Here is a 56,142-nt window from a genome sequence, read left to right on the forward strand (position 1 = left end):
CGATCTTCGACAGCCCCAGCACCTTGCCCGTCGGAATATAAGCCACATGGGCCTTGCCGATGAAGGGCAGCAGGTGATGTTCGCACAACGAATAGAGCTCGATGTCGGCGACGATGATCATCTCGTCGGTGTCGGAGGCAAACAGCGCGCCATTGACGATCTCGTCGACGCTCTGTTCATAGCCGTGACACAGATACTGCATGGCCTTGGCCGCCCGCACAGGGGTGTCGAGCAGTCCTTCGCGGTCGGGGTTTTCACCGAGACCGATCAGGATCTCGCGGTAATTCTCGGGCAGGGAACGGGTCATGGAGCATCCTCGCGGGGGCGTATTACTTGACGTGCCGCCCGCCGTTGACGGTCAGGGTCGTGCCGGTGACATACGGGTTGTCGAGCAGATAGCGCAGGCTCTGATAGATCACTTCGCTGCCGGGTTCGATGCCCAGCGCGGACTTGGCCAGGGCCTTGGCGCGGTACGCCGCGTCGTCGTCGGGATTGAACAATAGCAGGGCTGGCGCGATGCCGTTGACCTTGATTGACGGCGCGTAGCGCGCGGCGAAGGACAGCGTGAGACTGTCGAGCCCGGCCTTGCTGGCGCAATAGCCGATGTGTTTGCTGCTGCCCTTACGGGTGACGTCATCGCTGATGTGGATGATGTCGGCAGGACTCGAACGCTGCAGTAATTCGGCGCAATGCAGGTTGATCAGGTACGGCGCCAGCATGTGAATGTTGAACATCCGGCTGAAGGCTTCGGCTTCGCCGTTACCGGTTTCCGCCAGCCACTCCGAGGCGTTGTGCACGATGGCACGCAGGCTGTCGGTGTGGGTCTTCAGTTCGGTGATGAACGCGAGGATCGAGGCTTCGCTGGAAAAGTCCGCGTGCAGCCCGTGGGCGCCCAGATCTCGCAATGCCTTCACACCCGGTCGTTCGCTGCGATAGGTGAAGATCACCCGATGACCGTCTTCCAGCAGACGCTGCGCACAATGCAGGCCGACCCGCTGGCCGGCGCCGGTGATGAGGATGGGAGCTGTGGGAGAAGTCATGTACGGCTCGCGTCGAAGTCAGAGCAAAAACTATAACAGCGACGCGAGCGACGGCTTCAGCGATTTTGCGTGGAGGGTGCGGCAGGCAGTGGGCGCGCAGGCGCCGGGTTGAGCCAGCCGGCCAGCAGGCGGGTCGACAGCGGAATGAAGAAATAGACCATCAACGGGGTCAGGCACAGCGTGCTGATGAAGACCCTCGGCAACAGGCTCATTTCAGCGAGCAGCGGGCCCAGCACGAAATTGAACAGCAGCGACACCGGGAAGAACGCCAGCCAGATCGCCACGGCCTGCTTCCAGCGTGGAGGACGCACGCCGGCTGCACCGAACCAGCCTTCGATTCCGCTGACCCGATGTTCCGTCGGGTGAGCAAACAGATCGCTGCCACGAGCCAGCCATGCAGTGCGCGATGCCGAGTGTTCCCAGGCGTGCAGGGTCTGTTCGTCGACGAAGCGGAAAATGATCTGGAATTCATCGTCGCCGGGAGGCGGGGCCAGTACGCCGGAGCCGAGGTAACCGGGGAAGTCGGTGGCCAGTTGTTCGCCTTCTCGCAACCAGGCGATCAGATCCTGATAACGACCATTGGCGACACGACGCGCGACCATCAGCGTGACGGGGGAAGTAGACATTGTGTATCTCCGTATTGCATTTGCGTCGCTCCGGGTAGGAGTTTCGCCTGACGCAGCGCCGGGGTGGAGGGCTGCGTTTTTCGACAAGCAAGGATTATTCCTGATTATCGTGACAAAACCAGAGACTTTCGTCTCATTTTGTCGGTTGAACCGGGGAGGGGCATCCGGAGTAGAATGGGATCCAACTTCGCCAACAAGGACGTGTCCGCCCAAATGCCTGTCATTACAGACGTTCGCCCTGCTTCGCAGGCATCTGTTGCGCTGGAGCGCGAAGAACTTTTCCCGATACGAGAAGTGTCGCGCCTGACCGGAGTCAACCCGGTCACGCTGCGCGCATGGGAGCGACGTTATGGTTTGATCCAGCCGACACGCACCGAAAGTGGGCACCGGCTGTATTCAATGACCGATATCGAGCGCGTTCGCAGTATCGTCGACTGGATCGATCGCGGTGTTGCCGTGAGCAAGATCGGCAAAATCCTGGCCAAGACCGAGCCGATGAAGGTGCTGGCTCACTTCATTCCCGATGATCTGGTGCAGGCTGACTATATCCAGTGGCAGGAGCAGGTCCGGCAGGCAGTCAGCTCGTTCGACGATCAGTTGCTCGACCGGGTCTACGGACAGATTTTCTCCTCCTATGCGTTGCCCGTGGTGTTTCAGGACATCCTGATGCCGCTGTGGCTGCAAATGCTGCAACGGCAGGACGCGTTCGGGCAGACCAGCGAGTGGCTGTTCTTCGATGGTTTTCTGCGAGCGAAGGTGCTGCAGCGCATCGTCGTGCTGCGCGGCTCGCAACCGCGCAAAGTGATTGTCAGCGCGCTGGCCGGTCAATGTCGTGAGCTTGAATTATTGGTGGCGGCGCTGTTTCTCAGTGGCAATGACGCGGGCGTTCGTGTGCTCACGACCGGTCAGCCGTTCGATGAACTGACGCTGGTTTGTGAAAAGATCAGACCCCAGGCGCTGGTGCTGTTTTCCAATCACGCGCCGACCGCAGAGCTGCCGCGACGTCTGAATCGTCTGGCCTTGAGTCTGGATTGTCAGTTGATGCTGGCAGGCGATGCTGCCGATCTGGCGCAGGACAGCCTGGCCGGATCATCGGTTGGCTGTCTGGGTAACGAAGGGGCGACCATGCGCCAGCGCATGAATCAGTTCCTGGCGGGGACGCTGGATACCTGAGAATCAGGTGTGCAGGGCAGGGTGGGTCAGACGATGCTGTTGCAGGATGAACTGGCGTAGACGCTCGGTTTCGTCGGCATCGCTCTGGCTTAGCTCGTAAGCATAAAAGCCACTTTCGGTTTCCCGCTCGAACGTCCCGCGCAGGGAAATCCGCTCGTAGCCCGACGGGCTGAACCACAAGGCAAAATGCTTCGGCGGTTTGGTCTTGTTGCGCACTTCCAGCAGCACACCCTTGTGCGAAACCTCATGCACCCACAACGTACCGGGCTGGCCCTTGGCATTTTCCAGTGCCACGGGTTCTTCCAGAGTCAGGCGCCATGGGCGCACCATCGGCCCGTCTTCATAGATGCTCGGTACGCCCAGGCGCAGGTGCAGGGCGTGGAACTCGTCTTCCACCAGATGCAGCGGGAAGGTCATCTGCTGATTTTCGAAGCTGGCCTGGATGGTGACTTGCTCATGGGCTGCCAGGCGCGTGAGCAGATCACGGATCTGCGAACCACCATTGACCAGCAGGCTCGACGTCGCATCCCGCACATTGAGTTGCGGGTTGTGTTGCATGGTCTGGATGAAATCCAGCTCATCCTGGGTCAGGAGGGCGTCACGCTGCATGGCTAACTCGAAATGAATAATTACAAAGTATTTGGTGATTGTAGTTAATGACAATTAGTTCGCGGTTTTGTTTGCGCCGTTCGTCGCTTTCAGTTCTGCGAGTTCGGCTTCCAGCGCCGCAACCCGGGCTTCCAGTTGCACAACCCGCTGCTGGGCCTTGACCTGAACGGTGACGTCTTTTTGCACGCCCACGAAATAGGTCATTCCGTCATCGGCATTTTTAATCGTGGACAGGGACAGCTCGTTCCAGAACGGCGTGCCGTCCTTGCGGTAGTTGCGCAGGATTTCCCGGCATGAGCCACCGTTTTGCAGTGCCTCGCGAATCAAGGCGAGACTGGCCTGGTCTCGATCTCCGGCCTGCAGGAAGCGACAGTCCTGATAGAGAATTTCTTCGCGGGTGTAGCCGGTCATCTTTTCGAAAGCCGGGTTCACGTAGATCAGGATGTTGTCCTGATCGCCTTCCTTTTCTGCCACCACGATCCCTTCGTTCGACGCGTTGATCACCATTTGCAGCAGACTGGCATTGATCATCTATGAATCCCTTCAGTGTTATCGACCGCAGGCATTCTAGAAGATCGACCGGCGCTGTCTACTGGCCATCAGCGCTTATCGAGAGCCAATCGCAACATGTCGTCGCTGGCTGTTACTATCGCCGCTCTTTTTTTCAGTTTCAGGATCAGATTGATGAAAGTCGCCATCCTCTCCGGCTCGGTGTACGGCACGGCCGAAGAAGTCGCTCGCCACGCTCAGAGCCTGTTGAACGCCGCCGGTTTTGAAACCTTCTACAACGCCCGCGCCAGCCTTGCCGATCTCCAGGCGTTCGGCCCTGAAGCCTTGCTCGGCGTGACTTCGACCACCGGCATGGGTGAGCTGCCGGACAACCTGCAACCGTTGTATTCGGCGATTCGCGACCAATTGCCGGCGGCCTGGCGTGGTTTGCCTGGCGCCGTGATCGCCTTGGGTGACGCGAGCTACGGCGACACGTTCTGCGGCGGCGGCGAGCAATTGCGCGAGTTGTTCGGCGAACTGGGTGTGCGCGAAGTGCAGGACATGCTGCGCATCGACGCCAGCGAAAGCGTTACCCCGGAAACCGACGCCGAGCCTTGGCTGGAACAGTTGATCGCCACGCTCAAGGGCTGATCCCGCGTTCACGCAACAGCGCCAGCCAGGCCTGTGCAGCCTTTGAAAGATAGGCACCCCGGCGCCAGATGAAAGCGATATCCCAGCGCAAGTAATCCGGCGCGTTCAAGGTCAGGCGTACTACGCCTGGCCGCACCAGTCCGCGCGCCACCACGCTGGGCAGCAACACCACGCCTTGCCCGGCGGCCACTAGCGCTGCGAGAAAATCCGCCTGCCCGCTGCGCCCGCCTTCCTTCGGGGTGAAACCCATCTGCTGGCACGCCTGAAGCAAGCGATCGTTGAGCACGAAACTGCGCTGATACAAAAGAAACGGTGTCTCGGCCAACTCTTCCAGACCGATTTCAGATTTTGCCGCCAGTGGATGATCCACCGGTAGCAGCGCATCGAGCGGTTCATCGCAGAACGGCTGGAAGTCGAACTGCGGATCTTTCGGCAGCAGACTGCCGCCCAACTCCAGCTCCCCGCTGAGCACCGCCTGTTCGATGTTGCGACTGCCGCCTTCAAGCAACTGCACGCTGATGTTCGGGTAGCGCCGTCGGTACTCGGCGAACAGCCCGGCAAACAACGCATCGCTGCCGAGCAATGGCAGCCCGAGACGCAACTCGCCGCGTGCCAGATGGCTGAGGTCATCCAGTTCGCTGAGCAGTTCATTGCGCAACCGCAGCATGCCTTCGGCCCGTTGCAGCACCACGCTGCCGGCGGCGGTCAGGCGTATCTGCGAACCCAGCCGTTCGAGCAGAGGCGTGCCGAGGCTCTGTTCGAGCTGGGCGATCTGCTTGCTCACGGCGGACTGACTGATGTGCAGGGTCTTCGCGGCTTGAGTGAAGCCGCCCTGATGCATGACTTCGACAAAGCTTTTGAGCTGTTTGAATTCCATGGCCTGATTCCAGATTGGAATGGCTTTGAGTCTAACAATTCGCTTCGGAGATGGCAGTCGGGTTCGTAAAATAGGCACCTGAAAGGAGCCCCCCGATGAAAACCTCGACCGTTAAATACCTCTCCCGCCTGCTGGCCGAACTGGCCGTGCTGCTCGCTCTCTACCTGCTCGGCTGCCAGATCGCAGCGTGGCTGGCCTGGCCGATTCCCGGCGGCGTGATCGGCATGGCCCTGTTGCTGCTGGGTTTTGCGTTCGGCTGGGTCAAACCGGCGGCGTTGCAAATGGGCTCTGGGTTATTAATGGCCGAGATGCTGCTGTTCTTCATCCCGGCGCTGATGAGCCTGCTGGATTACGGCGCATTGCTGCGCGATGACGGCTGGCGGATCTTGTTGGTGATCGCGGCCAGCACATTGATGGTGATGCTGGTGACCGCGTTCACCGTGGAACTGGCCGTGCGCCTGAGGCGGTCCCATGAAGCTTGAGCTGATGCCGATGTTCTGGCTGGCGTTTACGTTGCTGGCCTATCTGTTCAGTCGCTGGCTGTATCGCCGGACCGGGCGCTACGTGTTGTCGCCGCTGATTTTGGTCCCCGCGTTGCTGCTGGCGGTTGCCGTGCCGCTGCACACCGCTTACGCCGAATATTCGAGTAACACCCATTGGCTGATGCTGGTGCTCGGTCCGGTCACCGTGGCGTTTGCAGTGCCGATCTGGCAGCAGCGGCGATTGCTGGTGCGCCATTGGTCGGCGTTGTTGTTGGGCATGCTGGCTGGCAGCGCCGCGTCGATCGCCACTTCGTTCGGCCTCGCGAAAGCACTGGCGCTGGACAGTTCGGTGACGCTGTCGCTGGTGCCGCGTTCGATCACCACGCCGTTTGCCATGCCGCTGGCGCAGGACCTTGGTGGTGTGCCGGAGCTGACAGCGGTGTTCGTGATGTTCACCGGTGTGTTCGGCGCGATGCTCGGTGGCGTGCTGCTCAAGTGGCTGCCGTTGCGCAGTGCCTTGGCGCGCGGTGCGTTGTTCGGCGTCGGGGCGCACGGTGCCGGGGTCAGCCGGGCCCATGAAGTGGGCGGTGAGGAAGGCTCGGTCGCGGGGTTGGTGATGGTGCTCACCGGGCTGCTCAATCTGTTCGCCGCGCCTTTGTTGGCGTCGTTGCTTTGACATGGATCCAAGCTGTTTGCGTAGCTGACTCGTTCAGTCATCAAGCTGGCTGCCAATGCAACTACGCGACTGTCCGGGGCTGACTAGACTGCTGACACACGCAAAAACAATAAGAACGCAGAGGTGCATACAGTGAGCGTAGCCCCCGTCCCTTCATCCGTGAACGTCAAAGACCAGGTCAGTGCCGCGGAATGGCAGACCCGGGTCGATCTGGCCGCCTGTTATCGTCTGGTCGCGCTGCATGGCTGGGACGATCTGATCTTTACCCACATTTCCGCCAAGGTGCCCGGCACCGAAGATTTCCTGATCAACCCGTTCGGCCTGATGTTCCATGAGATCACCGCCTCGAGTCTGGTGAAGGTCGACCAGGCCGGCAACAAACTCATGGACAGCCCATACGAAATCAATCCCGCCGGCTACACCATCCACAGCGCCGTGCATGAAGTGCGGCACGATGTGGCCTGCGTGCTGCACACCCACACCGCCTCCGGTGTCGCGGTTTCGGCGCAGAAGCAGGGCGTGTTGCCGATCAGTCAGCAATCGCTGTTCGTGCTGTCGAGCCTGGCCTTTCACGCCTATGAAGGTGTGGCGCTCAACCATGAAGAGAAAGCGCGGTTGCAGGCGGATCTCGGTGACAGCAATTTTCTGATGCTGCACAACCACGGTCTGCTGACCTGTGGCGGCACCATCGCCGACACGTTCCTGATGATGTTCACCTTTCAGCGTGCGTGCGACATCCAGGTCATGGCGCAGACTGGCGGTGCCGAACTGATCGCCATCGAACCGCAGATTCTGGCGGGCGCCAAGGCGATGATCGCCGGCGTCACCAAAAGTGCTCAAGGCATGGGTGGCGCGCTGGCCTGGCCGGCGCTGCTGCGCAAACTCGATAAACAAGACCCCGGGTATAAACTCTAATGCCTCTCGCCGAGATCCCTCTGAGTGCCTGGCGCAAACGCAGCCAGACGTTTGTCTTCCGTGGTCAGCCGATCCGCTACTGGACGGCCGGGCAGGGAGAACCGCTGCTGCTGATCCATGGTTTCCCGACGGCCAGTTGGGACTGGCATTACCTGTGGCAGCCGCTGTCCCAGCGCTACCGGGTGATTGCCTGCGACATGCTCGGCTTCGGCGACTCGGCCAAACCCCTGAATCACACCTACAGCCTGCTGGAGCAGGCCGATCTGCAACAGGCCTTGCTGGCGCATCTGCAGGTCGAACAACCGGTGCACGTTCTGGCCCACGACTACGGCGACAGTGTTGCCCAGGAACTGCTGGCCCGGCATTACGAAGACCGGAGCGAGGTCGCCAGTTGCGTGTTCCTCAACGGTGGTCTGTTCCCGGAAACCCATCGGCCGTTGCTGACGCAAAAACTGCTGCTCAGCCCGTTGGGCTGGATGATTGGCCGGGCGTTTACTCGCGATGCGCTGGTGAAAAATTTCCGGCAGATCTTCGGCCCTGACACCCGGCCCAGCGAAAGCGAGATGGATGATTTCTGGAGCCTGATCGAATGCAATCGCGGGCCGCGGGTCATGCACAAGCTGATTCACTACATTCCCGAGCGCCGGGTTCAGCGTGATCGCTGGGTCGCGGCGATGCAGCGCGGCGAGGTGCCGCTGCGGGTGATCGATGGCGAAGTCGATCCGATTTCCGGCGCGCACATGGTCGAGCGTTATCGCGCGCTGATTCCCGACGCTGACACCGTGCTGTTGCCGGGCATCGGACACTACCCGCAAACCGAAGCGCCGGTGCAGGTGCTCAAGCACTACCTCGAGTTTCGCGATCACTTCGTGTTGCCGCCGCGCAAGGTGGCGTGTTCCTGAATTCGTGCCGCAGGCGCCTGGCGCCTCGGCACGTTTTCATCATCCCCCAGCCTTATCGCGCACCATTCAGCCCCAGCCGTGTTCGTTGTGACCGAACGCGTCGTGCCTGACACTCCGGGACACTGTCCCTCAGGCCTGCTGGAGTTGCCCCGATGAATGAGTCTGTGCGTTTCGAAGATAAAGTCGTGATCGTCACCGGAGCCGGTGGTGGCCTGGGACGCGCTCACGCTTTGCTGTTCGCCAAACAGGGCGCCAAAGTGCTGGTCAACGACCTCGGCGGCTCGACCCAGGGCGAAGGCGCCAACGCTTCGGCCGCTGATCGCGTGGTAGCGGAAATCCGTGATGCCGGCGGCATCGCCGAGGCCAACCATGATTCCGTCACCGACGGCGACAAACTGGTGCAGAACGCGCTCGATGTGTTCGGCCACGTCGACGTGGTGGTGAACAACGCCGGGATCCTGCGCGACAAGACCTTCCATAAAATGGAAGACGCCGACTGGGATCTGGTCTACCGCGTCCACGTCGAAGGCGCCTACAAGGTGACCCGTGCCGCATGGCCGCATCTGCGTGAGCAAAACTACGGGCGAGTGATCTTCACCGCATCGACCTCGGGCATCTACGGCAACTTCGGCCAGTCCAACTACGGCATGGCCAAGCTCGGCCTCTACGGCCTGACCCGCACCCTGGCCATTGAAGGTCGCAAGAACAACATCCTGGTCAACGCCATCGCCCCCACCGGCGGCACCCGCATGACCGAAGGCCTGATCCCGCCGCAAGTGTTCGAACAACTCAAACCGGAGCTGGTCAGCCCGCTGGTGGTGTACCTGGCCAGCGAACAATGCCAGGAAACTTCCGGCCTGTTCGAAGTCGGCGGCGGCTGGATGGGCAAGGTACGCTGGGAGCGCAGCCTGGGCGCCGGGTTCGATCCTCGCGTCGGGTTTTCCCCGGAAGACGTCGCGGCGCACTGGCAGCAGATCTGTGATTTCGAAGGTGCGGCGCATCCGAAGGACAACATCGAGGCGCTGAAGGAAATGATGGGGAATCTGCAGAAGTATTCGTTGTAACCTGAAGTGGCCACCAGGTGAGAGCCTGGTGGCCGATTTGCCGATCAGGTGTATCTGTTTTCGATCATGAATTTTGGAGGGGACCAGTTCGGGCCTTTGATCGCCAGGCCGTGCTCTCCGAGAGCAAGTACCCCGGCGGCGAAGAGGCGGGAGTAGGCGTTTTCGAGTGCGCCATACTCTTTGAGGATGTCACGGTTGTAGAGTCTGATCATCCTGTCCAGATGTGGATTTGCTTTGATCAGCGCGAATACCGCAACGATGTCATCCAGAGGCTCGTTTTTTACGATCTGTTCGACGGTGTTCATTTCCACATCTCCTTCAACAACTGCTGGTATGCGCGTTCTGCTTGTTCTGCGTCTGCTGCCAGCGCTTCAGGTGTATAGAGCAGAGAAGCGTCATCCTTCAATTTGAAGTCTTCCAATGTTGCTGTGTGCACATTGTTCCAAACAGGTGAATCTGGATCAGGCCGCTCGGTATCGCCATACCCCAAGGCCCTGAATCTTTCCAGCTCCCTTAACTCGTGAGTATAGAAGCGCTTGTCTGTGTCCGTTATTTCAAGCTCTCCGCTGATGATTTTTTCCAGGCGGTCAAGCATTACCTTATTGGCGGCCGATTCAGGAAATCTGGATATGTGCAGTTTCACGATAGTTGCTCCTTCTGATGTTGCAGTTACAGGTGTCCATGCCAAATCAAGAATTGAGCCGCCGATTTCTTTGGGGTTGAATGCGCGGCCACTGTGCTCGCCATCTTCGACGCCTCCGTCATAAGGACTGCTGAAAACCACATACAGAGGCGGTATCCCCGACTCAATCGGAAAGACCGTGATAAACCCACCCAACTCATACCGATCCAGTTCAGGAAACGGGTCGATCCGCCCCTCTCCAGGAACTACTTCAGCACCGTCGTAAATCGGCAGTTCCGAATCGGCCTGCGGCAAGTCCGTCGAGGGATTCAGCTGATCTACCAATGGCGTCCAGGTCAGCGTGGGGCCGTTGGTGTCGCTGGCAGTGGAAACGTAGGTGTTTGTGCGAGCGTCGAAGTGTGCGGCCCTGACGGGTACATTGGCGGGGACAGTCAGACCGTCCGTGGTGACTACAACGAACTCGATTTTGTCGCCCATCGTCGATGAACCGAGCCTGACCGGCAGATCGACATCTCCTCCAATGGCGGCTGACTGATACAGCTCATCGCTGCTCAAGTCGGGTGCCAGGTCTGACAGTGGAACGCTGGCAGAGTAAAGATCGCCGTTGCCCAGTCTCGAGGGTGCAAGCAAAGCGGCGAACCCGACAATTACCGGCGCAGCCGCTGTGTATATACCCGTCAGCGCCAGGGACACCGCCGTTCGCAGCGATGTTCTGAGTGCCAGCGTAGTTGCCGGGTTGTTGCCAAAGACGCCAAGCGGCCCGCTGAAGGTGGGGCCGAATGCGGCCATTGATCCGGCATTGGCAACGACGGGGGATTGTCCGTTCGGGGCGTTTTTCGCTTGCAGACGTGCCTGCTCGGCAGCCATCTGCTGTGCGATGGCTTCGGCGGCGATTCGCGCCTGCTCGGCGGCAAGCCGTTGCACCTCAGCCAGCGCTGCAAGGCGCGCCTCTTCACGGGCCTGGATTTCCTTTTGCACCTTTTGCTGCCGTGCCGCCTCTGCGAGTGCTCGCTGACGGTGTTGTTCAGCAGCGATTCGGGCTCGTTCGGCTGTTTGCCTGGCCAGCTCCCGGTCGTTGGCTTGGGAGGCGGCAAGCCAGGTGTAATAGTTGGTGTTCTGTCGACTCAGAATGTCGATGGTCTGGGACAGCAGCCTCACTTCATGAGCCGCGCGGTACGAAACGGTCCAAGCTTGTATGGCTATGCCATAGGGCTTGATCTGCGGCTCCATCTGCGAAGCCTTTTGGATAAATTCGGGCAGCGTTTTATTGGCAGGGTCACTGCCGAAGAACTGGTTAGCGATGGCGCTTTGTTGCTGAAGTACTACCGTCTTGCGCGCTATCAATCTGTTGCGAATGTCCAGTTCGCGAATAACCGCTTGCGTGGGAGGTAGATAATGATTGGAGCCCTCCTGCCGAATCGTCGCTAATTCATGTTCAATTGTTTGTGGTAATTGAGTCGTACGGGTTTGATATTCACTCTCCAGAACACTGATATTTGATTGCATGGCGTGTGCGATCATATGAGCGGAGTGGGCGGTCATTTGCATGCCATGCCCATGGCCAAACATCCCGCTGCCGTGAGGAATTCTGGGCGAATGGGATGGCGGCATAATGAATGTGTCGCGTGGTGCAATGCCTCGTATATGGACGGCGTCGTTAATGCCTATTTCCAATCTTCCTGATGGAGGGGTTGCCATATCCATATCCTTTTGAATAAGCAGGTTTGTAATAAGCCGGCAAAAAGTCGTAGCGCCGACAAGCGTTTGCATGGAATCAAGTTACAGCAAGATGTGTTGGCCTGATTCTGATTAGGCTGTAGTTGATGGCGAATTAATCTGTATGAAATTTGAGCGGGTATTAAAAAGAGTGGGTATTTCCCGTTTTAAAATGGAAATATCTGACGAGCTATTCGGAATCTTCCATAAGTGAACGATGTGATCTTTTTCGCAGGCATAAAAAAGGCCGCTGCAAACGCAGCGGCCAAGGTAAGACGTTGGATCAAGGAGCTACAAATCAACGTCAGTGAACACCGGGGCGAGGGATCGAAAAACGCTTCGGTCCATCAGAAATCATTGCCGACGACTCGGTCGCGGACTTCGTGCTTGCTGGCGGTCTGCCGTGAAAGCCCGCTCAGAATAAGGGCTGGCGCCTCAGGGAAAAATAGCGATTCCGGACATGCACTGTTACGGGGCATGTAACAGTGGCGCGCACCGCGGTCGTCATTATCCGTTGCGTTGATAGTGGTGCATCCAGCCTGTTCATGGCGGGCGCAAAGCCTTGTCGCAGGCGGGGATTCATCCTTTCGAGCGACAGCGTGAATACCTCCTTGGTGCGCTTATCGTCCCCGTGTGGCGGCAGTAGGGTGAGGCCTTCTGTCACTCACCGGGGAAGACGCATGACAAAAACAACAATGCGCGCCATCTTCACACCGCACGCGCTCGCCGCTGCGGTGGCCTTGGGTTGCTGTGCCCAGGCGCACGCGGTCGCTTTCAATATCGGGGAAATCGAAGGCACCTTCGATTCGTCGCTGTCGGTCGGTGCGAGCTGGGGCATGCGCGATGCCGACAAGTCGCTGGTGGGTACGGTCAACGGCGGGACGGGCCAGTCTTCCACCGGTGATGACGGGCGTTTGAACTTCAAGAAGGGCGAGACCTTTTCCAAGATCTTCAAGGGCATCCACGACCTCGAACTGAAGTACGGCGACACCGGTGTGTTCGTGCGCGGCAAGTACTGGTACGACTTCGAACTCAAGGACGAAGACCGCGAGTTCAAACAGATCAGTGACAAGGGTCGCAAGGAAGGCGCGAAGTCTTCCGGCGCGCAGATTCTCGATGCGTTCGTCTATCACAACTACTCCATCGCCGATTTGCCGGGCACCGTGCGTGCCGGTAAGCAAGTAGTGAGCTGGGGCGAAAGTACCTTCATCGGTAACTCGATCAACAGCATCAACCCGATCGACGTCTCGGCGTTTCGCCGGCCAGGTGCGGAGATCAAGGAAGGGCTGATTCCGGTGAACATGCTGTTCGCCTCTCAGGGGCTCACCGACCAACTGACGGTCGAGGGCTTCTACCAACTGGAATGGGATCAGACCGTCCTCGACAACTGCGGCACCTTCTTCGGTGTCGACGTGGCGGCGGATGGTTGCAACAACGGCTACACCGTCGGCAGCCCGGCGATCGCTCCGTTGGCGCCGCTGACGGCAGCCTTTGGTCAGCCGATCCAGGTCACCCGCGAAGGCGTGATCGTGCCCCGTGGCGGCGACCGCGATGCGCGGGATTCCGGGCAATGGGGCACGGCGTTGCGCTGGCTCGGCGATGACACCGAGTACGGCCTCTACTTCATGAATTACCACAGCCGCACGCCGACGGTTGGCACCAGCACCGCCGGACTGTCGACCCTCGCGGCGCTGCCGGGCATGGTCGGGATCGCCAACCGGCTGGCGCCCGGCAGCGGTTCGGGGCTGGCGCAAAGCGTGATGCTCGGGCGCGGCCAGTATTACCTCGAATACCCGGAAGACATCCGCCTGTACGGCGCGAGTTTCTCCACCACGCTGCCGACCGGCACCGCCTGGACCGGCGAGATCAGCTACCGGCCCAACGCGCCGGTGCAGGTCAACACCAACGACTTGACCCTGGCCCTGCTCAATCCGATTGCCGGCGGTGCCGCGTCGCCGCTGGTCACCTCGCCGGGTGCTGACAACAAGGGCTACCGGCGCAAGGAAGTGACGCAGATCCAGAGCACGCTGACGCACTTTTTCGATCAGGTCTGGGGCGCTCAGCGTCTGACTCTGGTGGGTGAAGCAGCGGTGGTTCGGGTCGGTGGACTGGAATCGCGCAGCAAACTGCGTTATGGCCGTGACTCGGTCTACGGCCAGTACGGTTTCGGCGGCGACACCGACGGTTTCGTCACCTCCACCTCCTGGGGCTATCGCGCCCGGGCGATCCTCGATTACGCCAACGTGATCGGCGGGATCAACCTCAAGCCCAACCTGTCCTGGTCCCACGACGTCGCCGGTTATGGCCCCAACGGCCTGTTCAACGAAGGCGCCAAGGCCGTCAGCGTCGGGGTCGATGCCGACTACCGCAACACCTATACCGCGAGCCTGAGTTACACCGATTTTTTCGGTGGTGACTACAACACCCTCGAAGACCGTGACTTCGTGGCCCTGAGCTTCGGTGTGAACTTCTGATCTGCCCGAGAAGGATGAATGCAATGCGCAAGATGATTCTGCAATGCGGTGTCCTGGCCCTGAGCCTGCTGGCCGCCAACGTGATCGCGGCGGTGTCGCCGGACGAAGCCAACAAGCTCGGCACCAGCCTGACGCCGCTGGGCGCCGAGAAGGCCGGCAACGCCGACGGCTCGATTCCGGCCTGGACCGGCGGTATCCCGAAAAACGCCGGTGCGGTCGACAGCAAGGGTTTCCTGGCTGACCCGTTCGCCAGCGAAAAACCGCTGTTCACCATCACCGCCGCCAACGTCGACAAGTACAAGGACAAGCTGTCCGACGGCCAGGTGGCGATGTTCAAGCGCTACCCCGAGACCTACAAGATTCCGGTCTACCCGACCCACCGCACCGTGGCCGTGCCGCCGGAAATCTACGAGTCGGCCAAGCGCAGCGCGCTCAACGTCACCACGATCAACGACGGTAACGGTCTGGCCAATTTCACCGGCAATCGCTACTACGCCTTCCCGATTCCCAAGAACGGGGTAGAGGTGTTGTGGAACCACATCACTCGCTATCACGGCGGCAACGTCAAACGCATCATCACTCAGGTGACCCCGCAGACCAACGGCAGTTACACGCCGATCCGCTTCGAAGAAGAGATCGCCGTGCCGCAACTGATGAAGGATCTGGACGCGGACAAAGCCGCCAACGTCCTGACCTTCTTCAAACAGTCGGTGACCGCCCCGGCGCGACTGGCCGGTAACGTGCTGCTGGTGCACGAGACCCTTGATCAGGTGAAGGAGCCGCGTCTGGCGTGGATCTACAACGCCGGCCAGCGCCGGGTCCGTCGTGCACCGCAAGTCGCCTATGACGGGCCGGGCACCGCTGCCGACGGCCTGCGCACCTCGGACAACTTCGACATGTTCTCCGGCGCGCCGGACCGCTACGACTGGAAACTGATCGGCAAGAAGGAAATGTACATTCCGTACAACAGCTACAAACTCGATTCGCCGAGCCTCAAGTACGACGACATCGTCAAGGCCGGACACATTAACCAGGACCTGACTCGCTATGAACTGCACCGGGTCTGGGAAGTGGTCGGCACGGTGAAACCGAACGAGCGGCACATCTACGCCAAGCGCCACATGTACATCGACGAGGACAGCTGGCAAGTGGCGCTGGCCGATCACTACGACGGTCGCGGGCAACTGTGGCGAGTGGCCGAAGGACACGCTCAGTACTACTACGATCACCAGGCCCAGGCCTACACCCTCGAAGCGCTCTACGACATCATCGCCGGCCGCTACATTGCCCTGGGGATGAAGAACGAAGAGAAGCACAGCTTCGAATTCGGCTTCGAAGCCAAGGCCGCCGACTACACCCCGTCGGCTCTGCGCGCCGAGGGCGTACGGTAAGGGTTTCGATACATGGGCAAGGCAAAAGGCGACCGTACGGTCGCCTTTTTTATGGGCGCCAATCAGCGTACTGAATACTCGTCAACAAGCGCCGGGGAGAGGGCTAGGGTGAGCGTACAACGATAAAAAGGCGTACCCGATGACCGCCATGACCCACGCTCCGGATCGAGCGGGTTTTCTCCCGAGACTGTCTTCCCATCACCTTGCGCGTCCGCGTCTTTGCGGGGCTCTGCTGGAGTCAGCGGCGCGGGTCAAACTGGTCTGCGCACCGGCCGGCAGCGGCAAGACCGCGCTGCTCACCGAATGCCTGCTTCAGGCGCCCGTCAATTGCACGCTGTATTGGTTGCCGCTGGCGGGCTCGTCCTTGAGCGTTGGCGAATTTTGCGAACGGCTGGCGCGCACTATGGGACTGACAGGCGCAGACGAGACATCACTGCTGTATGAACTGGCGCGGCGTACTTCGACAACGTGGGTGCTGATCGATGACTACTGCCGATATCCGGAGCCTGCGCTGGATGCCTTTCTCGACCGGATGCTGGCGGTCAGCAGTCCGGCCCTGACGTGGTGGATCGGCACGCGGCGCCGTCCGTCCTGCAACTGGCCCCGCTTGCTGCTCGATGATGCTTTGTACGAATGTGAAGGCGCGGCGTTGGCGCTGACCCGGGACGAAATCGCACAAGCGTTGCGACACTTGCCTCCCGCCCAGGCCGACAGCGTGGCGGGGCGCATCTTCCAGCGCAGCGGCGGCTGGTGCGCCGGGGTGCGGATGCTGTTGATGCAAAAATGCGACTGGTCGCAAAAGACCTTGCCGCAGCAACGCATGGACACCTTGCTGGACTACCTGCAACACGAACTGTTCAGTGGTCTGAGCCCGGAGTTGGCCGAGGCCTGGCGTGTGCTGGCGCATTTGCCGCGGTTCAATGCCGAGCTCTGTGAACACCTGTTTGGTGCCGGAGAGGGCGCCCAGTACTTGCGCACGCTGCAAGTGCTCGGCTGCTTTATCGAGCCCTGGAACGATTCGGCCGACTGGCTGCAGGTTTGCCCGTCACTGTCGCACGTCATTCGCGAAGAGCAGTGGCCATCGGGGCGTTCCTGGCATCGTCGGGCATGCCAGTGGTTCGCTGCCGCGAATGACTGGCGCTCGGCTTTTGAACAGGCTCTCCTGGCCGAAGAACATGAGGCGGCCATCAGTCTGTTGCAGCACTTCAGCTTCGAGCATCTGTTCGAAGAGCAAACGGTGGTGCTGTTGTTACGGCTGCATGAAATCCGCGGCGGTGAGCTGACAATGAGTTCGCCACAGCTGGTCGGACTGATGACGGCGGCGTTGCTGTTTGCCGGTCGCTTTGAACAGGCGGGGCAATGCATTGCGCGTCTTTCGTGTTTCCTGCCGCAATCCTCTGCACAGGGTGAGTGTCAGCTGATTGCACGCTGGCAGGCGTTGAGCGGTTGGCTCGCGCATCTCGAGGGGCGGATGGGGGCTGCCCAAGAGCACTTCTCTCAAGCATTGGAAGTACTGGATGCGGACAGCTGGATCGCTCGGGCAATGTGTTTGTCCGGATTGACCCAGCAAGCACTTTTAAGAGGCGAACTCGACGTTGCGCATGCCTGTAACCGCCAGGCGCTGTGTCTGGCACGCGCGCAAGGTTCGCTGGTGTTCGAGGCACTGCTTGAGCTCGATCATGCGCAATTGCTGGAGCAGCGCGGCACAGCGTCCCGGGCTGAAAGCCTTCTGGCCAATGTCCACGATTTGCTTGGCAAGCAATCGAATCGGCCGACACCGTTGATGGGAAGAATCGCGTTACGCCGAGGGCGGCTGGCTTTGAGTCAGGGGTTGGACGCCCGCGCCGCAGGGTTTTTCCAGGCCGGCCTGGAGGACTGCAAACGCAATCATGACAAGCGCGTGCTGTATGGCTTCATCGGACTGGCGCAATTGGCCGCCAACCAGGCGGATTACGAACAGGCTTTCGTGTGCCTGCGCGATGCCGAGCGGCTGATGCAACTGCGGCAGATTCCGGACACGGTCTATCGCGGTGCCTTGTTGCACGCCAGCAGCCTTTTCTGGCTGCAGCAAGGACGTAACGAACTGGTTTGCGAGGCGATGACCCGCCTGCTGCGACACTATCAGGGAACCGGTGCATTGCAGGCTCCACCTGCGACGCTGGAGCTGATTCCACGTATCGAGTATTTGCTGATCCTGGCCGAGGTTGAATTACACAAGGCTCACTGCCCGATCGCGCGCCTCCAGCAGCTTCTGGAAACCGCCCGGCATTGCAGAATGCTTTCTCTGGAAACCGACCTCCACCTGGCATTGGCCGAGGTCGCGTTCGCGCTGGGTGACGAATTGTTGGCCAGATCTCATTTGCAGGCGGGTTGTGAAATGGCCAGCCTGCATGGACTGCATCAGGCGCTGCATGAACTGAAAATGCGCCGTCCCGAACTGATTGACGGGGTTGCCGAGACACCTTGTGCAGTCAGTTCGAGCGGTGGCGCATTGCTCAGTCAGCGAGAACTGGAAGTTTTGAGACTGATTGCCAAAGGGTATTCCAATCAACAGATTGCAGATCAGCTGTTTATTTCCTTACATACGGTAAAGACTCATGCCAGGCGTATACATGGAAAGTTGGGTGTCGAGCGCAGAACGCAAGCAGTGGCCAGTGCAAAGATACTGGGTCTGGATGTATAGCGGCGTTACAGCGGGAGAATGATTTATTTGTTCGGTTTCTTCTCGGAGATAATTATTAAATATTCAAAATGTGAAGTAACGGGTCGCTTGTTTTAGTCGGGGTTGTTGAGCGTTAGTTTTGTTGCATTGAATAAATGGCGTTGTGTCATTTAGTTTTTGATGCTGCAAGGAACTCGCAATGAACGATTTAAAAGATACCCTCGGCGTTCGTCCGCAATGGCTCGCTGGCACCAGCTCGTACAATCAACAGAAGTATGAATACCTGATGCAGCAAATGGCTGGCCAGGAAGCGGAGCTCAGGCAAATGCTGGGCAAATCGGCATCCTTGAAGACCTATGCATCCGCACGTGTTCAGGAATGGACGAACAGCGCATTGGGTGCTCGAATTGATCCGGAAAGTGTCAGTGTCGTTTCCCGCTTCAGCATTCAAATGGCTGGTCGCACGCTGGTTCAAGAGGATAAGCGTTCGTTACTGGAGCTGGCATTGTTCGGTCTGCATGATCAGAACCACCGGTCTGAAATGAAGTTCGAAGGTCAGATTCCTTCAGGCTTGACTCAAGCACGCGTGGAAAACTGGTTGTCCGGGGTCGATATCCGATCGGATTACTTCGAAGCGCTTCGAAAGTCCTTTGATGATTACGGCGTGCAAATCGCATTGTTGGGAGCCTTGGGAACTCGCATTGCTTTCAGCGCGTTCTCGGCGACTTTGCAGGGACACCTCAATCAGTCGAGCATGCAGATGGTCGAGCGCTTCCTGCAGGGGGACCGCAGCATTTCGGCATCGGCGTTCGTGTTGAAGGGATACCGATATGGTTTCAGGGACCTGACGGCTTTCCAGCAAAAGAGCAATCCCTATGGCGCCTGCGCCTTGTACGCTCCAGGCTCGCCTGGCGGGCGGGACTGGTACGCGTTCCCCAATATTCGCGAGCTCGAGTTTCAGGTGGCCGGCTGGGTCAGGACTGACGAGGGCGTGAGCTATCTGACGTCCCAGGCGCATCCTCAGGAGAGGGGCGCATTGACGAAGTATGCGAAACAGCTTCAGCAACTTCCGAGTGCCTGGAAAGGCGCAAACTTCTACGAATGGCCCGAGGCACCCGAAGGGATTCTTGCAGAGGCGGTTTTCTATCAAGTGTCCTGGGACCTGGCCCAGGAGAGTCTTGTCCAGCCGGTTGGCTATCGAAACTCGTCTGCCGATCTTCGTCAGCGTTACGCTCGATTGAACACTGAGTTGAAGGCCCTCTATACCGTCAACGCTCGCGAAGCCGGCATCGTTCCCTATGAGACTTTTTGCCGTGATCTCATAAAAAATAAAATAGAAGACCTGCTGAAAGCATCCGGGGAAATCGTCGTAGTCAATCCTGATGAGATTATTGTCGAGCTGGAGCAGGGTGAAGAAATTTCGTTGTCGCGGATCATTATCAAAGAGACGCCGTTCACTGTGCGTGAAGTGGAGGGCAAGCTGCCAGGTATTTATCCGCGCTTTCGCGTGAGTGCAGGTCATCCAACGCTGCACAATCTTGATATTCGTCAATTGGCAAGCTGGTCCCGAACATTGCGCCCGGGAGAAAAGTACATTGCCATGTTGCGTTCGGTTTATCTGAACAATAAACATCCAGACTATGAGCTTAAGCGGGAAATACATTTTAGAGCGCAGCAAGCCGAGATGTACCGGGCGGTATTGTCCAGCCAGTTTTCCGGCGAGATGTCCCCAGGGTTGGCTGAACAGTTGAATCGTTTGATCGCAGGGCTGGACAAGGCCTCGGATCCATCGTTTCCTCCTTATGGAGAAACCGTCACCAACGTGCAATACAGTGCGGTGTTCAAACTGCATTTGAAGCGTTGCCTGATTGAAGGCGTCTACGTTTTCAGATTGGTAGAGGGCGGAAAAATCACCGAGATTCTCTACACGCCCAACGCACCCGATGGTATCCATTACCGCCCGATGAATCAGCTCTTTGCGTCGATCAGGGAAAACGCTCTCGGCCAGTATTTCTATGAACGGGTCAAATACATCGAGCAGCCGATCATCGGGACTTTCGTCAATAACATCGAGTTCAAGAACATCTCCGAAAGCCCGCCCGTGCTTGAGATGAACAGCCGTGTGCAGTCGTTGCGGGCGAGTTACAACGCCCGCATAGAACGGATTATTTCCGATGTGGACGCACAAACGACCAGCCTTGGTGAAATCATCGGGAAATTGGTTTATGACACGTCAGTTCTGGCTGCAACGGTGGTCAGCATGGTTATTCCACCGGTGGGGCTGGCGCTTTCGGCGGTGCAGATCACCAGGAATGTTCTCGAGGGTGCCCAGGCTTACAAGTACGGAGATCGGGAAACAGCGTTCAACCATTTCAAGGATGCGTTGCTGGACCTGGCCTCTCTGGTTCCCGGAGGGAAAGAAGCGACCAAGGCTCAGAAGACCCTGATCCAGCTTCTGGGTGACGCCAACACCGTCGTCGGTCTGGTGGCTTCGGCCACTGGCCAGAGTCTCGGCTACGAGCGTTTTCAGGAACTGCTCGAGGAGATCCTGAAAGAAGAGTCGGCCAGCGATAGCCAGACGTTGTTGCTGTAACCGGCTGAAGTCATCTGACTAGCGGGCGTCAAACCCCATCCGCCAGCTCACGGCCCGCGTCGCCGCCAGCAACCGCTGCGCCGCCGGGCCGTTTTCGTCGGCATGAAACAGCGAGGTCGGGCCGACGATGGTCAATACCGCAGCGACCTGCCCGAGAGCGTTGAACACCGGTGCCGACAAGGCATCGACGCCGGGCATCAGCAAGCCGTGAACATGATGCAGACCGCGTTCGCGGATCTGTTCGCACAACGCCGCATAAGCTTTTTCGTCTGCCAGCGGATGGCCGCCGCTGGCGATTTCCTGCTCGCGCAATTCATCGGTTTCCCGATGCGGCAGGAACGCGCCGAAGACCAGGCCGGTGGAGGAACTGAGCAACGGTAATACCGAGCCCAGTTGCGTCACTACCGTCACCGCGCGCACCGCCGGTTCGATGTGCACCACGGTCGCGCCCTGATTGCCCCATACCGCGAGGAAACAGGTTTCGTTGAGTTCGTCGCGCAACTCGGCCAGCGGCAGGGCGGCGACTTTCAGCACGTCCATACTGTTGAGTGCAGCCAGGCCCACGCGCAGCGCTTCACGGCCGAGACCGTAGTGATTGGTGGCGGTGTTCTGTTCGGCAAAACCGCTGGCGATCAAGGCCTGCAGATAACGGTGAACCTTGCTCGCCGGCATCTGCACATGTTCGGCCAGACGCGACAGCGAAGTGGACGGCGACAACTCGGCCAGGGCCTTGAGGATGTCGGTGCCGACTTCGGCGGAGCGGACTTTCTGTTTGCCGTTGCTGTCGCTGGTTTTTTCCATGGTGCTGCCGTGTCCCGGAACGAATGGGCGTCTTTATAGCTTGACGCTGGATAGCGAGCAAATTACGTTATGCGTAATTGAATTACGATAAAAATAACCCCGGCGTGCCAAGACCTCCGACCCAGAGCGTCCGGCCATGCCGACTCCCTGTTCAGGAGGCTCCATGAACCTCGATTCAGCCCTGGCTTACCAGTCCGGTTTCGGCAACGAATTCAGCTCCGAAGCGTTGCTCGGCGCACTGCCCGTCGGCCAGAACTCCCCGCAGAAAGCCCCTTACGGTCTGTACACCGAACTGTTCTCCGGCACCGCGTTCACCATGACCCGCAGTGAAGCGCGGCGTACGTGGATGTACCGGATCCAGCCGTCGGCCAATCACCCGGCATTCGTCAAACTCGAGCGGCAACTGGCGGGCGGCCCGTTGGGTGAAGTCACCCCCAATCGCCTGCGCTGGAACCCGCTGGAGATCCCGGCCGAACCGACCGATTTCATCGACGGTCTGGTGAGCATGGCGGCCAATTCCGCTGCCGAAAAACCGGCCGGCATCAGCATCTATCACTATGGCGCCAACCGTTCGATGGAGCGCGTGTTCTTCAACGCCGACGGCGAGCTGCTGCTGGTGCCGCAACTCGGGCGCCTGCGCATCGCCACCGAACTGGGTGTGCTGGAAGTGGCGCCGCTGGAAATCGCCGTGCTGCCACGGGGTTTGAAATTCCGCGTCGAATTGCTCGATCCGCAGGCTCGCGGCTATGTCGCCGAGAACCATGGCGCGCCGCTGCGCCTGCCGGATCTGGGGCCGATCGGCAGCAACGGTCTGGCCAATCCACGGGATTTCCTGACCCCGGTCGCCGCGTACGAAAACCTGCAACAACCGACCACCCTGGTGCAGAAATTCCTCGGCCAGTTGTGGGGTACCGAGCTCAATCACTCGCCGCTGAACGTGGTCGCCTGGCATGGCAACAACGTGCCGTACAAATATGACCTGCGCCGCTTCAACACCATCGGCACCGTCAGTTTCGATCACCCGGATCCGTCGATCTTCACCGTGCTGACCTCGCCGACCAGCGTCCACGGTCTGGCCAACCTCGACTTCGTGATCTTCCCGCCGCGCTGGATGGTGGCGGAGAACACCTTCCGTCCGCCGTGGTTCCACCGCAACCTGATGAACGAATTCATGGGCCTGATCCAGGGCGAATACGACGCCAAGGCTGAAGGTTTCGTGCCCGGCGGTGCATCCCTGCACAGCTGCATGAGCGCCCACGGCCCGGACGGCGAGACCTGCACCAAAGCCATCAATGCGGACCTGAAACCGGCGAAGATCGACAACACCATGGCCTTCATGTTCGAGACCAGCCAGGTGCTGCGCCCAAGCCGCTTTGCCCTCGACTGCCCGCAACTGCAATCCACTTATGACGCCTGCTGGGCCACGCTGCCCGCCACGTTCGACCCGACCCGGAGATAACCCATGACTCAGAATTCCATCACCCGCAGTTGGGTCGCTTCGGCCAACGGCCACACCGAATTCCCGCTGCAGAACCTGCCGCTGGGTGTGTTCAGCATCGACGGCTCGGCACCGCGCGCGGGCGTGGCGATTGGCGAGCACATCTTCGATCTGCAAGTGGCGCTGGAGGCTGGTCTGTTCGACGGCGTTGCGCGCGGTGCTGTCGAGGCCATGCGCGGCGGTCAGTTGAACGCCTTCTTCGAGCTCGGTCGCGACGCCCGCGTTGCCCTGCGCGAGCGTCTGCTGGAACTGTTCAGCGAAGGCAGCACTCACCGCGGCAACATCGAAGCCCAAGGCGCGAAACTGCTGCCACTGGCCGCCGATTGCCAGCTGCACCTGCCGGCGCGCATCAGCGATTACACCGACTTCTACGTCGGCATCGAGCACGCGCAGAACGTTGGCAAACTGTTCCGTCCGGACAACCCGCTGCTGCCGAACTACAAACACGTACCGATCGGCTACCACGGTCGTGCGTCTACCGTGCGCGCCTCCGGTGCCGACGTGCGCCGTCCGAAAGGTCAGACCTTGCCAGCCGGCGCGACCGAGCCGACCTTCGGCCCGTGCGCGCGCTTGGACTATGAGCTGGAACTGGGGATCTGGATCGGTCAGGGCAACGAGATGGGCGAGTCGATCGCCATTGGTGACGCCGCTGAACACATCGCCGGTTTCTGCCTGCTCAACGACTGGTCGGCCCGTGATATCCAGGCCTGGGAATACCAGCCGCTCGGCCCGTTCCTGTCCAAGAGCTTCATCACCAGTGTTTCGCCATGGGTGGTGACTGCCGAAGCGCTGGCGCCATTCCGCACTGCGCAACCAGCGCGCCCGGAAGGTGATCCGCAGCCATTGCCGTACCTGCTCGACAAGCGCGATCAGGATGGCGGTGGTTTCGACATCGAGCTGGAAGTGCTGCTGCTCACCGAGAAAATGCGCGAACAGAATCTGCCGGCCCATCGCCTGACCCTGAGCAACACCCGCTACATGTACTGGACCGTTGCGCAAATGGTCGCGCACCACAGCGTCAACGGCTGCCAGTTGCAGGCTGGTGACCTGTTCGGTTCGGGCACTTTGTCCGGCCCTGAAAACGGTCAGTTCGGCAGCCTGCTGGAAATCACCGAGGGCGGTAAAAAGCCGATCGAACTGGCGTCCGGTGAAGTGCGCAAATTCCTTGAAGACGGCGACGAAATCATCCTGCGCGCCCGCTGCGCCCGCGAAGGTTTTGCCTCGATCGGCTTCGGCGAATGCCGTGGCACCGTGCTGGCGGCGCGCTGACAGGAGCGGCTCATGGATCTCTATACCTATTACCGCTCCACCTCGTCGTACCGGGTGCGGATCGCGCTGGCCCTCAAGGGCCTCGACTACCAGGCGTTGCCGGTCAATTTGATCGCACCGCCGGGCGGCGAGCATCGGCAACCGGCGTATCTGGCGATCAATCCTCAGGGCCGGGTGCCGGCCTTGCGCACTGATGACGACAAGTTGCTGATTCAGTCGCCGGCGATCATCGAGTACCTGGAGGAACGTTATCCACAGGTGCCGCTGCTGCCCGAAGACCTCGTTGCCCGTGCACAGGTGCGCGGCGTGGCGGCGGTGATCGGCTGCGATGTGCACCCGCTGCATAACGTCAGTGTGCTCAACCGCTTGCGCGGGTTGGGGCATGACGAGCCGCAAGTCAACGAGTGGATCGGTCACTGGATCAGTCAGGGGCTGACGACGGTGGAGCAGTTGATCGGCGACAGCGGCTTCTGTTTCGGCGAGTGGCCGTGCGTGGCGGACGTGTACCTGATTCCGCAGTTGTACGCGGCCGAGCGGTTCAACGTTTCGCTGGAGGCGTTTCCACGGATTCGTCGGGTGGCCGCGTTGGCTGCTGAACATCCGGCGTTCATTGCGGCGCATCCGGCGAATCAGCCGGATACCCCGAAGTAGCATTTGATGGCTCCCGTGCAGCGCACGGGAGCCATTCCGGTTACCCGCAAAAAATCATAAAAACAAAACAGGTACCTTGCGATGCACAACCAGATTGCCAGCTTTCGGGCGGCACTCGACGCCCGTCCTGTGTCCCGCTTTCAGTGGTTGCTCCTGATTCTTCTCGCCTTGCTGCTGGTCACCGACGGCTATGACGCCCAGGTGCTCGGTTACGTGGTGCCGGCGCTGGCGCAGGACTGGGGCCTGGAGAAATCCGCGTTCGGCCCGGTGTTCAGCGCCAACCTGTTGGGTCTGACGCTTGGCTCGCTCGCTGTCACCCCGCTGGCCGACCGCTTCGGCGTTCGACGGATTCTGCTCGCCTGCGTGCTGATCTACGCCAGCCTCACCGTGCTGATGGTGTTCGCCGATTCCCTGAATACCCTGATGATCGCGCGCTTCATCTGCGGCATCGGCATGGGCGGCGCGATGCCCAGCGCCATGGCGTTGATGTCGGAATATTCACCACCGCGCCTGCGCACGTTGATGGTGACGCTGGCGGCCTGCGGCTTCTCGTTCGGCGGTGCGGCGGGTGGTTTTGTCGCGGCGGGTTTCATCGACCGTTTCGGTTGGCAAGCGGTGTTCCTCGCGGGCGGTGTCACGCCGTTGCTGCTGTTCCCGTTTCTCTGGTGGATGCTGCCGGAATCCTTGCCACGACTGCTGCGTGACGCGCCGCCCTATGCACGCCTGCGCAAAGTCACCGCGCGGATGCTGCCGGACTGGCAACCGCCGGCCGCCTCGGTCGAACAGAACGAACGCGAGCAGGGCAGCAAACTGACCGTGGTGGAGTTGTTCCGCAACGGTTACGCACGCCCGACCTTGCTGATCTGGGCGACGTTTTTCGTCAGCCTGATCCTGCTGTATTTCATGATCAGCTGGCTGCCGTCGCTGCTGCTGGAAAGTGGCCTGAAACTCAACGAAGCGAACCTGGTGACGTCGATGTTCCTGTTCGCCGGCACGCTCGGCGCAATCTGCATGGCGTGGTTCGCCGACCGGTTGAAAAGCAAGGTGCGGCTGCTGTCCGGCGTGCTGGCTGGCGCGGCGGTGTGCACGATCCTGCTGGGCCTGAATCACGACAACCCGCGCTATCTGGTGGCCTGTGTGTTTGCGGCGGGCTTCTGCATCATTGGCGGGCAACTGACGCTCAATGCGTTCGCCAGCAATTTCTATCCGGCGCATGTGCGTGCCACCGGCACCGGCTGGGCATTGGGAGTAGGGCGGTTCGGCTCGATTCTCGGGCCGCTGTTCGGCAGCCTGTTGCTGGCGATGCACATTCCGGTGGAGCAGATTTTCTTCTTCTGCGCGATTCCGGCGGTGATTGCGGCGTTGCTGATTATTCAGGTGCGTTCGCCAGCCGCTGCGCTGTTCAGTGGACAACCGCGTTCGGCGGCAGATGCCCCAGCCGTTCCGTCAGGCGAAGTCGCTGAATCGGGTCGTCACTGAGCAATAGCGCGTGCTCAAGATCGAAACGCTCGGCGTTCGGGCAATCGAGGCGCTGGTACAGACTGGCCCGGGCCAGATAGTCGGCGGCGCTGGCATTGCCCAGTTCAAGCACGCGCTCGGCATCGATCAGCGCCGCGATGAAGTCGTCGTGGGTCAGGTGCAGCTGGCGCAGGTTGCGTGACAGGCGCTGAAGCATCTGCACCGGTTCGGCAGTCAGCAGGTGGTCGGCGTTGAGTTTCATCTGGTGGCCGTACTGGCGATGCAGCAGTTCGCGGCAATCGTTCGGATACAGACGCCGCCCGCCGCATGGATCGAGCAGGTGATCGGCCCCGGGAACCTTAAGCAGGAAATGCCCGGGGAAGTTCACGCCCACCAGCGGAATCTCCAGGCCACGGGCCAGTTCCAGAGCGATCAGTGCCAGCGCCAGCGGCTGGCCGCGTTTGGTCTGCATGACCTTGTGCACCATCGCCGCCTGCGGGCGCAGCGGTACGAAATCATCCTGGGCAAACCCCAGATCGGTCATGCGCCGCAGCAACGGTTGCGCCAGCTCGCTGACCGGCAGCAACGGCAAGCCATAGCTGACCCGCTGCTGCAGTTCCTTGAATTCCTGCAACAGCGCTTCGGGATCGGCTTGTTTGTCGTGTTCGGCGGCCATCCACAACGCGGCCTCGAACAGCGCGGGCGGTGAACGGTGCAGACAATCGAAGAAACGTTGGCGCGGACTCATCTAAATCTCCGGGGCATGCCTCGTTTTAGCCCCGTCTTTGCCATTCGTCCAGTACCGGGCCGCTCTGCCATCGGGTTATGCCACAACCCTCCGATCGGTGGCGGCGCTTATTCCGGCGCGCTTCAGCAATTTTCAGGCGCAAGCCTATACTGGCGTCTACCAGAAGTGATTCGGGAGCCTGCCGATGTTCGCTCTCATGCAAAGCACTCGCCTGGAATCGCTGCACCTTAGCGTTGATCCGGTGTCCGGATTGAAGGCGGTCATTGCCATCCATAACAGTCGCCTCGGGCCAGCCCTGGGCGGGTGTCGTTATCTTGCCTATCCGAACGACGAATCCGCAGTCGAGGACGCCATACGCCTGGCCCAGGGCATGAGCTACAAGGCCGCGCTGGCCGGCCTCGCCCAGGGAGGCGGTGTGGCCGTGATCGTGCGGCCGGCCCATGTGGAAAATCGTGGCGCGCTGTTCGAAGCCTTCGGCCGTTGCATCGATCAGCTCGACGGGCGCTACATCACTGCCATCGACAGCGGCACTTCGGTGGCGGACATGGATTGCATCGCCCAGCAGACCCAGCATGTCACCAGCACCACCTCGGCCGGCGACCCTGCGCCGCATGCGGCGATGGGCGTGTTCACCGGAATTCGCGCCACGGCCATGGCGCGCCTGGGCAGCGACAATCTCGAAGGCTTGCGCGTGGCGATTCAGGGGCTGGGGAATGTCGGTTACGCACTGGCCGAACAACTGCATGCCGCCGGTGCCGAGCTGCTGGTCAGCGACATCGACCACGGCAAGGTGCAACTGGCGATGGAACAGCTCAACGCCCATCCGATTGCCAACGACGCATTGCTCAGCACGCCGTGCGACATCCTCGCGCCGTGCGGCCTGGGCGGGGTGCTCAACAGTCACTCGGTCACCCAGTTGCGCTGTTCGGCAGTGGCCGGGTCGGCCAACAATCAGCTGACGCACCTGGACGTCGCCGATCAACTGGAACGGCGCGGCATCCTGTACGCGCCGGATTACGTGATCAATGCTGGCGGGCTGATCTACGTTTCCCTCAAGCATCGGGGCGAAGAACTGACGACCATCACCGCGCACCTGTCGAAAATCAGTTCGCGCCTGACTGAAGTCTTCGCCCACGCCCAGGCGGAAAAACGCTCACCCGCGCGGGTGGCGGACGAGCTGGCGGAGAAGGTGTTGTACCGCTGAGGTTTGTCCGGGCATGAAAAAGCCCCCGAGTCTTTCAACTCAGGGGCTATTCAATTCAGAGGCTTCAATCCAAGTGTCGCTTACTTCGCAGCCTTCGCCGCTTTGGCAGGTTTGGCTGGCGCTTCTGCCGGTTCGGCCACGTCTGCCGGCTCGGTTGCCACAACCGGTGCCGCCGGTGCGCTGATCAGCTCCGACAGTGCATCAGGCTGGCTCTTGAACGCCCGGGCGAACACATCGCGGTTCTTCGCCATGAAGATCCCGACTTCTTCCACTTGCTGCTCGCTCAACGAAGGAACGGCTTTTTCCAGCACTTCGGCCAACAGTTCGGCCAGTTCGAGCATTTTGTCATGACGGTCAGCTTCGGCTTTATCCATGAACAAGCGCTCCAGATCTCGGCTGCTGCGGTATACCACTTCGACGGCCATTCACCACCTCACATGCCTTCACATTAAGTTGTCTTTGCGACTACTGTATCTATATACAGCGAAAAGGATAAGCGAATCCCTGCGCTTTGGGTAGTGGCTTTTCAATGTAGACCGGATTCGGATTTTGTCAGCCTGACGGTTACGCACAGGTGCGACCAAACGCCACGGCGCGGGTTTCGCGGCGGCTCGCCATGATGTCGTGGCCTCTTTTCTGCATGCATCTGCGTACGTGTGCAATAACCGTCACGTCCAGCAAGCAACATCCGCTCGAACCGGGCTAAGGAACCTTCATCGTGAAAATCAACTGGGCCGAGAAACTGCGGCAAAACGTGCACCAACTGGCCGAGTCCCTGGGCAACCTGTTCGTCGAGACCTTCCACTACCTGGCGCTGTTCGCCATTGGTGCGGTGACCGCGTGGGCGGCGGTGATGGAATTTCTCGGGATGCTCGAGGAAGGGCACATCAAGATCGATGACATTCTGTTGCTGTTCATCTATCTGGAACTGGGGGCGATGGTCGGGATTTATTTCAAGACCAACCACATGCCGGTGCGCTTCCTGATCTACGTGGCGATCACCGCACTGACGCGCCTGCTGATCTCCAACGTCTCGCACCACAATCCGCCGGACATGGGCATCATTTACCTGTGCGGCGGGATTCTGCTGCTGGCGTTCTCGATCCTGGTGGTGCGTTACGCCTCATCGCAATTCCCTTCGGTGAAAATCGAGAACCCGCACCGCAAGATCGGCACGGGTTCCAGTGAACATCCTGAAGTGGAGAAGGGCGAGCTTTAAAGGCCGGCAGTTGGCCGGGGCTGATGTTTGGCCTGACGCGGTGGTGGAGCGATTCCGTCGCCGCGGGTCATGGCATCGAGGATCGCCATGGCGCTGTGGCCCTGTTCGATGGCGATGCCGAACTGAATGCTTTGCACCAGGCGTTTGAGGCGCTTGGGGTCATTGCGCTGTTCGGCGCTGATCATCCGTTTGGCGACGATCCGGCCGCCATTGGAGAGGGTCAGCATGATGCTGCCGTCGAGCCCCTGAATGCTCAGGTTGATCTGATAGTCCGGCGCGAAGGCATCGGTAATGATCTGAAAAGGATTGTCCATGATGCGTCACCGCCTGATTGAACGTGCAGTTGTTGACCGGCCTTGATCGGGTTGGTTCGCCAAACCTGACCATCGGCCCTTCCGTGGTCCTGTCTCCTTCAGCGATGTAGCAAGGGACATGCCGGGAATATTGTCGAACAATGAAACCGGCCAAAAAGAAGGCGAGCCCATGGCTCGCCTTCTTCGTTTGCGGCCCGTTTCAGGGCAGAACCGAGTAGATGATCGCTGACAGTGCAATCAGGCCGATCAGCACCACGAACACGTTGGACACCTGGCCCGAATACTGGCGCAAGGCCGGCACGCGGCGGATCGCGTACATCGGCATCAGGAACAGCAGGCAGGCAATCACCGGCCCGCCGAGGGTTTCGATCATGCCGAGGATGCTCGGGTTGAAGGTCGCCACGGCCCAGCAGCTGAGGATCATGAACAGCGCAGTCGCACGGTTCAGCCAGCTCGCCGACATCACCCGGCCACGGCTGCGCAGGCTTTTGACGATCATGCCCTGGAAGCCTTCGCTGGCGCCGATGTAGTGGCCGAGGAAGGATTTGGTGATCGCCACCAGCGCAATCAGCGGCGCGGCGTAAGCGATGACCGGGGTCTGGAAGTGGTTGGCCAGGTACGACAGTATCGAAATGTTCTGCGCCTTGGCCGCTGCCAGATCCGCCGGCGACAGCGCCAGCACGCAGCTGAAGCAGAAGAACATCACCGTCACCACCATCATGCCGTGGGCCATGGCGAGAATGCCGCTGCTCTTGCGTTCGGCCTGCTCGCCGTAGCGTTGTTTCTGCTCGACGGCGAAGGCGGAAATGATCGGCGAATGGTTGAACGAGAACACCATCACCGGGATCGCCAGCCATAGGGTCTTGAGGAGCACCGACATTTCCATCGGTTCTTGGGCACTGGCGAAGAATGCGCCGTTCCAGTTCGGAATCAGGCTGAAGCCAAGCAACAGCAGCGCGGCGACGAACGGATAGACCAGCACGCTCATGGCTTTGACGATCACGCTCTGACCGCAACGCACGATGGCCATCAGACCGAGGATCAGCGCCAGCGACAGCACCGCGCGCGGCGGCGGGGCGATGTGCAATTGATGTTCGAGGAAGCTGCTCAGGGTGTTGGTCAGCGCCACGCTGTACACCAGCAGGATCGGAAAGATCGCGAAGAAATACAGCAGCGTGATCAGTTTGCCGGCGCCGATGCCGAAGTGTTCTTCCACCACTTCGGTGATGTCACCGGAGCGGCCCGACAGCACGAAGCGGGTCAGACCCCGGTGCGCAAAGAAGGTCATCGGGAACGCCAGCAACGCCAGGATCAGCAACGGCCAGAAGCCGCCGACACCGGCGTTGATCGGCAGAAACAAGGTGCCGGCACCGATGGCCGTGCCGTACAGGCCGAGCATCCAGGTGGTGTCGAATTTGCTCCAGCCCTTGTGGGCGATTTCGTTATTGCGTGTGCGGTCTACAGCGGGATTTTCGGCAGCAGGTGTGCGTACATCGGTCATCGTTTTTGCCTCGTTATTATTCTTGCTCGGGCTCACGTGTTACGGGCGGTCAGGGAGTGCTCCTCAGCACTCCACCCAGCTCACGGCCAGGCCGCCCCGTGAAGTCTCTTTGTATTTGTCATGCATGTCGGCGCCGGTATCGCGCATGGTGCGGATCACCCGGTCGAGGGAAATGAAGTGTTTGCCGTCACCGCGCAGGGCCATTTGCGTGGCGTTGATCGCCTTCACCGCAGCGATGGCGTTGCGCTCGATGCACGGCACCTGCACGAGCCCGCCGACCGGGTCGCAGGTCAGGCCGAGGTTGTGTTCCAGGCCGATTTCGGCGGCGTTTTCCAGTTGCTCAGGCGTGGCGCCCAGCACATCGGCCAGACCCGCAGCGGCCATCGCACAAGCGGAGCCGACTTCGCCCTGGCAGCCGACTTCGGCGCCGGAGATCGAAGCGTTTTTCTTGCACAGGATGCCAACGGCAGCTGCGCCCAGAAAGAACGCGACCACGTCATCGTCGGACGCGTCCGGATTGAACTTCATGTAGTAGTGCAGGACGGCCGGAATGATCCCGGCGGCACCGTTGGTCGGCGCGGTCACCATGCGCCCGCCGGCGGCGTTCTCTTCGTTGACGGCGAGGGCGAACAGGTTGACCCACTCCATCGCCGACAGGGTTGAACTGATGACGTTCGGCTTGCCGATTTCCAGCAGGCTGCGGTGCAGTTTCGCCGCACGACGCGGCACATTCAGACCGCCGGGCAGGATGCCTTCGTGACGCAGGCCTTGCTCGACGCATTCGCGCATCACCGACCAGATGTGCAGCAGACCCTTGCGGATCTCGGCGTCGCTGCGCCAGGCCCGTTCGTTGGCCATCATCAGTTCGGAAACCCGCAGGTTGTGTTTGTTGCACAGCGACAGCAGTTCAGCGGCGCTAGAAAAGTCGTAGGGCAACTCGACGTCACCGGTCGGCGCCACACCCGATTCGGCTTCGGCCGCTTCGATGATGAAACCGCCGCCGACCGAGTAGTACGTTTGCTCGAACAGTTGGCCGGATGCACCGAAGGCTGTCAGCGACATGGCGTTGGGGTGGTAGGGCAGGCTCTCGTCCAGCAGCAGGAGATCGTGCTGCCAGTTGAAGGCAATCGAGCGTTCACCGGCGAGGGACAGTTGGCCGGTCTCGCGCAGTTGCTGGATGCGTGGCTCGATGGTCGACGGATCGATGCTGTCCGGCCATTCGCCCATCAGGCCCATGACCGTCGCGCGGTCAGTGGCGTGGCCGACACCGGTGGCCGAAAGCGAACCGTACAAACGGATTTCCACCCGCTGCACATCGTTCAGCAAATGCTGCTCGATCAGGGCCTGGGCGAAGGTCGCGGCGGCGCGCATCGGGCCGACGGTGTGGGAACTGGACGGGCCGATGCCGACTTTGAATAGATCGAAAACACTGATAGCCATGCTAAACCCTTACAAGCAATGGAGTAGGAATCGCTGCCATTTTTTGTAGGACAAGCGCAATGTCGGCGATACTGCCTACCTCGCTTCAACGTGACTAACGAAACTTCCTAAGTAAGCCTTTAGCAGGACTAAACCATGAGTCGTCAATTGCACGCCCAGACTTACGTCTGGCTGCAGGTGTTTTCCTGTGCCGCGCGGCACCTGTCATTCACCCGTTGTGCCGAAGAGCTGCACATCACGCCGGGGGCGGTGAGTCAGCAAATCCGACAGCTGGAAGAGCGGCTGGGGTTTCGCCTGTTTCACCGCCGCGCGCGCGGTGTGGAGCTGAGCGCGGAAGGGCAGCGACTGGCGATCACGGTCAACGAGGCTTACGGCAGCATCGACGCGGAATTGCGTCGGCTGGATGCGGGGATGATCAGTGGGATTTTGCGGGTGCGCTCGATTCCGTCGTTCCTCAGCAAGTGGCTGACCCCGCGCCTGCCACGCCTGCAACAGCGTTACCCGGACATCCAGTTGCGGCTGGTGGCCGAGGACAGCAGCGTGCCGTTGCATGAAGGGGATTTCGACTTGGCCATCGACCTGAACGACGGCAGTTATCCGGGGTTGTTATCCACAGCCTTGCTCGACGAGCAGATTTTCCCGGTGTGCGCCCCGGGCCTGCTGCGCGGGCGGCCGCCGCTGCACGGGCCGGCGGACCTAGTGCATTTCCCGCTGCTGCACGACATCACTGCCTGGCGCGGCAGTTATGAATACGCGGAGTGGGAGTTTTATCTGAATGCCATCGGTTTCGAGGGCGCCGATGTGCGGCGCGGGCACACGTTCAATCGCAACCACCTGACCATCGAAGCGGCGATTGCCGGCATGGGCGTGGCGATTGCCCGGCGAACGTTGCTCAATGACGAGCTGGAGCGGGGGACGTTGATCGTGCCGTTCGGGATTTCTGTGCCCAATCACAAGCGCTATGTCCTGCTGTATGCGCCGGGGGCGTTGAGCCATCCGGGTGTGCGGGCGGTGCATGACTGGCTGGTGGAAGAGGCGGGGATTTTCCGCAGCCTGCACCCGTTGGGTGATGGCCAATTGTGAGCAGATTTTTCGCGGTGGCGGGGCGACCCAACTCCCGACCTTACCAGCGCTTTACTCGGTTGTCCGGCTTTTTTTGCGTATGAATATTTATCTTTTTTAAGGGGTTGAAATGTTCGTCCGGCGGGCCGATTGTTGTAATCAAGAGGTCACGAAATCCTGTTCCAGGCCTCTTGCGAGCTAGCTGAAATAAGGGATGAACTATGCAAATCCAAGTCAACAGCGACAACCATATTCAAAGCAGCAAACGACTGGAGGAGTGGGTACGCACCACAATTGAGAGCACGCTCGACCGTTATGAGGAAGACCTGACCCGTGTCGAAGTCCATCTGAGCGACGAGAACGGTGAAAAGCCGGGTCCCCATGACTTGCGCTGCCAACTGGAAGCGCGGCCGAAAGGCCATCAACCGATTTCCGTCACCCACAAAGCCGATTCGCTGGAACAGGCGATCGATGGTGCAGCCGAAAAACTGGAGCACGCGCTGGAGCACCTGTTTGGCAAACTGCGCGGCAAACCGCGAGCCGCTGTGGTGCCATTCACAAGCAAAGCCAATGACAAGCTATTGGCGGAAGAGTTTGACGAGAACGAACAGGCAGCGATCAACAGTTGATACGCTGATTTTCCAAGCCACCCAATGAGAAAGGGCCTGCAATTGCAGGCCCTTTCTGTTTTCAGCAGGGATCAGAAAGCGACGGAGGTCTGCACGTACACCGTGCGCGGCTCACCGACATACTTGCCCTTGTTGTTGTCATCGAACGAACGGGTGAAGTACTGGGTGTTGAAGATGTTCTTCACCCCCACCGCGACATTCAGGTCCGACAGCTGCGGGCCGAAGTCATAACCGGCACGGCTGCTGAACAGCATGTAGCCCGGGATCTTGCCGGTGCTGCCGTCGGCGCTTTCTTTCGAGGTGTTGGCGTTGTCGGCGAACTGGTCGCTCTGGAAGCTGCTGTCCAGATTCAGTTTCCACGGCCCTTCGGTGTAACCGACGCCGATTGTGCCTTTGTGTTTCGACGAGAACGGCACACGATTGCCCTTGTTCGGCCCGTCTTCGCGGATGGTCGCGTCGACATAGGCGTAAGTGGCGTACACGTCGAAACCAGCCAGTGCCGGGCTCAGGTCGTCGAGAGCGTAGTTGAAGCTGGTCTCGATGCCCTGATGCCGGGTTTCGCCACGGGCGATCACCGAGTCGTTGGTCTGGTTACTTTCATACTGGTTGTCGAAGTTGATCAGGAACGCGCCGATCTCCGCTCGCAGCGCGCCGTTGTCGTAGCGGGTGCCGACTTCCCAGGTGCGGGCCTTCTCCGGTTTCACTTCGCCGCTGCTGACGCGGTTGGGCATCTGACTGTATTGCACGCTGCCGAAGGAGCCTTCGGTGTTGGCATACAGATTCCAGCTGTCGGTCAGGTGATACAGCACGTTCAACGCCGGCAGCGCGGTGTTGTAGTCGCCCTTGTATTTGACGTTGGTCAGGTTGTTGGTCTGCTGCGACTCGATCATCTCGTAGCGCACGCCCGGCGTGATCGTCCACTTGCCGATGTCGATCCGGTCATCGACGAAAAACGCATTGGCCTCGGTGCCGCCGCGCGTGTCGCGGTCATTGCGGCTGTTGGTGGTCGGGTACTCGTTGCTGGCGATCGGCGTGCGATAGCGCAGTTCGTGGCCGGCTTCGTTGATGTAGCGATAGCCGACGCCGACTTCATGGCTGGTGGCGCCGAGGTCGAAGCCCTGGGCGAAGCGGGTTTCCAGACCGCGAACCCAATATTCGCGCGGTGACAGCGACAGGAACGTGCCCTGATCCAGATAACCGCTGCGCAGGGTCTTGGTGAAGAAGGTGTTGGCGGTGAATTCACGGCGATCTTCCTGATAGCGATAGCCGAAATTGAACATGGTGCGACGGCCCCAGAACTGGTCCTTCGGCCGGGTCGACTGATACGGGTCGGCATCGTAGTCGGCGACATTCAGGCCGCCGGGCATGTCGGCCTTGCCTTCGTAATACTGGGCCATGGCGTTGAAACTGTTGGCCTCGTCGAGCTGGTATTTGCCCTTGAGGATCAGGTCGTCGATTTCCGTATCGCTGTGCTCGCGCCAGTCGCCACCGCGAGTGCCGGAATACAGCAACGCGCCGCCCAGACCGTTGGCATTGGTGCCGCCGGCCAGCAGGTTGGCGCTGGTCTTGAAGCCGTCATGGCTGGACGATGGGCTGGTTTCGGTCTGGAAACCGCCTTTCACGGTCGGCTCGTCCGGAATCGCCCGGGTCACGAAGTTGACCACGCCGCCGACGTTCTGCGGGCCGTAACGCACGGCGCCGCCACCACGCACCACGTCCACCGCATCCATGTTGCCCATGCTGATCGGCGCGAACGACAACTGCGGCTGACCGTAAGGCGCGAACGGCACCGGAATGCCGTCCATCAATACGGTCGAACGTGCAGCCAGACGCGGGTTGAGACCGCGAATGCCGAAGTTCAGCGCCATGTCGTGGCTGCCGGTGCCGTTGTTTTCCGGGGCGTTGACCCCGGGAATGCGATTGAGCACATCACGGGCCTGGGTCGCGCCCTGGCGTTCGAATTCTTCGCGGCGGATCACGTCACGGGCGCCGGGATGTTCGAAGACGTTGACCTGCGCGGCCTCGCCCAACCAGTCACCGACCACTTTCGAGGTGTCCAGCTCCAGTGCGCTGTCGTTCGACGGTTGCAGGCTGAAGGCATTGCCGCCCTCGGCGCGGGCTTGCAGACCAGTGCCTTCAAGCAGCGCGTTCAAACCTTGCTCCGCTGTGTAATTACCTTCGAGGCCACGGCTTTGCACGCCACTGGTGACTTGCGAGCCAAAGGAGATCAGCACGCCGGCTTCACGGCCGAACTGGTTGAGGGCGTTTTCCAGCGACGACGGGGCGATGTGATAAGCCTTGGTGTCGGCAGCCTGTGCAAGGGGCAGGGCGCTGAAGCTCAGGCTGGCGCCGAGGACGAGGTTGCGCAGGGTTCGGGCCAGCGGCGTGAGGCGGGTGGAGTGCATGGAGGACGGTCCTGAGAAGGTTAAATCAAGGGGGCTTTCCTTCTCTGTCACGCCAGATCTGAAAAACGGCTCATTTATTTTTGCAGGGGACGCGGAGCGTCCGGGGCTGCATTCCCACGCGGACGGTTCGACGCCTCGACGTGGGAACGATCAGGCTTTAGCTTCGACCGTCACCCAATAGCGAGTAAAACGCTTCACTTTCACCGGCAGGCTGATTTCCAGCAGGTCGAGAATCCGCTCGCTGTCGTCCAGTGGATAAGTCCCGGAGATCAGCAGGTCAGCGACTTTCGCATCGCAATTGAGCTGCCCGCGACGGTAGCGGCCGAGTTCGTCGAGGAAGTCGCCCAGGCGCATGTGCGCGGCCACTAGCATGCCGTCAGCCCAGGCACCGCTGTTGGCGTCCAGCGGTTTTGCCGCGCTGACGCCGGTGGTGTTGAAACTCAGTTGTCGGGCGACCGGCAGCAGCATCGGCGCGCGACCTTGCGCGTTCAATTCGACCCGACCTTCAAACAGTGCGATCTGCGTGCGGTCGGCAAACTGCCGCACGTTTATTCGCGCACCCTGGGTTTTCAGCACGCCTTGGGCGGTTTGTACTTCGAAGGATTGAGTGGCGGTCAGCAGCATTTCGCCTTCGAGCAGACGGATCAAGCCGTCGCCCCGGACATCCGCCGCACTCGCGGTGTTGAGCTGCAATTGGCCGCCAGCGCCGAGCGAGATCTTACGGCGTTGACCAACCGGGCTGCGGTAATCGGCCAGCAGCGATGGCAACGGATTGTGCTCGCGCATCCCCCAAGTGACTGCCGAACCGGCGCCGAGAATCAGCAACAACTTCAGCGCCTGACGACGGCTGCCGGACTTCGGCGCATTCAACGCGGCGTGGGCCAGTGGCGACGACAGCCCGCGCAACCGAGAATTGACCCGCTGAATGTGCTCCCACGCGCGGCGGTGTTCGCTGTGAGCGTCGATCCATTGTTGCCAGGCCTGTTGTTGGCGCGGGCTCAATTGGCCCTGCTGCATTTCCAGCAACCAGTGCACCGCCTGTTCGGCAACCTGCGCGGAAAAATCCATCGGCGGATTCATAGGGCGAAGTAGCAGCGCATCGCCGCTTTATTCAGATGACGTTTGACCGTGGCCACGGAAATGCCCAGTTCGGCGGCGATCTGCGGATACGTCAGGCCATCGACCTGTGCCAGCAGAAATGCGCGTTTGACGGCGCGCGGCAGACCGTCGAGCAACTGATCCAGCTCCATCAGGGTTTGCAGGATGATGGCTTTCTCTTCCTCCGAAGGCGCAACCATTTCCGGCATCTGCGCGAGGGTGTCGAGGTAGGCGCGCTCCAGATCCTGGCGGCGGTAATGATTGAACAGCACGCGCTTGGCCAGGGTGGTGAGGAATGCGCGCGGCTCGATGATCACCGGCGGCTCGCGGGCGGTCAGTACCCGGATGAAGGTGTCCTGGGCCAGATCGGCGGCGCTGTCCGGGCAGCCTAGTTTGCGCCGCAGCCAGCCGGTGAGCCAGCTGTGGTGGGCCTGATACAGCGATTCGACAGGATGGGCGGACGACAACGGCATCACTCCGGGCGCATGCGGGATGCGTTAGAGAACAAGAATGGTTCGCATTGTAGGGCTGTCAGTGATGCCCGGCAATCAGACTCTTTTGCGTATGAGAATATTTATCATTAATATTGCTCGCCTGTCGTTCGGCGTGTTGGCCGGGCGTTAACCGTTTCAGGGTCGAAACATGAAAGCCAAACTCGCCGCACTTCCCCTGTCCTATCGTCTGGCCGTCACTTCGCGGGTGCTCGCGGCGGTGTTTGGCGGCTATCTGGTCGCGGCGCTGGCTAGCGTCACGCTGACCCTTTGGCTGCCGCTGAACCGCGCCGAAGCGGTGGTGACCGGCATGACCGTTTCGTTTCTGGTCTATCTGGTGGCGGTGCTCTGGTGTTTCGCCTGTCGCACGGCTTGGTCTGCGTGGGTCGGTCTGCTGGTGCCGAGCGTGATTCTGGCCACCGTTTCCGGCGCTGCGCGCGGTCTGGGGCTGGCATGAAAGAGGGTTTCCGGCAGGCGATGGCCTGGCTGCATACGTGGACCGGGCTGGTTTTCGGCTGGCTGTTGTTCGCGATTTTTCTGACCGGAACCCTGGCCTATTTCAAGGATGAAACCACTCACTGGATGCAGCCGGAAATCACCGCCCATCCATTGGATGCCGAGAAAAGCCTGACGCTGGCCCAGCAGTATCTGCAACAAAACGCCCCCAACGCTTCGCGCTGGATCATTGGCCTGCCCGACGCCCGCGATCCCGGCCTCAGCGTGGGCTGGCAGCAGACGCCAGCCAAGCCCGGCGAACGCGGCGCATTCACTCGCAAGACCCTCGACGCGCAGACCGGCGCCGAAGTGCAGCCCCGGGAAAGCATGGGCGGGGAGTTCTTCTACCGCTTCCACTTCCAGCTGCAAATGCCCTACCCGTGGGGCCGCTGGCTCTCGACCATCGCCGCGATGGTGATGTTCGTCGCGCTGATCACCGGGATCATCACCCACAAGAAAATCTTCAAGGACTTCTTCACCTTCCGCCCGCGCAAGGGCCAGCGTTCGTGGCTTGACGGGCACAACGCGGTGGGCGTGCTGGTGCTGCCGTTTCATCTGATGATCACCTACAGCAGCCTGGTGATTTTCATGTCGATGGTGATGCCGGCGAGCATTCTGGCGTCGTACGGCAACAACGTCCGGGCGTTTTACGACGAGGTATTTCCCGAAACCAGTATTCCTGAACGGGCCAATCAACCGGCGACACTGGCACCGCTGGCGCCCCTGTTGCTGGCGGCCAGCGAGCAATGGTCGGGCGGGCGCGTGGGGCGTATCAGCGTGATCAATCCGGGCGATGCCAACGCCGCGGTGGTGATGTCCCGCGCGGGCTCCGACCGTGTGGTGAATGATTCCGGTAGCGCCCTGACCTTCAGTGGTGTCAGCGGACAAGTCATCGGCACAACGCCCGATCAGCCAATGGCGATGGCGGTTGCTGGCAGTTTCTACGGTTTGCACATGGGCCACTTTGCCGGGCCGGTGTTGCGCTGGCTGTATTTCATCTGTGGTCTGGCGGGCACGGCGATGATCGGCACCGGGCTGGTGATCTGGCTCGGCAAGCGTCAGCTCAAACATGCCAAAACCGGTGTGATGCCCTTCGAGTTGCGGCTGGTGGAAGTGCTGAACATTGCCAGCATGGCCGGGCTGGTGGCAGCGGTCGCCGTGTTCTTCTGGGCCAATCGTCTGCTGCCGGTGAGTCTGGCCGGGCGTGACGACTGGGAAGTGGACGCGTTCTTCATCACCTGGGGCTTGAGCGTGGTGCACGCGATGTTGCGGCCGGGGCGCAAGGCCTGGGTCGAACAGCTGTCGCTGGGCGCCGCACTGTTTGTCGCAGTGCCGCTTCTTAACGGTTTGACCTCCCCGTATCACCTCGGCGTGACAGTGCCCGAAGGCGACTGGGCCCTGGCCGGTTTCGACTTTACGTGTCTGGGTAGCGGCCTATTCCTCGCCTGGGCCGCCCGGAAAATGCAGCGCGCCGGACATACCGTCAACGTGAAAAAACCAGCCCGCGAAAAGGCCCGGCCGATCACCCTTGAGCAAGGGGCGAACTGAATGCTGTTGGCGCTATTGCTCTGCTATTCCGCATTCACGGCTCTGTGCCTGGCGATGCCTCGGCATCACGAGGAACTGCTGGGCCACAAACCTTCGGCTCGCCGTCGGCAAGGTTTGAAACTTGTGGGCTGGCTGTTGCTGGGGCTGTCGCTCTGGGCGGCGGTTTCCATGAAGGGCTGGAGCTTCGGTCTGGTCGACTGGTGCGCGGTGTTGATGCTCAGCGCGCTGACTCTGGTGCTGTTGTTACCCTATCGACCACGCCTGGTATTGACCATGGCCGGACTGAGCCTGCTCGCCAGCCCGGTCGCTGCGTGGGCCTTGAACTGACATGTTGATCGGCCATCCTCCCGAGCACCGCGACGACGAACCCCATGGCGCCCGTGCGCATTTTCTTCAGGTGTTCCTGTCCCAGCGCTCGCAGATGGAAGCGCTGGTGAGCCGGCGCGTCGGTTGCCGGGCGACGGCGGCGGATCTGGTGCAGGATCTGTTCCTGCGGTTCTGGCGTCGGCCGCTGGTGCAGGTCGAAGAACTCAGCACTTATCTGTTGCGCTGCGCCGGCAACATCGCCATCGATCATTTGCGCAGCGAAGGCGCGCGAGTGCGGGTCAACGAAGGCTGGCAACCGGACGAGCCGGACAGCAGCGCCAGCGAACCGCAGGCGGCGCTCGAAGCGGGCAACGATTTGCGCCATGTCGAAGCGGCGTTGCGCGCGCTGCCCGAGCGCACGCGGCAGATTTTTTTGCTCAATCGCATCCACGGGCGCAAGTACGCCGAGATCGCCAAAGCCATGGGCTTGTCCCAAAGCGCCGTGGAAAAACATATGATGCGCGCCCTCGAGGCCTGCAAGGCCAGCCTGCGCGAGCCCGCGCCACGCCTGCCAGGGAAAGCACCGTGAACAACACCGACCGCGTCATCCCGACGCCCGCTCAGGAACAGGCCGCTTTCGCCTGGCTGAGCCTGCTGCACGACCGCCCGAGCACCGGTGATCAACTGACGTTCAGTCAATGGCTGCACGCTGACCCGGCCCACGCCGAGGCCTACGCCCAGGCGCAAGTGGTGTGGGAATTGAGCGAAGGGCCGGCGCGCACCTTGGCCGACGAAGACGCGCTGGCGTTGCAGGGATTGCTCAATGCGATGGACCGACCGCGTCGTCCACAGATCCGGCGTTGGGCCGGCGCGCTGGCCATGGCGGCCTGCCTGTTGTTGATGATCAGCCTCGGCAGTGGTTGGCAGCCGCAGCGCTGGATCGATGATCTAGGCGCTGATTACGTGTCGGCACCGGGCGAGATCCGCACCGTGACCCTGGCCGATCAATCGCAGGTGACGCTGGACGCCGACAGCGCCATCGCCGTGGATTTCAGTCACGGCGAGCGACATGTGCAATTGCGCCGCGGCGCCGGATTTTTCAGCGTGACTCATACGGGTGATCCCTTTGTGGTCGAGGCCGAGAAAGGCCAGGCGCGAGTGCTCGGCACGCAGTTCGAAGTGCGCCTGCAACCTCATGGCGCACAAGTCACCGTGTTGTCCGGGCGCGTTGGCGTGACGGCGGCGCGTGATGCCGAGCAGCAGATTCTCACCGCCGGCCAGCAAGTGGCGTACGGCGCAGGCACTGCGGAAAAACTGCATGCCGTGGACAGCGAAGCGCAACTGGCGTGGCGCCAGGGCTGGCTGACTTACTACAAGTCGACACTGGCCGATGTGGTGCAGGATCTGCGGCGTTATTACCCGGGACGGATCGTGTTGCTCAACGACGAACTGGGCGCGCGCAAGGTCAGCGGCAGCTTTCCGAGCAAGGATCCGCAAGCGGTGTTGAATTCCCTGCAAGGGGTGCTGGGATTCGAGCAGCATCAGGTGCTAGGACATCTGATAATTCTTCGCTGACCTCACTGGCCCTTTCGCGAGCAAGCTCGCTCCCACAGGTAGTGCATTCCAAGGTGGGAGCGAGCTTGCTCGCGAAGGCGTCGGCAGCGACAACGAAAATATTTTCAACTTTGTGGTGAGGTAAACCCGGACGCCATCCGTGTAGTGACTGAAACTGCGAGTCATTCGCATCCGTTGCGGTTCTACACAGGTCATGAGCAATGAAGTCCAGGGCAAAATCGGGTTCGGTCAAACAGTGGTTAGGCGTTTCGGCCTTGAGTTTTTCGGCATTGGCCCTGTTGCCGATGAGCGTGTCGCTGGGCGCTGAATCCGTCAGCAGTCAGCCACAAAAGCAGTTCAGTTTTTCCCTGGCCGCCAAGCCGTTGCCACAGGCCCTGAGTGATTTCAGTCGTGTCACCGGGCAGAGCGTGGTCTACACCGATGAAGCGCCTTACGGCCTGACCGCTCCAGCGATCAACGGCCAGATGAGTGCCGAACAGGCGCTGCAACGTCTGCTCACAGGCTCGGGCCTGACCTTCCGCCGCACCGACAGCCATACCCTGGCGCTAGAACCGCAACCGACTGCAGGCGCTCTGAACCTCGGCGCGACCACCATCACTTCGGTGGTCAACCAGTCGATGAGCTACCAGCCACCGGAAACCAGTTCGGTGATGCGCTCCTCCGCTTCGCTTCAGGAAATCCCCCAGACCGTCAATGTGATTCCGGCCCAGGTCATTCGCGATCAGGCACCGCGCAATCTTGATGATGCGCTGGCCAACGTCAGCGGTATCACCCAGGGCAACACCTTGGGCAGCACCCAGGATTCGGTGATGACCCGCGGCTTCGGTGACAACCGCAACGGCTCGATCATGCGCGACGGCATGCCGGTGGTGCAGGGCCGTGGCATGAACGCCACCGTGGATCGCGTCGAAGTGCTCAAGGGCCCGGCCTCGCTGCTCTACGGGATTCAGGACCCGGGCGGCGTGGTCAACATGGTCAGCAAGAAGCCTGAGTTGACCCAGTACAACGCGCTGACCCTGCGCGGCTCGACCTACGGCGACGGCAAGAATGGCAGCGGCGGCTCCTTCGACAGCACCGGTGCGCTGGGGGATTCCGGCCTCGCGTATCGCATGGTGCTGGACCATGAAGACGAAGATTACTGGCGCAACTTCGGCACGCATCGTGAAACACTGATCGCGCCGTCGCTGGCCTGGTACGGCCAGCGCACCAAGCTGTTGTTTGCCTATGAGCATCGCGAATTCCTCACCCCATTCGATCGTGGAACCCTGATCGATCCTCGCACCAACCATCCGCTGGACATCTCGCGCAACGAGCGTCTCGACGAGAAATTCAACGACATGGAAGGGCGCTCGGACCTCTATCACTTCGAGGCCGACCATGAACTCAACGATGACTGGAAAGCCCATTTCGGCTACAGCTGGAACCGCGAAACCTACGATGCCAGCCAGGTCCGCGTAACCGCGATCGACACCAAAAAAGGCACCCTGACCCGCAGCATGGACGGCACCCAGGGCGCGATCAGCACCGACCGTTTCACCACCGCCAGCCTCGAAGGCAAGGTCAACGTGCTGGGCATGCAGCATGATCTGGTGTTCGGCGTCGACGACGAGTACCGCAAGATCTACCGCGCCGACCTGATCCGCCAGAAAAGCCTGAGCACCTTCAGCTACGTCAACCCGGTCTACGGCCGCGAAGTCGAAGGCACCACCGTCAGCCCGGCGGACAGTGCGCAGACCGACGAACTGCGCAGCGATTCGGTGTTCCTTCAGGACTCGATCCACCTCAACGACCAGTGGATTCTGGTGGCTGGCGGGCGCTTCCAGGAGTACGACCAGTACGCCGGCAAAGGCGTGCCGTTCAAGGCCAACACCGACAGCAACGGCCAGAAGTGGGTACCGCGCGCCGGTCTGGTGTATCGCTACACCGACGCGTTGTCGTTCTACGGCAGCTACACCGAATCGTTCAAACCGAACTCGACCATCGCCCCGCTCAGCGGCAGCAGCACCGTGCTCGACGGCAGCATCGCACCGGAAGAGGCCAAGTCTTGGGAGCTGGGCGCACGCCTCGACATTCCGGGGCGTGTTACCGGCAACATCGCGCTGTTCGACATCAAGAAACGCAACGTGCTGGTGGCCAACGCCGAAGGCCCGACCACGATCTACAGCGCCGCCGGCGAAGTGCGTTCCCGTGGTCTGGAAGTCGATCTGACCGGCCAGCTCAGCGACCGCTGGAGCATGATCGGCAGCTACGCCTACACCGACGCCGAGGTCACGGAAGATCCCGACTACAGAGGCAACAAGCTGCAAAACGTGGCGAAGAACACCGGCTCGCTGTCGGCGGTCTACGACTTCGGCAGCGTGATCGGCGGCGATCAGCTTCGAGTCGGTGCCGGCGCGCGGTATGTCGGTGAACGAGCGGGTAACGCGGTGAATGATTTCGATCTGCCGAGCTACACCGTGGCCGATGCGTTCGCCACTTACGACACCAAGGTTGAAGGGCAGAAGGTCAAGTTCCAGCTCAACGTGAAGAACCTGTTCGACCGCACCTACTACACCTCGGCGGCGAGCCGGTTCTTCGTGTCGATGGGCGACTCGCGGCAGATTTCGTTGTCGAGCACGCTGGAGTTCTGATCAGCGCAAAAACGCCTGGCGATACTCGCCGGGCGTTCCACCCAGCACCTGGCGAAAGCGGTTGGTGAAGTGGCTGGCACTGGCAAATCCGCACGCCAGGGCAATCTCCCCCAACGGCAACGCCGTCCCCCGCAACAACTCCCGCGCCCGGCTCAAACGCCGCGCCAGCACATACTGATGCGGCGGCAAGCCGAAGCTCACCCGGAACATCCGCGCAAAGTGGTATTCCGACAACGCACACAACCCGGCCAGTTGCCCGAGACTGATCGGCTCGGCCAGTTGGCTGTCGATGAACTCCACCAGTTGCCGGCGCTGGTGCGGCGCCAATCCACCTTTCAGACGCAAGCCCTGACGCACGCCGACCTGGCTCAACAGGGTATGGCTGATCAATTCGTGCGCCAAGCTGCTGGTCAGCAAGCGCTCAGCAGGCTCGTCCCAGTTCAAGGTCAGTAGCTGGCGAAACCGTTGGGCCTGCTGCGGATCTTCGAGAAAAGTCTGTTCGCGCAGCTGCATTTCCCGAGGCTCGCGATCCAGCAGCGTGACGCAACCCAAGGCAAATTGTTCGGCGCTGAAGTACAGGTGAGCGAGGCGAATATCACCGTTGATGACCCAACCCGATTCGTGGTCGGCCGGCAGGATGCACAACTTGTCCGGGCCGCCCTTGTGGCCGGGTTCGCCACGGCGGAAGGTGCCGGTGCCGCCGGCGATGTAGCAGGAGAGGGTGTGATGGCTCGGCGCTTCGTATTCCTGGGCGTCGTGATGATTGGTCCACAAAGCTGCAGACAAGCCGTCACCCAACTCGGCGCTGTGCACAAGGCGTGCATTGGGCGAATTGTTGAGGGCTTGGAAGACTTGCAGGGTATCGATGGCGGCCATGGTCGGTTCTCTTCAACGCCTTGCATCCTACTCCGTAGATTTCGCGCTGCCAGCCTGCGCGCCGACAAAAGCGCAAGTTTATGCAAGCGAGGGGCGAGGGCGCAGGCGGACACTGAAAACCAATCGAGGAGTGTCTGCCATGAACCTGTCGTTGTATTTGTTGACCGTGCTGATCTGGGGCACCACCTGGATCGCCCTTAAATGGCAATTGGGTGTGGTGGCGATTCCGGTGTCGATCGTCTATCGCTTCGGTCTCGCGGCGCTGGTGTTGTTTGCGCTGTTGCTGCTCAGCCGTCGCCTGCAACCGATGAACCGGCGCGGGCATTTGATCTGCGTGGCGCAGGGTTTGTGCCTGTTTTGCGTCAACTTCATGTGTTTCCTGACCGCCAGCCAATGGATTCCCAGCGGTCTGGTGGCGGTGGTGTTTTCTACCGCAACGTTGTGGAACGCGCTGAATGCGCGGGTGTTCTTCGGCCAACGCATCGCGCGCAATGTGCTGATGGGCGGGGCGCTGGGGCTGGGCGGTCTGGGGCTGTTGTTCTGGCCGGAGCTGGCCGGGCATCACGCCACTCCGCAAACCCTGCTTGGCCTTGGTTTGGCACTTTGCGGCACCTTGTGTTTCTCGGCGGGCAACATGCTCTCGAGCCTGCAACAGAAGGCCGGTCTCAAACCGTTGACCACTAATGCGTGGGGCATGGCTTACGGCGCGGCGATGTTGTCGGTGTGGTGCCTGGTCAAAGGTATTCCGTTCGAGATGGAATGGACGTCACGTTACATCGGCGCGCTGCTGTATCTGGTCATCCCCGGTTCGGTGATCGGCTTCACCGCGTACCTGACGCTGGTCGGCCGCATGGGGCCGGAGCGCGCGGCTTATTGCACAGTGCTGTTCCCGGTGGTGGCGCTGAACGTATCGGCCTTTGCCGAAGGCTATCAATGGACAGCGCCGGCGCTGGCGGGGCTTGTGCTGGTGATGCTGGGCAATGTGTTGGTATTTCGTAAACCTAAACCCGTTATTGAAATGACCGCTAAACCCGCACATTGAATACTCAATTGTCGATTTTCATGACCAGAAATATTAGTGCCGGGAGTAAAAAGTCGACAATGCTTTGTGCCCAGGACATGGCGTTCCATTCTTTTGACTGGTCCATGTCGAACCATTCATTGCCTACGACTTGCAGGCAGAAATAATAAACAAACAGTGCTACCAGAAAACCCAGTACGGCGTATTTCTTGGCTTCGTGAAATTGCTGTTCCGATGAATTTATGTTTTTGGCAAGTTGATAGCCACCTAGCAGGCAGGCAGAAGTAAAAATCGTCTCGAGTGTCATGATCATCCAGTAGATCCGGTGATGCATGATTTCCGAGTTGATGGAGCGATATGTCAAATGACTGCCTGTCGTGTCCATGCTGAGGATATGGCCAAGGTAGATATAGTTGGAGTTGTAGTCGGTTGCATTGCTGTAAACGATCAGTGTGCCCAAAACACCCACCATGAGAACTATTGCTACTTTGCTTCTTCGAATCAATTGAGCTGTTGTCAGATTCGTCATTTGTTTTCTCCGTCAATTAAACCTGTCTCTTGGCAGGTTGTGACGGGATTCTATAGCTCGCGGAAGATAAACGGGCAAAGAGTCATTTTCAATTTGTGTAGCTTTTGAATGTGTGGCAATTAATTTGCTTGTTGGGTCGCTTATATAAAACAACTAAGGCTGGACAAACTTGTGTCCAGCCTTAGTTGTATTCAGTCTTTCCAGACTTGCGGATTGACCAGATCCTGCGGGCGCTCGCCGAGCAGGGCGCTGCGCAAGTTGGCCAGCGCACGGTTGGCCATGGCTTCGCGGGTTTCATTCGTAGCCGAGCCGATGTGCGGCAAAGTCACGGCGTTTTTCAGCTGAAACAGCGGAGATTCGCTCAGCGGTTCTTTTTCGTAGACGTCGAGGCCTGCACCGCGAATGCGGTTTTTCTGCAACGCTTCGATCAATGCCGGCTCGTCGACCACCGGGCCACGGGAGATGTTCACCAGAATGGCGTCAGGCTTCATCAGTGCCAGTTCGCGGTGGCTGATCAAGTGGCGGGTCTTTTCGCTGAGCGGTACTACCAGGCAGACGAAATCGGCTTCGGCCAGCAGTTGGTCAAGGCTGCGAAATTGCGCGCCGAGTTCCTGTTCCAGCTCGGTCTTGCGGCTGTTGCCACTGTAGATAATCGGCATGTTGAAGCCCAAGCGTCCGCGACGGGCGACAGCAGCGCCGATGTTGCCCATGCCGACGATGCCCAGGGTCTTGCCATGTACGTCGCAACCGAACAGTGGTGCGCCGACGCTGGCCTGCCATTGGCCGGCCTTGGTCCAGGCGTCCAGTTCGGCGACGCGGCGGGCGCTGCTCATGATGAGGGCGAAGGCCAGGTCCGCGGTGCTTTCGGTGAGGACGTCCGGGGTGTTGGTGAGCATGATCCCGCGTTCGTTGAAGTAGGCAAGGTCGTAGTTGTCGTAGCCGACGGAGATGCTGGAGACGACTTCAAGTTTTGCGGCGTTTTCCAGTTGGGCCTTGCCGAGTTTGCGACCGACGCCGATCAGGCCGTGGGCGTGGGGCAGGGCTTCGTTGAACTGGGTGTTGATGTCGCCGTTCTTTGGGTTGGGGACGATGACGTCGAAGTCCTGTTGCAGGCGTTCGATCATGGGGGGGGTGATGCGGCTGAAGGCCAAAACTGTTTTTTTCATCGCTATGGGCTCGGCTTCGGGGCTTTATTGCCAAGCAAGCTAACATTTTCTGTTTGGGGTTGTCTTGGCGGCCTCTGGGCCGACCAGGCTTTTGGGGGTTGGGTGTATATCCGTTTTTTCGGGTGCTGCGGCTGGCGGTTCCGCTCTTACAGCGGCTCACTTTTTCAAACGCCAAAAAGTAAGCAAAAGGCTTGGCCCCGGCGTTCGGCACCTCGCTGTGGCTCGGTGTTCCTTCGTTCCGGGATTCATCCGGGGGCATCGCCTACGGTTTGCTTCGCTGCACCTCCTCTCGATGCATGCGGCTGCGCCGCACGGTCGCTGCGCTCCCACCCCCGGATAAATCCCTCCACTCAGCCGGCCGAAGGGGCCGGCATGTTAAAAGCGGTACTTGAGCTAACGCTCATCGTGTTGAGTGGTGGAAGCGGAAGCGGAGTTATGTTGATCGTTCCCACGCTCTGCGTGGGAATGCAGCCCGGGACGCTCTGCGTCCCAATTCGAGCTGCCAGTGACGATGGCATTCGCTGGCAAGTCCGTTCAGTTAGAGCGGCTTGGCTGTGTGTTGGATGAGGTTGTACTTCGACGCTATCCAGCACTCGCTTCACGCCAAACTCAATTCGCCACCCGCACCCCCGCCAGACTCCCACTCATCTCATAAGCCGCCAATTCCGCCTGATGCCCCGCCAATATTTCCGGCAACGACCCACGCAGGTATTCAACCCAGGTCTTGATCTTCGCATCCAGATACTGCCGCGACGGGTAGATCGCATAGAGGTTCAGTTCCTGCGAGCGGTAGTTGGGCATGACCCGTACCAGCGAGCCGTTGCGCAAGCCTTCAATCGCGGCGTACACCGGCAACACGCCCACACCCATCCCACTGGTGATCGCGCTTTTCATCGCGTCGGCGGAGTTCACCAGGAAGGGGGAGCTGTTGATGGTGACCATTTCCTGGCCGTCAGGGCCGTCGAAGGCCCATTTTTCCAAGGGGATCACCGGGCTCACCAGACGCAGGCAGGCGTGGTTCAGCAGGTCGCTGGGTTTTTGTGCGCAGCCGTTGGCTTTTACGTAGGCCGGGGAGGCGCAGACGATGCTGTAGGTGATGCCCAGGCGTTGCGAGACGAAGCCCGAGTCCGGCAGTTCGCGGGCCAGGACGATGGACACATCGTAGCCTTCGTCAAGCAGGTCCGGCACGCGGTTGGCCATGGTCAGGTCGAAGGTCACGTCCGGGTGGGTCTTGCGGTAGCGGGCGATGGCGTCGATCACGAAGTGCTGGCCGATGCCGGTCATGGTGTGCACTTTCAACTGTCCGGCCGGGCGGGCGTGGGCTTCGCTGGCTTCGGCTTCGGCCTCTTCGACGTAGGCGAGGATCTGCTCGCAGCGCAGCAGATAGCGCTTGCCGGCTTCGGTGAGGGCGATGCGCCGGGTCGTGCGGTTGAGCAGGCGGGTTTGCAGGTGGGCCTCAAGGTTGGAGACCGCGCGCGAGACGTTGGCGGTGGTGGTGTCGAGTTGCACGGCGGCGGCGGTGAAGCTGCCGGCTTCGGCCACACAACTGAAGGCGCGCATGTTTTGCAAAGTGTCCATGGGGTGCTCTCAAGGGAGATGGCAAATTGTGACACGAAGTTTCAGGGGCTGAGACCCCCGACCAAGGGATTATCTCGTTAACGGTAACAAAGATTCACAGGATTCCCAGCTTATCGCCGTAATGGCGCCCCCCTAGAATTGCGCCCACCTCGAAACATCTCCCACCTCAGGAATTCGCAGCAGTGCCGCGTCGCATCAACAGAGCGCTTTTGCCGCTCAGTGTTCTGGCTTTTACGTTAGTTCTCAGCGGCTGCATCGGAACCGGAGGGATTGCCCCGCAGGGCAAGGCTCTGGAGGCCAATGAACTGGCCACCGACGAGGCCATCGCCCACGCCGCCCGTGACGCAAACTGGCCCACCGCCCAATGGTGGCAAGCCTACGGCGACCCGCAACTCAACCGCTGGATCGACCTTGCCGTGCAAGGCAGTCCGACCCTGGCCATGGCTGCCGCGCGAGTGCGTCAGGCCCGGTCCATGGCCGGTGTCGCCGAAGCCGCCGAGTCGTTGCAGATCAATGGCGAGTCGACGCTCAAGCGTCACAACTGGCCGACCGATCAGTTCTACGGTCCCGGTGAGCTGGCCAACAGCACCACCTGGGACAACAATGCCGCGCTGGGTTTCAGTTACGCCCTCGACCTCTGGGGCCGTGAAAGCAACAGCACCGAACGGGCCGTCGATCTGGCGCACATGAGCGCTGCCGAGGCGCGTCAGGCGCAGCTCGAATTGCAGAACAACATCGTGCGCGCCTACATCGAGTTGTCGCTGCACTACGCGCAGCGCGACATCGTGGCGGCGACGCTCAAGCAGCAACAGCAGATTCTCGAGCTGGCGCAGAAACGCCTGAACGGCGGAATCGGCACGCACTTCGAAGTCAGCCAGGCCGAAACGCCGCTGCCGGAAACCCATCGGCAACTGGATGCGCTGGACGAAGAAATCGCCCTGAGCCGCAACCAGATCGCGGCATTGGCCGGCAAAGGCCCGGGCGCTGGCGCGCAGTTGCAGCGTCCGACCCTGTCATTGGGCGCGGCACTGAAGCTGCCTTCGGCATTGCCCGCCGAACTGCTCGGCCAGCGTCCCGACGTGGTCGCCAGTCGCTGGCAAGTGGCGGCGCAGGCGCGCGGGATCGAGGTCGCGCATGCCGGGTTCTATCCCAACGTCGATCTGGTCGGCAGCCTCGGCTACATGGCCACCGGCGGCGGGGCGCTGGAGTTTCTGACCGGCAAGAAGCTCAACTACAACGTCGGGCCGGCGATCTCCCTGCCGATCTTCGACGGCGGGCGACTGCGTGCCGAACTGGGTGAAGCTTCGGCGGGTTATGACATTGCCGTCGCGCATTACAACCAGACCCTGGTCAATGCGCTGAAGAACATCTCGGACCAGTTGATCCGCCGCGAGTCGATGGACAAGCAGCAGACGTTCGCCGCCGAGTCCGTGGCTACCGCGCAGAAGACTTACGACATCGCGATGATCGCCTACCAGCGCGGCCTCACCGATTACCTCAACGTGCTCAACGCCCAGACCCTGCTGTTCAAGCAGCAGCAGGTCGAGCAGCAGGTGCAGGCGGCGCGCTTGAGTGCCCATGCGGAGCTGGTGACAGCATTGGGCGGTGGCCTTGGCGCGGGTAAAGACGTACCAACGGCACAACAAACCCAGGCACCAAAAAAACCGGTTCTCCTTCGTTGAACACACAATCCCTGTGGGAGCGAGCTTGCTCGCGAAGCGGGAGTGTCAGCCAGCACACATGTCGGCTGATACACCGCATTCGCGAGCAGGCTCGCTCCCACAGGGGATGGGTCCGACCTGAAACTCATTGAGCACAATTGAATGACTCCCTTGCCCGCACCTTTGCGCTGGCTCTACTCCCTGGAATGGCGCCGGGGTTTCTTCGACTGGGCGCGCAGCGACGGCGTGACCTGGGTCTACATCTTCAAGGTGTTGATCGCCGCGTTCCTGACCCTGTGGCTGGCGATGCGCCTGGAACTGCCGCAACCGCGCACGGCGATGATCACCGTGTTCATCGTCATGCAGCCGCAGAGCGGCCAGGTGTTCGCCAAGAGTTTCTATCGCTTCCTCGGCACCCTGGCCGGGTCGGCGATGATGGTCACGCTGATTTCCCTGTTCGCCCAGAACACCGAACTGTTCCTCGGTTCGCTGGCAATCTGGGTCGGCATCTGCTCTGCCGGCGCCGCCCGCTGCCGCAACTTCCGCGCCTACGGTTTTGTGCTGGCCGGGTACACCGCCGCGATGGTCGGTCTGCCGGCGCTGGCGCATCCCGACGGCGCGTTCATGGCAGCGGTGTGGCGAGTGCTGGAAATTTCGCTGGGGATTCTCTGCTCGACCCTGGTCAGCGCCGCGATCCTGCCGCAAACCGCCAGCGCCGCGATGCGCAACGCCTTGTATCAGCGCTTCGGTGTGTTCGCGTTGTTTGTCACCGATGGCCTGCGCGGGCGCAGCAAACCGGAGTCGTTCGAGGCCAGCAACGTACGCTTCATCGCCGAAGCGGTGGGCCTGGAAGGGCTGCGCAGCGTGACCGTGTTCGAAGACCCGCACATGCGTCGGCGCAACGGTCGGCTCAGTCGCCTGAACAGCGAGTTCATGGGCATCACCACCCGTTTCAACGCCTTGCACCAGTTGCTCGAACGCCTGCGTCGCAATGGCGCCGACCATGTGGAAGCTGCGATCAAACCGGGCCTGCAGGACCTGGCCGAAGTGCTCGACGGCTTCAGCGGTCGCGCCCTGACCAGCCCGGACGCGGCGCGTCTGGTGCTGGCGCTGGCGGCGTACAAGGAAGGCTTGCCGGCGCGGGTGCGCAGCCTGCGGGCGCTCTTTCAGGAGAGCGAGCCGAGCGACGCCGAGCAGCTGGATTTCCACACCGCGTATGAGCTGCTTTATCGCTTCGTCGATGACTTGCACAGTTATGCACAGACCCACGCCTCGCTGGCCGATCACAGCCACGAACGCGAGCGCTGGGACGAACCGTTCACCCCGCAAACCAGTTGGTGGGCGGCGGCAGCTTCGGGGATTCGTGCTGCGTTCATTCTGGTCGTGCTTGGCAGTTACTGGGTCGCCACCGCGTGGCCGAGCGGCGCGACCATGACCCTGATCGCTGCCGCCACCGTGGGCCTGTCGGCGGCGACGCCAAACCCGAAACGCATGGCCTTCCAGATGGCTTGCGGCACATTCCTCGGGGCGTTGATCGGCTTCGTCGAGATGTTTTTCATCTTCCCGTGGATAGATGGTTTTCCGTTGCTGTGCATGATGCTCGCGCCGGTGATCGTGCTCGGCTCGTTCCTCGCTTCGCGACCGCAATACGCCGGCGTCGGCCTCGGTCTGCTGATCTTCTTCAGCACCGGTTCGGTGCCGGACAACCTGACGATCTACAACCCTTACACCTTCATCAACGACTACATCGCCATGGTCATGGGCATGCTGGTCTGCGCGGCGGCCGGCGCGATCATTCTGCCGCCGAACAGCCGCTGGTTGTGGCAGCGGCTTGAACAGGATTTGCGCGGGCAAGTGGTGTACGCGATCAGCGGCAAACTCAAGGGCCTGGCGTCGAGTTTCGAAAGCCGTACCCGCGACCTGATGCATCAGGCTTATGGCCTGGCGGCCGGTCAACCTCTGGTGCAGAAAAACCTGCTGCGCTGGATGTTCGTGGTGCTGGAAGTCGGTCACGCGATCATCGAGTTGCGCAAGGAACAGGCAATCCTGCCGGTGCATCCGGCGTATGCCGAATCGCAGCCATGGCGTCAGGCGATCCGGGTCATGGGGCGTTCGCTGGTGCGACTGTTCCTGCAACCGAATTCGAGCAATCTGGAACGCGCACTGGTCGCCGTCGATCACGCGATCAGCCGGGTCGCCGCCACTGACGAGCCGTTCGCACCGCACTTCGATACCTCGGCCCTGCGTCGGGTGAAAAGCTACCTGCACTTCATCCGCACCTCGTTGCTCGACCCGCAATCGCCACTCGCTGCCTACGCCATCGCCAAGCCCGAAGGACTTGCCCATGCCTCGTGAAATCGCCTTCCACGGCGTGTACATGCCGACCATGACCCTGATGTTTTTCGTCGCCGCGGCACTGGCCTGGGCGCTGGACCGGTTCCTCTCGGGGTTCGATCTGTACCGCTTCTTCTGGCACCCGGCGCTGCTGCGCCTGAGTCTGTTTACCTGTCTATTCGGCGCGATGGCGCTGACTGTCTACCGTTGAGAACGTTCTGATGAAAAAGTTTTTCAGCCTGCTCGCGACCCTGCTGGTGCTGGCCCTGGCGCTGTGGATCGGCCGCACGTTGTGGGAGCACTACATGAACACCCCGTGGACCCGCGACGGCCGGGTCCGTGCCGACATCATCAACGTCGCGGCCGACGTCACCGGTGAAGTGGTCGACGTGCCGGTCCGTGACAACCAGTTGGTGAAGAAAGGTGATCTGCTGATGCAGATCGACCCCGAGCACTATCGCCTCGCGGTGAAACAGGCGCAGTCGCTGGTGGCTTCGCGCAAGGCCACGTGGGAGATGCGCAAGGTCAACGCCCATCGCCGCGCCGACCTCGACAACCTGGTGATCTCCAAGGAAAACCGCGACGACGCCAGCAACATCGCCGACTCGGCACTGGCCGATTACCAACAGGCTCAGGCGCAACTGGAAGCCGCCGAACTCAACCTCAAACGTACCGAAGTGCGGGCGGCGGTGGACGGCTACGTGACCAACCTCAACGTCCATCGCGGCGATTACGCGCGCATCGGCGAAGCGAAAATGGCCGTGGTCGATATGAACTCGTTCTGGGTCTACGGCTTCTTCGAAGAAACCAAACTGCCCCACGTTCGTGTCGGCGATAAAGCCGACATGCAACTGATGAGCGGCGAAGTTCTGAAGGGCCACGTGGAGAGCATTTCCCGCGGCATCTACGACCGTGACAACCCGGAAAGCCGCGAGCTGATCGCCGATGTGAACCCGACCTTCAACTGGGTGCGGCTGGCGCAACGGGTGCCGGTGCGGATTCACATTGATGAAGTGCCGGAAGGTGTGCTGCTGGCGGCGGGGATTACCTGCACCGTGGTGGTGAAGCAGGACGCTGTGGATAACTGACAGACCGAGTCGCTGCAAATCGCGAGCAGGCTCGCTCCCACAGATATCACGGCGCCTGAACATCTTGAACGCGCCTCAATACCTGTGGGAGCGGGCATGCCCGCGATGGGGCCGACTCGGTCTCAGAGTTTCCCGCGCAAGCCGAAGCGCTTCATCAACGTCGACTCGAGCAGCCCTTTCGGCAGCAACGTCGCCAGCAACGGCAACGCCCGGCTGCCATTGCCGATGCGGATCAGCCGTGGTGGTTTGTTCTGCTGTACCGCCTTGAGCAACTCGGCGGCAAATTCGCTGGCCGGCGTTGGTTTGTCCTGCGAAGCCTTGGCCCGCGCCCGGATGCCTTCACGCAACGGAAACCACGGTGATTGTTCGTTGATCAGTTGTTCGGCCTCATGGCCGGCATTCTTGGCGAAGCTCGATTGAATCGCCCCCGGCTGCACTTCCAGCACGCGAATCCCGAACGGCGCCAGTTCCATGCGCAACGCATCGCTCAACGCGTGCACCGCGGCTTTCGACGCGCAATAGGCGCCGGCAAATGGCGTGACCAGCACCCCGGAAACACTACCA

General features: G+C 60.7%; 51 protein-coding genes and 1 pseudogene (2 of these 52 only partly in view). 30 read left to right on the top strand and 22 right to left on the bottom strand.

Features of this window, described 5'->3' with window-relative positions:
• The 3 genes in view from folE to K5E37_RS06540 are tightly spaced (at most 56 nt apart) and all read right to left on the bottom strand, a layout consistent with a single transcriptional unit that may run on beyond the window.
• A protein-coding gene (folE, locus tag K5E37_RS06530; RefSeq protein ID WP_221533404.1) for a GTP cyclohydrolase I FolE crosses the window boundary here: on the bottom strand, positions 1 to 307 show its 5' portion. The gene continues 254 nt to the left of window position 1, outside the view; only the first 307 of its 561 coding nucleotides appear in the window; it begins with the start codon at positions 305 to 307; its stop codon lies off the left edge, out of view.
• 22 nt (positions 308 to 329) lie between these two features.
• Positions 330 to 1,040, bottom strand: a complete 711-nt coding sequence (folM, locus tag K5E37_RS06535; RefSeq protein ID WP_221533405.1) for a dihydromonapterin reductase — start codon at positions 1,038 to 1,040, stop codon at positions 330 to 332.
• Between the two features lie 56 nt (positions 1,041 to 1,096).
• The gene (locus K5E37_RS06540) at positions 1,097 to 1,666 is read right to left on the bottom strand and encodes an antibiotic biosynthesis monooxygenase (protein WP_085608094.1); all 570 of its coding nucleotides are present in this window, start codon (positions 1,664 to 1,666) and stop codon (positions 1,097 to 1,099) included.
• A gap of 213 nt (positions 1,667 to 1,879) precedes the next feature.
• Between K5E37_RS06540 and K5E37_RS06545 the strand changes: the two genes are divergently transcribed.
• A complete protein-coding gene (locus K5E37_RS06545; protein WP_221533443.1) occupies positions 1,880 to 2,839 on the top strand; it encodes a MerR family transcriptional regulator in 960 nt (319 codons plus the stop codon).
• 3 nt (positions 2,840 to 2,842) lie between these two features.
• Here the strand turns inward: K5E37_RS06545 and K5E37_RS06550 are convergent, their stop codons facing one another.
• Both K5E37_RS06550 and K5E37_RS06555 read right to left on the bottom strand, forming a co-directional pair.
• Positions 2,843 to 3,448 carry a hypothetical protein gene (locus K5E37_RS06550; RefSeq protein WP_221533406.1) on the bottom strand — a complete coding sequence of 202 codons (606 nt, stop codon included), beginning with the start codon at positions 3,446 to 3,448 and terminating at the stop codon, positions 2,843 to 2,845.
• Between the two features lie 54 nt (positions 3,449 to 3,502).
• Positions 3,503 to 3,979, bottom strand: coding sequence for a PAS domain-containing protein (locus tag K5E37_RS06555; protein WP_221533407.1), 477 nt, complete (start codon positions 3,977 to 3,979; stop codon positions 3,503 to 3,505).
• A gap of 153 nt (positions 3,980 to 4,132) precedes the next feature.
• On the opposite strand from K5E37_RS06555, the gene K5E37_RS06560 reads away from it, so the two are divergent.
• Positions 4,133 to 4,588 (top strand): flavodoxin, encoded by a 456-nt coding sequence (locus tag K5E37_RS06560; RefSeq protein WP_085746948.1) that lies wholly within the window; start codon positions 4,133 to 4,135, stop codon positions 4,586 to 4,588.
• On the opposite strand, the gene K5E37_RS06565 is transcribed toward K5E37_RS06560, so the two are convergent.
• Complete coding sequence (locus K5E37_RS06565) at positions 4,578 to 5,465, bottom strand: LysR family transcriptional regulator (protein WP_221533408.1); 888 nt, start codon at positions 5,463 to 5,465, stop codon at positions 4,578 to 4,580. The two genes, K5E37_RS06560 and K5E37_RS06565, sit on opposite strands and share 11 nt — an antisense overlap.
• 95 nt (positions 5,466 to 5,560) lie before the next feature.
• Between K5E37_RS06565 and K5E37_RS06570 the strand changes: the two genes are divergently transcribed.
• The 5 genes from K5E37_RS06570 to K5E37_RS06590 all read left to right on the top strand — a co-directional run bounded on the left by K5E37_RS06570 (position 5,561) and on the right by K5E37_RS06590 (position 9,504).
• Positions 5,561 to 5,947: a CidA/LrgA family protein gene (locus K5E37_RS06570; RefSeq protein ID WP_221533409.1), complete on the top strand. Its 387-nt coding sequence runs from the start codon at positions 5,561 to 5,563 to the stop codon at positions 5,945 to 5,947.
• Positions 5,937 to 6,623, top strand: coding sequence for an LrgB family protein (locus K5E37_RS06575; protein WP_221533410.1), 687 nt, complete (start codon positions 5,937 to 5,939; stop codon positions 6,621 to 6,623). The genes K5E37_RS06570 and K5E37_RS06575 overlap by 11 nt, the downstream gene beginning before the upstream one ends.
• 132 nt (positions 6,624 to 6,755) lie before the next feature.
• A complete protein-coding gene (locus tag K5E37_RS06580; RefSeq protein WP_007957227.1) occupies positions 6,756 to 7,538 on the top strand; it encodes a class II aldolase/adducin family protein in 783 nt (260 codons plus the stop codon).
• Positions 7,538 to 8,440 (top strand): alpha/beta fold hydrolase, encoded by a 903-nt coding sequence (locus K5E37_RS06585; RefSeq protein ID WP_221533411.1) that lies wholly within the window; start codon positions 7,538 to 7,540, stop codon positions 8,438 to 8,440. The genes K5E37_RS06580 and K5E37_RS06585 overlap by 1 nt, the downstream gene beginning before the upstream one ends.
• 152 nt (positions 8,441 to 8,592) lie before the next feature.
• Positions 8,593 to 9,504: an SDR family oxidoreductase gene (locus K5E37_RS06590; RefSeq protein WP_221533412.1), complete on the top strand. Its 912-nt coding sequence runs from the start codon at positions 8,593 to 8,595 to the stop codon at positions 9,502 to 9,504.
• Positions 9,505 to 9,548: 44 nt separating this feature from the next.
• Here K5E37_RS06590 and K5E37_RS06595 read toward each other — a convergent pair whose 3' ends face one another.
• Both K5E37_RS06595 and K5E37_RS06600 read right to left on the bottom strand, forming a co-directional pair.
• Entirely contained in the window at positions 9,549 to 9,809 is a 261-nt protein-coding gene (locus tag K5E37_RS06595; RefSeq protein ID WP_221533413.1) for a hypothetical protein, read from the bottom strand.
• A complete protein-coding gene (locus tag K5E37_RS06600; RefSeq protein ID WP_258712916.1) occupies positions 9,806 to 11,917 on the bottom strand; it encodes an S-type pyocin domain-containing protein in 2,112 nt (703 codons plus the stop codon). The genes K5E37_RS06595 and K5E37_RS06600 overlap by 4 nt, the downstream gene beginning before the upstream one ends.
• A 626-nt stretch (positions 11,918 to 12,543) precedes the next feature.
• Between K5E37_RS06600 and K5E37_RS06605 the strand changes: the two genes are divergently transcribed.
• The 4 genes from K5E37_RS06605 to K5E37_RS06620 all read left to right on the top strand — a co-directional run bounded on the left by K5E37_RS06605 (position 12,544) and on the right by K5E37_RS06620 (position 20,983).
• Positions 12,544 to 14,337, top strand: coding sequence for a DUF1302 domain-containing protein (locus tag K5E37_RS06605; RefSeq protein WP_085608105.1), 1,794 nt, complete (start codon positions 12,544 to 12,546; stop codon positions 14,335 to 14,337).
• 23 nt (positions 14,338 to 14,360) lie between these two features.
• Complete coding sequence (locus K5E37_RS06610; RefSeq protein WP_007957243.1) at positions 14,361 to 15,728, top strand: DUF1329 domain-containing protein; 1,368 nt, start codon at positions 14,361 to 14,363, stop codon at positions 15,726 to 15,728.
• 139 nt (positions 15,729 to 15,867) lie between these two features.
• Complete coding sequence (locus K5E37_RS06615) at positions 15,868 to 18,411, top strand: LuxR C-terminal-related transcriptional regulator (protein ID WP_221533414.1); 2,544 nt, start codon at positions 15,868 to 15,870, stop codon at positions 18,409 to 18,411.
• A gap of 178 nt (positions 18,412 to 18,589) precedes the next feature.
• Complete coding sequence (locus tag K5E37_RS06620) at positions 18,590 to 20,983, top strand: dermonecrotic toxin domain-containing protein (protein ID WP_221533415.1); 2,394 nt, start codon at positions 18,590 to 18,592, stop codon at positions 20,981 to 20,983.
• Positions 20,984 to 21,001: 18 nt separating this feature from the next.
• Here K5E37_RS06620 and K5E37_RS06625 read toward each other — a convergent pair whose 3' ends face one another.
• Positions 21,002 to 21,784 (bottom strand): IclR family transcriptional regulator, encoded by a 783-nt coding sequence (locus K5E37_RS06625; RefSeq protein WP_007957247.1) that lies wholly within the window; start codon positions 21,782 to 21,784, stop codon positions 21,002 to 21,004.
• Between the two features lie 163 nt (positions 21,785 to 21,947).
• Between K5E37_RS06625 and hmgA the strand changes: the two genes are divergently transcribed.
• From hmgA to K5E37_RS06645, 4 genes are all read left to right on the top strand, one after another.
• Positions 21,948 to 23,243 carry a homogentisate 1,2-dioxygenase gene (gene hmgA / locus K5E37_RS06630; RefSeq protein WP_221533416.1) on the top strand — a complete coding sequence of 432 codons (1,296 nt, stop codon included), beginning with the start codon at positions 21,948 to 21,950 and terminating at the stop codon, positions 23,241 to 23,243.
• Between the two features lie 3 nt (positions 23,244 to 23,246).
• Positions 23,247 to 24,551: a fumarylacetoacetase gene (fahA, locus tag K5E37_RS06635; protein WP_221533417.1), complete on the top strand. Its 1,305-nt coding sequence runs from the start codon at positions 23,247 to 23,249 to the stop codon at positions 24,549 to 24,551.
• Positions 24,552 to 24,563: 12 nt separating this feature from the next.
• Positions 24,564 to 25,202, top strand: coding sequence for a maleylacetoacetate isomerase (gene maiA / locus K5E37_RS06640; RefSeq protein WP_221533418.1), 639 nt, complete (start codon positions 24,564 to 24,566; stop codon positions 25,200 to 25,202).
• A gap of 81 nt (positions 25,203 to 25,283) precedes the next feature.
• Positions 25,284 to 26,681 carry an aromatic acid/H+ symport family MFS transporter gene (locus K5E37_RS06645; protein ID WP_221533419.1) on the top strand — a complete coding sequence of 466 codons (1,398 nt, stop codon included), beginning with the start codon at positions 25,284 to 25,286 and terminating at the stop codon, positions 26,679 to 26,681.
• On the opposite strand, the gene K5E37_RS06650 is transcribed toward K5E37_RS06645, so the two are convergent.
• The gene (locus K5E37_RS06650) at positions 26,605 to 27,408 is read right to left on the bottom strand and encodes a SirB1 family protein (protein WP_085729665.1); all 804 of its coding nucleotides are present in this window, start codon (positions 27,406 to 27,408) and stop codon (positions 26,605 to 26,607) included. The genes K5E37_RS06645 and K5E37_RS06650 overlap by 77 nt on opposite strands.
• A 184-nt stretch (positions 27,409 to 27,592) precedes the next feature.
• On the opposite strand from K5E37_RS06650, the gene K5E37_RS06655 reads away from it, so the two are divergent.
• Positions 27,593 to 28,612 carry a Glu/Leu/Phe/Val dehydrogenase dimerization domain-containing protein gene (locus K5E37_RS06655; RefSeq protein WP_007957253.1) on the top strand — a complete coding sequence of 340 codons (1,020 nt, stop codon included), beginning with the start codon at positions 27,593 to 27,595 and terminating at the stop codon, positions 28,610 to 28,612.
• Positions 28,613 to 28,779: 167 nt separating this feature from the next.
• Here K5E37_RS06655 and K5E37_RS06660 read toward each other — a convergent pair.
• A pseudogene (locus K5E37_RS06660) lies at positions 28,780 to 29,037 on the bottom strand (YebG family protein); the annotation flags it as partial.
• Between the two features lie 293 nt (positions 29,038 to 29,330).
• Between K5E37_RS06660 and K5E37_RS06665 the strand changes: the two are divergent.
• Entirely contained in the window at positions 29,331 to 29,831 is a 501-nt protein-coding gene (locus tag K5E37_RS06665; protein WP_007957255.1) for a phosphate-starvation-inducible protein PsiE, read from the top strand.
• Here K5E37_RS06665 and K5E37_RS06670 read toward each other — a convergent pair.
• The 3 genes from K5E37_RS06670 to K5E37_RS06680 form a co-directional block, all read right to left on the bottom strand.
• Complete coding sequence (locus K5E37_RS06670) at positions 29,828 to 30,145, bottom strand: DUF3509 domain-containing protein (RefSeq protein ID WP_007957256.1); 318 nt, start codon at positions 30,143 to 30,145, stop codon at positions 29,828 to 29,830. The genes K5E37_RS06665 and K5E37_RS06670 overlap by 4 nt on opposite strands.
• A gap of 199 nt (positions 30,146 to 30,344) precedes the next feature.
• Positions 30,345 to 31,646, bottom strand: a complete 1,302-nt coding sequence (locus tag K5E37_RS06675; protein WP_085608115.1) for an HAAAP family serine/threonine permease — start codon at positions 31,644 to 31,646, stop codon at positions 30,345 to 30,347.
• A gap of 63 nt (positions 31,647 to 31,709) precedes the next feature.
• On the bottom strand, positions 31,710 to 33,086 hold the full coding sequence (locus K5E37_RS06680) for an L-serine ammonia-lyase (protein ID WP_127796960.1): 1,377 nt from the start codon (positions 33,084 to 33,086) through the stop codon (positions 31,710 to 31,712).
• A 135-nt stretch (positions 33,087 to 33,221) separates the two neighbouring features.
• Between K5E37_RS06680 and K5E37_RS06685 the strand changes: the two genes are divergently transcribed.
• Together K5E37_RS06685 and K5E37_RS06690 are read left to right on the top strand one after the other, a co-directional pair.
• Entirely contained in the window at positions 33,222 to 34,169 is a 948-nt protein-coding gene (locus tag K5E37_RS06685) for a LysR substrate-binding domain-containing protein (RefSeq protein ID WP_011332523.1), read from the top strand.
• 200 nt (positions 34,170 to 34,369) lie between these two features.
• A complete protein-coding gene (locus K5E37_RS06690; RefSeq protein ID WP_007957262.1) occupies positions 34,370 to 34,777 on the top strand; it encodes an HPF/RaiA family ribosome-associated protein in 408 nt (135 codons plus the stop codon).
• Positions 34,778 to 34,848: 71 nt separating this feature from the next.
• Here the strand turns inward: K5E37_RS06690 and fecA are convergent, their stop codons facing one another.
• The 3 genes from fecA to K5E37_RS06705 all read right to left on the bottom strand — a co-directional run bounded on the left by fecA (position 34,849) and on the right by K5E37_RS06705 (position 38,747).
• The gene (gene fecA, locus K5E37_RS06695) at positions 34,849 to 37,182 is read right to left on the bottom strand and encodes a TonB-dependent Fe(3+) dicitrate receptor FecA (protein WP_085608117.1); all 2,334 of its coding nucleotides are present in this window, start codon (positions 37,180 to 37,182) and stop codon (positions 34,849 to 34,851) included.
• A gap of 150 nt (positions 37,183 to 37,332) precedes the next feature.
• Entirely contained in the window at positions 37,333 to 38,262 is a 930-nt protein-coding gene (locus K5E37_RS06700; RefSeq protein ID WP_085608118.1) for a DUF4880 domain-containing protein, read from the bottom strand.
• Positions 38,259 to 38,747 carry a sigma-70 family RNA polymerase sigma factor gene (locus K5E37_RS06705; protein WP_007957265.1) on the bottom strand — a complete coding sequence of 163 codons (489 nt, stop codon included), beginning with the start codon at positions 38,745 to 38,747 and terminating at the stop codon, positions 38,259 to 38,261. Before K5E37_RS06705 ends, K5E37_RS06700 begins: the two co-directional genes overlap by 4 nt.
• 175 nt (positions 38,748 to 38,922) lie before the next feature.
• Here K5E37_RS06705 and K5E37_RS06710 point away from each other — a divergent pair, with 175 nt between their 5' ends.
• From K5E37_RS06710 to K5E37_RS06735, 6 genes are all read left to right on the top strand, one after another.
• A complete protein-coding gene (locus tag K5E37_RS06710; RefSeq protein WP_085608119.1) occupies positions 38,923 to 39,228 on the top strand; it encodes a DUF3649 domain-containing protein in 306 nt (101 codons plus the stop codon).
• Positions 39,225 to 40,814: a PepSY domain-containing protein gene (locus tag K5E37_RS06715; RefSeq protein ID WP_221533420.1), complete on the top strand. Its 1,590-nt coding sequence runs from the start codon at positions 39,225 to 39,227 to the stop codon at positions 40,812 to 40,814. The genes K5E37_RS06710 and K5E37_RS06715 overlap by 4 nt, the downstream gene beginning before the upstream one ends.
• Positions 40,815 to 41,141, top strand: a complete 327-nt coding sequence (locus K5E37_RS06720) for a DUF3325 domain-containing protein (protein ID WP_085608121.1) — start codon at positions 40,815 to 40,817, stop codon at positions 41,139 to 41,141. It begins immediately after the preceding gene.
• A gap of 1 nt (position 41,142) precedes the next feature.
• Positions 41,143 to 41,709 (top strand): RNA polymerase sigma factor, encoded by a 567-nt coding sequence (locus tag K5E37_RS06725; RefSeq protein WP_074691725.1) that lies wholly within the window; start codon positions 41,143 to 41,145, stop codon positions 41,707 to 41,709.
• Positions 41,706 to 42,695 (top strand): FecR family protein, encoded by a 990-nt coding sequence (locus K5E37_RS06730; RefSeq protein WP_085608122.1) that lies wholly within the window; start codon positions 41,706 to 41,708, stop codon positions 42,693 to 42,695. Before K5E37_RS06725 ends, K5E37_RS06730 begins: the two co-directional genes overlap by 4 nt.
• Before the next feature lie 200 nt (positions 42,696 to 42,895).
• Entirely contained in the window at positions 42,896 to 45,325 is a 2,430-nt protein-coding gene (locus K5E37_RS06735) for a TonB-dependent receptor (protein WP_085608123.1), read from the top strand.
• Here K5E37_RS06735 and K5E37_RS06740 read toward each other — a convergent pair whose 3' ends face one another.
• Positions 45,326 to 46,201: an AraC family transcriptional regulator gene (locus tag K5E37_RS06740; protein WP_007957281.1), complete on the bottom strand. Its 876-nt coding sequence runs from the start codon at positions 46,199 to 46,201 to the stop codon at positions 45,326 to 45,328.
• 139 nt (positions 46,202 to 46,340) lie between these two features.
• Between K5E37_RS06740 and K5E37_RS06745 the strand changes: the two genes are divergently transcribed.
• A complete protein-coding gene (locus K5E37_RS06745) occupies positions 46,341 to 47,243 on the top strand; it encodes a DMT family transporter (RefSeq protein ID WP_221533421.1) in 903 nt (300 codons plus the stop codon).
• Positions 47,244 to 47,247: 4 nt separating this feature from the next.
• On the opposite strand, the gene K5E37_RS06750 is transcribed toward K5E37_RS06745, so the two are convergent.
• The 3 genes from K5E37_RS06750 to K5E37_RS06760 form a co-directional block, all read right to left on the bottom strand.
• Positions 47,248 to 47,751 carry a DUF2165 domain-containing protein gene (locus K5E37_RS06750; protein ID WP_007957290.1) on the bottom strand — a complete coding sequence of 168 codons (504 nt, stop codon included), beginning with the start codon at positions 47,749 to 47,751 and terminating at the stop codon, positions 47,248 to 47,250.
• Between the two features lie 191 nt (positions 47,752 to 47,942).
• Positions 47,943 to 48,917 carry a D-glycerate dehydrogenase gene (locus K5E37_RS06755; RefSeq protein ID WP_221533422.1) on the bottom strand — a complete coding sequence of 325 codons (975 nt, stop codon included), beginning with the start codon at positions 48,915 to 48,917 and terminating at the stop codon, positions 47,943 to 47,945.
• 609 nt (positions 48,918 to 49,526) lie between these two features.
• Positions 49,527 to 50,495, bottom strand: a complete 969-nt coding sequence (locus K5E37_RS06760) for a LysR family transcriptional regulator (protein WP_085608127.1) — start codon at positions 50,493 to 50,495, stop codon at positions 49,527 to 49,529.
• 182 nt (positions 50,496 to 50,677) lie between these two features.
• On the opposite strand from K5E37_RS06760, the gene K5E37_RS06765 reads away from it, so the two are divergent.
• The 4 genes from K5E37_RS06765 to K5E37_RS06780 all read left to right on the top strand — a co-directional run bounded on the left by K5E37_RS06765 (position 50,678) and on the right by K5E37_RS06780 (position 55,578).
• On the top strand, positions 50,678 to 52,177 hold the full coding sequence (locus K5E37_RS06765) for an efflux transporter outer membrane subunit (protein ID WP_221533423.1): 1,500 nt from the start codon (positions 50,678 to 50,680) through the stop codon (positions 52,175 to 52,177).
• A 141-nt stretch (positions 52,178 to 52,318) separates the two neighbouring features.
• Positions 52,319 to 54,511 (top strand): FUSC family protein, encoded by a 2,193-nt coding sequence (locus tag K5E37_RS06770; protein WP_221533424.1) that lies wholly within the window; start codon positions 52,319 to 52,321, stop codon positions 54,509 to 54,511.
• Positions 54,501 to 54,701, top strand: coding sequence for a DUF1656 domain-containing protein (locus tag K5E37_RS06775; protein WP_003221811.1), 201 nt, complete (start codon positions 54,501 to 54,503; stop codon positions 54,699 to 54,701). Before K5E37_RS06770 ends, K5E37_RS06775 begins: the two co-directional genes overlap by 11 nt.
• A gap of 10 nt (positions 54,702 to 54,711) precedes the next feature.
• A complete protein-coding gene (locus K5E37_RS06780) occupies positions 54,712 to 55,578 on the top strand; it encodes an HlyD family secretion protein (protein ID WP_085611394.1) in 867 nt (288 codons plus the stop codon).
• 122 nt (positions 55,579 to 55,700) lie between these two features.
• On the opposite strand, the gene K5E37_RS06785 is transcribed toward K5E37_RS06780, so the two are convergent.
• On the bottom strand, positions 55,701 to 56,142 hold the 3' portion of the coding sequence (locus K5E37_RS06785) for an SDR family oxidoreductase (protein ID WP_085608131.1). It continues 383 nt past the right edge of the window; 442 of the gene's 825 nt are visible here — the last part of the coding sequence; the start codon falls outside the window, past its right edge — the gene reads right to left on this strand; the stop codon is at positions 55,701 to 55,703.

The sequence above is a fragment of the Pseudomonas sp. RIT778 genome (assembly GCF_019718735.1).
In the GTDB taxonomy this organism is placed as follows: domain Bacteria; phylum Pseudomonadota; class Gammaproteobacteria; order Pseudomonadales; family Pseudomonadaceae; genus Aquipseudomonas; species Aquipseudomonas aphyarum.

What these genes read in the sequence shown, in the direction of transcription:
- folM (WP_221533405.1), bottom strand. Translation starts at nt 1,040, where the DNA reads ATGACTTCTCCCACAGCTCCCATCCTCATCACCGGCGCCGGCCAGCGG.
- K5E37_RS06540 (WP_085608094.1), bottom strand. Translation starts at nt 1,666, where the DNA reads ATGTCTACTTCCCCCGTCACGCTGATGGTCGCGCGTCGTGTCGCCAAT.
- K5E37_RS06545 (WP_221533443.1), top strand. Translation starts at nt 1,880, where the DNA reads ATGCCTGTCATTACAGACGTTCGCCCTGCTTCGCAGGCATCTGTTGCG.
- K5E37_RS06550 (WP_221533406.1), bottom strand. Translation starts at nt 3,448, where the DNA reads ATGCAGCGTGACGCCCTCCTGACCCAGGATGAGCTGGATTTCATCCAG.
- K5E37_RS06555 (WP_221533407.1), bottom strand. Translation starts at nt 3,979, where the DNA reads ATGATCAATGCCAGTCTGCTGCAAATGGTGATCAACGCGTCGAACGAA.
- K5E37_RS06560 (WP_085746948.1), top strand. Translation starts at nt 4,133, where the DNA reads ATGAAAGTCGCCATCCTCTCCGGCTCGGTGTACGGCACGGCCGAAGAA.
- K5E37_RS06565 (WP_221533408.1), bottom strand. Translation starts at nt 5,465, where the DNA reads ATGGAATTCAAACAGCTCAAAAGCTTTGTCGAAGTCATGCATCAGGGC.
- K5E37_RS06570 (WP_221533409.1), top strand. Translation starts at nt 5,561, where the DNA reads ATGAAAACCTCGACCGTTAAATACCTCTCCCGCCTGCTGGCCGAACTG.
- K5E37_RS06575 (WP_221533410.1), top strand. Translation starts at nt 5,937, where the DNA reads ATGAAGCTTGAGCTGATGCCGATGTTCTGGCTGGCGTTTACGTTGCTG.
- K5E37_RS06585 (WP_221533411.1), top strand. Translation starts at nt 7,538, where the DNA reads ATGCCTCTCGCCGAGATCCCTCTGAGTGCCTGGCGCAAACGCAGCCAG.
- K5E37_RS06590 (WP_221533412.1), top strand. Translation starts at nt 8,593, where the DNA reads ATGAATGAGTCTGTGCGTTTCGAAGATAAAGTCGTGATCGTCACCGGA.
- K5E37_RS06595 (WP_221533413.1), bottom strand. Translation starts at nt 9,809, where the DNA reads ATGAACACCGTCGAACAGATCGTAAAAAACGAGCCTCTGGATGACATC.
- K5E37_RS06600 (WP_258712916.1), bottom strand. Translation starts at nt 11,917, where the DNA reads ATGCAAACGCTTGTCGGCGCTACGACTTTTTGCCGGCTTATTACAAAC.
- K5E37_RS06605 (WP_085608105.1), top strand. Translation starts at nt 12,544, where the DNA reads ATGACAAAAACAACAATGCGCGCCATCTTCACACCGCACGCGCTCGCC.
- K5E37_RS06610 (WP_007957243.1), top strand. Translation starts at nt 14,361, where the DNA reads ATGCGCAAGATGATTCTGCAATGCGGTGTCCTGGCCCTGAGCCTGCTG.
- K5E37_RS06615 (WP_221533414.1), top strand. Translation starts at nt 15,868, where the DNA reads ATGACCGCCATGACCCACGCTCCGGATCGAGCGGGTTTTCTCCCGAGA.
- K5E37_RS06620 (WP_221533415.1), top strand. Translation starts at nt 18,590, where the DNA reads ATGAACGATTTAAAAGATACCCTCGGCGTTCGTCCGCAATGGCTCGCT.
- K5E37_RS06625 (WP_007957247.1), bottom strand. Translation starts at nt 21,784, where the DNA reads ATGGAAAAAACCAGCGACAGCAACGGCAAACAGAAAGTCCGCTCCGCC.
- hmgA (WP_221533416.1), top strand. Translation starts at nt 21,948, where the DNA reads ATGAACCTCGATTCAGCCCTGGCTTACCAGTCCGGTTTCGGCAACGAA.
- fahA (WP_221533417.1), top strand. Translation starts at nt 23,247, where the DNA reads ATGACTCAGAATTCCATCACCCGCAGTTGGGTCGCTTCGGCCAACGGC.
- maiA (WP_221533418.1), top strand. Translation starts at nt 24,564, where the DNA reads ATGGATCTCTATACCTATTACCGCTCCACCTCGTCGTACCGGGTGCGG.
- K5E37_RS06645 (WP_221533419.1), top strand. Translation starts at nt 25,284, where the DNA reads ATGCACAACCAGATTGCCAGCTTTCGGGCGGCACTCGACGCCCGTCCT.
- K5E37_RS06650 (WP_085729665.1), bottom strand. Translation starts at nt 27,408, where the DNA reads ATGAGTCCGCGCCAACGTTTCTTCGATTGTCTGCACCGTTCACCGCCC.
- K5E37_RS06655 (WP_007957253.1), top strand. Translation starts at nt 27,593, where the DNA reads ATGTTCGCTCTCATGCAAAGCACTCGCCTGGAATCGCTGCACCTTAGC.
- K5E37_RS06670 (WP_007957256.1), bottom strand. Translation starts at nt 30,145, where the DNA reads ATGGACAATCCTTTTCAGATCATTACCGATGCCTTCGCGCCGGACTAT.
- K5E37_RS06675 (WP_085608115.1), bottom strand. Translation starts at nt 31,646, where the DNA reads ATGACCGATGTACGCACACCTGCTGCCGAAAATCCCGCTGTAGACCGC.
- K5E37_RS06680 (WP_127796960.1), bottom strand. Translation starts at nt 33,086, where the DNA reads ATGGCTATCAGTGTTTTCGATCTATTCAAAGTCGGCATCGGCCCGTCC.
- K5E37_RS06685 (WP_011332523.1), top strand. Translation starts at nt 33,222, where the DNA reads ATGAGTCGTCAATTGCACGCCCAGACTTACGTCTGGCTGCAGGTGTTT.
- K5E37_RS06690 (WP_007957262.1), top strand. Translation starts at nt 34,370, where the DNA reads ATGCAAATCCAAGTCAACAGCGACAACCATATTCAAAGCAGCAAACGA.
- fecA (WP_085608117.1), bottom strand. Translation starts at nt 37,182, where the DNA reads ATGCACTCCACCCGCCTCACGCCGCTGGCCCGAACCCTGCGCAACCTC.
- K5E37_RS06700 (WP_085608118.1), bottom strand. Translation starts at nt 38,262, where the DNA reads ATGAATCCGCCGATGGATTTTTCCGCGCAGGTTGCCGAACAGGCGGTG.
- K5E37_RS06710 (WP_085608119.1), top strand. Translation starts at nt 38,923, where the DNA reads ATGAAAGCCAAACTCGCCGCACTTCCCCTGTCCTATCGTCTGGCCGTC.
- K5E37_RS06715 (WP_221533420.1), top strand. Translation starts at nt 39,225, where the DNA reads ATGAAAGAGGGTTTCCGGCAGGCGATGGCCTGGCTGCATACGTGGACC.
- K5E37_RS06720 (WP_085608121.1), top strand. Translation starts at nt 40,815, where the DNA reads ATGCTGTTGGCGCTATTGCTCTGCTATTCCGCATTCACGGCTCTGTGC.
- K5E37_RS06725 (WP_074691725.1), top strand. Translation starts at nt 41,143, where the DNA reads ATGTTGATCGGCCATCCTCCCGAGCACCGCGACGACGAACCCCATGGC.
- K5E37_RS06735 (WP_085608123.1), top strand. Translation starts at nt 42,896, where the DNA reads ATGAAGTCCAGGGCAAAATCGGGTTCGGTCAAACAGTGGTTAGGCGTT.
- K5E37_RS06740 (WP_007957281.1), bottom strand. Translation starts at nt 46,201, where the DNA reads ATGGCCGCCATCGATACCCTGCAAGTCTTCCAAGCCCTCAACAATTCG.
- K5E37_RS06745 (WP_221533421.1), top strand. Translation starts at nt 46,341, where the DNA reads ATGAACCTGTCGTTGTATTTGTTGACCGTGCTGATCTGGGGCACCACC.
- K5E37_RS06750 (WP_007957290.1), bottom strand. Translation starts at nt 47,751, where the DNA reads ATGACGAATCTGACAACAGCTCAATTGATTCGAAGAAGCAAAGTAGCA.
- K5E37_RS06755 (WP_221533422.1), bottom strand. Translation starts at nt 48,917, where the DNA reads ATGAAAAAAACAGTTTTGGCCTTCAGCCGCATCACCCCCCCCATGATC.
- K5E37_RS06760 (WP_085608127.1), bottom strand. Translation starts at nt 50,495, where the DNA reads ATGGACACTTTGCAAAACATGCGCGCCTTCAGTTGTGTGGCCGAAGCC.
- K5E37_RS06770 (WP_221533424.1), top strand. Translation starts at nt 52,319, where the DNA reads ATGACTCCCTTGCCCGCACCTTTGCGCTGGCTCTACTCCCTGGAATGG.
- K5E37_RS06775 (WP_003221811.1), top strand. Translation starts at nt 54,501, where the DNA reads ATGCCTCGTGAAATCGCCTTCCACGGCGTGTACATGCCGACCATGACC.
- K5E37_RS06780 (WP_085611394.1), top strand. Translation starts at nt 54,712, where the DNA reads ATGAAAAAGTTTTTCAGCCTGCTCGCGACCCTGCTGGTGCTGGCCCTG.